We start from the raw sequence: 57,671 nt of genomic DNA on the forward strand, positions 1-57,671 counted from the left end.
AGGCAGACCCCGCCTGCCTTCTCCTTTTCCACCAGCCCCACCGACAGGCCACGCTGAGCGGCCCGGATCGCGGCGACGTAGCCACCGGGACCGCCGCCCACCACGAGGAGATCGAATTCCTGCACTTCGCTGTGCTCCTTTGCCTGCAACGCGTCGGTTGCGACCGCCGAACGTTCTCACCGAGAGTGTCGTGACCACGGACACTTCCGCGCCATGCTCGGCCGCCCAGACTTGAAGCCCGGCCACTGTGCAATCCGCACAGCGGAAGCCGCATTGGACACGTACGGCACCTAGTAGAACACGAACAGTCACCAAAAACGTGCGCGCAACGCACATCGCGCCAAGAAATTACCGTGCACCGGCGAGCGTAGAAACTTTTCGAAATTTTTACCGGGAAATCGGTTGACGCCGCCCCGTCGTCCCGACCACGGATCTACTCGGGATCCCCCACGCGCAACTGGAGCACCGACAGAGCCAGTGACAACGCAACGTAGGCATCGCGCCCGTACAGGGGACGACCGATCAGGGTGGTGATGCGGTGCAGCCGGTTGAGCACCGTGTTGCGGTGGCAATGCAGGCGGGCTGCGGCGTTGGCCGTCGAACAGTTCTCCTCCAGCCAGGCGGTGAGGGTGTCCAGCAGCATGTCGCGTTCTTTCGCGGGCAACGCGAGCACTGCGCCGAGCTGGGAGTCCAGGAGCCGCTGCGCCAGATCCGGCGACTGCACCAACAGAGCCTCCGGGTAACGCTGCTCCAGCGACACCAGTTCCGCCACCCCGTGCGGAGCCGTGTGCAGAGCCGTCAGGGCGAGTTGGTGGGCCAGGCCGACCTCGGACAGGCCGTGCACGGCGGGTGAGGCGGCCACCCGCCCCCGCGTGATCTGCCGGAGCGTCCCGAGGACCGCTGCCTCGTCGTGCTGCTCCAGCGCGACCAGGCCGACCAGGGTGTCGGCCCGGACCTGCCACACCGAGCGGACGTGCAGCGCGCCGAGGGTGGCCTGCTGGCCCCGCAGCGCGAAACTGCCGTCGGAGTTCATTTCCGCCACGACCGCGAGGTACCGGCCCCCGGTGGGCAGGTCGAGCTCCTTGGCCGTGCGCTGGGCGAAAGCGGTGTCCCTGGCACGCCCGCCGAGCAGGTCCTCCACCAGGGCATGACGGCGCTGGTCGTCGCGACGCAACCGCTCCAGCTCGGTATTGCGGTACGAGGTCGACAGCGTCGAGGACAACCCGTCGATCACCGTCCACATCGAGGTGGCCACTCCCAGCACGGCATCGGGGTCGACCCGGTCGGCATGGGCCTGCTCGACCAGTGCCTCCCAGACGATGCGGCCGCCGAGCCGGAAGGTCCGCAGCATCACCTCCAGCGGCACGCCCTGCTCGGCACGGCGCCTGCCGATGGCCTCGGCCACACTGTCTCCGTCCGGCCCGTCCACGGTCCCGTTCAGGATCTGCAGGATACGGCCGAGGTAGTGCCTGCACCCCTCCCACAGGTCCTCACGCGGCACCGGGCTGTAGTCCGTCCACTCCGGGTTGTCGGTGAAGATGGCCGACATCAACCGCTGCGCCAGCATCGGGACGTCATCGAGACGTGCACCGGCCAGCGAGTGCGTGATCTCCTCGACGTTGCTTCCCGGGGCTGCCTCGAAGAGGTCACCGGAACGGGGCTCGGACGAATCTACTGCCACAACTCTCGACAATACCGGCAGCGCAGGCAAATACCGGCAGCGCAGGCGCGAGAGCGGAAACAGTGGATTCCGAGTCACCGGGCCATGACGGCTCCGTGCATGTCCGCCCACGGATCGCGCTTGCGTCGCAGTCTGCGCGCCATGTTCGCGAGCCCGTGCCCACCGGGGGCCGCCCGCGCGAGTTCGCCCGACTCGAGCGGGGTGGCGGCGGGCGCCCCGGGGCGAGCCCGCAACGAGTACGGCGCGATCATGGTCTGGCCGTAGGCGTTGCGGTTGATGTCGAGAAACATCCGGGTGCCCCGCTTGTCCTTGCGCTGCTCGGTGGTGAGCCGCTCCGGGTCGGACTCGGCGGCCTCCATCGCCATCGTTCCCGCCCATCGGCGGACCTGCTCGAAGTCCTCCTCGCCGGCCAGTGGAGCCACGACGTGGAATCCCTTCCCACCGGTGGCCTGGATGTGCGGGACGAGTCCGTTCCGCTCGAAACGCCGGCACAGATCCCGGACCACCGAGCGCAACTCGGTGCTGCGGGTGCCCTCGGGCGGGTCGATGTCGAGCACGAGCAGATCGGGCCGTTCCAGGGAATCCACGGTCGACAGCAGCATGTGGAATTCCAGGCACGCCTGGTTGGCCAGATACAGCAGTGTCGCCGCGTCCTCGGCGACCACGTGATGCACCGGCCCGCCACTGCCGCGCTGGGGGACCTCCGCGACCCGGATCCAGTCGGGCAGGTATCCGGGTGCCTCCTTCTGGAAGAAGCCTTCCCCCTCCAGACCGTCCGGGAAGCGGCGCAACGTCAGCGGCCTGCCCCGCAGATGCGGGACCATGACCGTGGCCACCGAGTGGTAGTAACCCGCCACGTCCCTCTTGCTGTAGGAGTCCTGCGGGTACAACAGCTTGTCCGGGCGGGACAGCTCGATACTTCTGCCGTCGACCTCGAATCGATCGCCCGACGCCGGCTTGCCCGACTGCACCATGCAGAACGGAATACCCACCCCGGCGGCCGATCAATCGGCAGTCCGGTGATCTCAGCCACCCCAGTCGGATCCACGAATCGGTGAATGCGGGATACTGAAGGCAACGCCCGTGCGTGAGTGTGCTCGCGCGAACCGACGTCGAAGGTGCACAGGCAGATGCCGAAGAAGACCAACCCCGTCACACAGCGAAGTGGCACTTCGACCAACATCATCCTCACTGCGATCGTGCTGGTCGTCGCCGTAGCCGTGATCGGCGGGGTGCTGCTGTTCAACAACGGAGGAAACAACCAGGCCGGATCCGGGCAGACGGTCCCGGCCTCGGTCCTGCAGAAGCCGGACAGCAACACGCTCAGCCAGGCTCCGCAAGGAGCCCCCACCCTCGTCGAGTTCGTCGACTACCAGTGCCCCTCCTGCTACCGGTACTACCAGAGCGTGACCAGCAAGATCGAGCAGGAGTACCAGGGCGAGATCAACTTCGTGATCCGCAACTACCCGCTGGACATGCACCCCCTGGCCGTTCCGGCCGCACGCGCCGTCGAGGCCGCGGCGATGCAGGGCAAGTTCCAGCAGATGTACCACAAGATGTTCGACAACTACCGCTCGTGGGCCTACACCAACGGCTCGCTCAGCTCGGACAAGCAGGCAGCACTCGCGCGGTTCGACACCTTCGCCAAGCAGATCGGGCTCGACCTGGACAAGTTCCACCAGGACATGAACTCCCAGGAAGTCACCCAGCGCATCGAGCAGGACCGCGCCGACGGCCGGAAAGCCGGCGTCCAGGGCACTCCGAGCTTCTACCTCAACGGCTCGAAGTTCGAGCTCAGCGGCAATCCCCAGCAGGACCTCAACACCTTGCGGCAGAAGCTGGACGGAGCGCTCGCCAAATGACCGCCACCGACAACATCGACCAAGCCGCGACCGAGCCCGCCGCCCCCACTGCGCCGTTCGGCCGCGGCTTGGCGTGGCTGTACGTGATTGCCGGAGCCATCGGGCTGATCTCCTCGGCCGCATTGGCCATCGAGAAGTTCTTCAGCCTCACCGACCCCGGCTACGTCCCGAGCTGCAGCCTGAACCCCATCGTCTCGTGCGGCTCGGTCATGGACAGCCCGCAGGCGGCTCTGTTCGGGTTTCCGAACCCGTTGATCGGCATCGCCGCTTTCCCCGTGGTGGTCACCGCGGGCGTGGCACTGCTGTCGGGGTTTCGGCCACCACGCTGGTTCCGGCTCGGCATGCAGGTGGGCACCACCCTCGGTGTGCTCTTCGTGCACTGGCTGATCAATGCGAGCCTCTACGACATCGGGGCCCTGTGCCCGTACTGCATGGTCGTGTGGGTGGTGACCATCGCCACTTTCTGGTACACAACCCTGCACAACCTCGAACGGGAATCTCGGCCCACGGGCGGGGCGCGTTCCGCAGTCCTCGGCCTCGTCCGCTTCCACACTCTCGGCCTGGTGTTGTGGTACCTCGTGATCGTAGTGTTGATCCTGCAGGCATTCTGGAGCTACTGGACCACGTTGCTGTAGGACCTGATCGGAGGCCCACAAGCGGGACTGCCCTGGGCATGTTTCGGCATCGGGAACACTCGTTTGCCTGCTGCTCGGCCCGGGTACCAGACGGTCATGAATGGTGTCACTTCGACATCCGACCAGCCGTTGAGCGCCCTCCCCGCCGGGCGGCACACCCGCCCGGGCACCCGTTGTGGGAAACGGCAGTATTCCTCTGATTCGATATGCGGTGGTCCCGAATGAGGTTGGAGCGAGGTGTCCGCGTGTCAGCGTCCGATCCCGATTGGCTCCGGTCCCCCGCCGGGGAGTCCGAGCCGTCCGTGGCAAACCCGGATCCCGGCGAGGATCCGCCCGTGGAAGTCCGCGTCTCAGCAGAAGCCACACAACTGTCGGTGATGCGCGCTGTCGTCGGTGATCTGGCGATGCGCGCCGACTTCGATGTCGACTCGATCGCAGACCTGCGGCTGGCCGTCGACGAAGCGTGCTCTTCCCTGGTTCGCCGGGCGGCTGCCGATGCCTGGCTGCTGTGCCGGTTCCGCTGTGGAACCGAAGGGCTGACTCTCACTGCAGAAGTGACCAGCAACGATTCCTCCGCCCCCCGCACGGACACGTTCAGCTGGCGTGTGCTCAGCGCGCTCACCGATACCGTGGCATCCTCGGTTGAGGCGGCCGAAGACGGCACCGGAAAGCATGTGGTGCGCATCGAGCTACGCAAGGGACGGATGGGCACGAGTGACGTCAGGGGACTCTGAATCCACTGCTCACTCCCGAAGCCAGCGCTACGACGAGCTCGCTCCGCTGTTCGTCGAACTCTCGGGTGTGAGCAAACAGGATCCGCGCTACGAGGAACTGCGCGACAAGCTGGTCACCGAGCATCTGCCGGTGGCGCAGCACATTGCGCGCCGTTTCAGTCACCGCGGTGAGTCACAGGAGGATCTCACCCAAGTTGCGACCCTGGGGCTCATCAATGCGGTGGACCGATTCGATCCGCACCGCGGGGTGGACTTCCTCTCCTATGCAGTACCCACGATCATGGGGGAGGTACGCAGGCACTTCCGCGATACCGGCTGGGCAGTGCGGGTGCCACGACGGCTGCAGGAGCGACACCTGTCGGTCTCCTCCGCCATCGCCACCCTCTCCCAGGAACTGGGCAGAGCACCGACGCCGAGTGAGCTGGCCACACACATCGGAATCAGCAAGGACGAAGTGTACCAGGGACTGGAAGCCGGTAACGCTTACCGGAGCAGTTCCCTGGACGAGCTGTTGACCAACACCGACGAGATCCCTCTCGGGGACGCCATCGGTACGGAGGACTCCGAGCTCGGCGAGGTGGAAAACCGTGAGGCGATCCGACCGCTGCTGGACGAGCTCGGCGAGCGGGAGCGACGCATCCTCATTCTGCGGTTCTTTCGGTCGATGACCCAGACGCAGATCGCCGAGCAGGTCGGCATCTCCCAGATGCACGTCTCGCGTCTGCTCTCACGCACGCTGGCCTGGTTGCGTGAGCGCCTCGAAACCGAGGTGCCCACCAATTCCACCGCCAACGAATAAGTGATCGCGCGGAACGGGGGCAGCCGGAGGTTCCGCCACCCACACCGCTACCCAAACCAATCCGCGCAACCCATGAAGTCCCGAAATGGAAGTTGCCCGGGACCCGGTCGGGGGGGAGTCGGGTCCCGGGCAACGGTCTTGACGGGCTCGGCACTCAGCCGATGGAGAAGTTCAGCCCCTTCAACCACGGAAGCGGGTTGGTCTCCTGGCCGCCTGCACCGTGGCGCACCTCGAAGTGCAGGTGCGGGCCGGTGGACTGGCCGCGGCTTCCCACGGTGGCGATCTGCTGACCGGCCTTCACGTGGTCACCGACCTCGACCTGCGAGCTCTGGATGTGGCCGTAGACGGTCACCTTGCCGTCATCGTGCTTGACCCGGACCCACTGGCCGAAGCCACTGGCCGGACCGGAGCTGATGACCTCCCCTGCGGAAGGCGCATAGATGGGGGTCCCCATGTCGGCACCGATGTCGATACCGGCGTGCGAACCACCGCGCGTGTGGTAGCCGGAGGTAAGCCTGCCGGTCTCGACCAGCTTGCCACCGGGGGCAGGTGCTTTCTCCGCGGCCTTCTTGGCCTTCTTGGCGGCCTCCTCGGCCACCTGCTGGGCCGCGTTCTTCTTTTCGGCGGCCTGCTCGGCCGCCTTCTCGGCGAAGGCCTTCTTCAAGCGGATCTGTTCCTCGACGGCCTTGCGCTGAGCTTCCTGTCGGGCGCGTTCCTCCGCAGCCCGGGCCTTGTCGGCCGTTTGCTTCTTGTCAGCCGTTTGCTTCTTGTCGGCCGCCTGGTTCTTGTCAGCCGTCTGCTTCTTGTCGGTCTTGCCTTGCTGGGTTCCTTGTTCCTGTGCGGGCTTGGCCTGGCGCAGCTCAGCCGGAGCCGGCGCTTCCGGGGACCCGTTCATCGCGGCCCGCAGCGTTTGCTGCTCGGCCACCGACTGCACATCGCGCTCGGGGGCGTTCGACCCGCCGTCGTCGGTAAGGAGCGGCTGCCCCACCGCGGCGAATGCGCCAGTGGCGACAACGGCGGCGAGGACCTTGTTGCGGGCGGGGATGCGGGAGTCGCTGTCCGACGTACCGGGTTGAAGAGAGTTCGGCAGGTGGTTCTTGAGGGCGGAGAGCTTGCTACGGCCGCCCTCATCGTGGTTCTTGCCCATGTCGGCCTTTCCGTCTCGGGGACGGTCCGGTCACTTCCCGTCGGGGCGCGGGCCACCTCTCGGGGGCGAGGTGCGTCGTAACCGAACCGTGACGTACATCCGAGAAGGTAGCGGAGAGTTACAACGGCTTTCAAGCATTCACCCATTCGGTGCTGGTTTGACGCACCCTTGCCGCCCAACCAATCACAGTATGTATCGACCAAAGATGACCTTTCGGTTACGGCACGTACCAAACGTCCACTTGGCTCGGCCCGGCTTCGCAGCCCTCTTCGAGCGGATCTCGAATCCGGGGGACGAAGATCGGAACGCGAAGATCGATTTTTCCGTTTTCGCTGGTATGCCGTCCCAGAAGGCACTGACCCGAAGGGGCGCCCGCGATCACGTGAGCCCGGAGCTCGTACGCCACCCGGTCGTCACCGACTCATCGGTATTCGCCTCCGCAGACCACCAACGATCTTGCTGCACAACGCCGCACACGGTCGGACACGACCCCGAAGTGACCTTGCGCACAACATCACGAGAAACTCTCGCGTCGCCCCCGCGGTGAGGAGCTCGCCCGGGCGATGCGTTCGAGGCGCCGAGAGCCCGAACCGGCACACGGGAGTCCGCACAAAAACGCTCCGGGCGCGGACGAACCGTGTCGTCCGCGCCCGGAGCGCTGCTTTCCGTATCGCGGTCTTTCGCGCGTGACCGCAGACGTGTGCTCAGCCCTGGTCGCGCATGGGGCTGGCGGGTTTGCGCCATTGCACGGTGGGGCGCATGGCGGCCGAGTCCACGCGGTGCTTGTGGGCCTCGGCCACGCCGAACAGAGAGGTGATCAAGGTGTTGGACAGCAGGTGCGGGTCCAGTCCCAGCTCCACCAGCCCGGTGTGGACCACGTTGTAGTAGTGCTCGGCCTGCTCCACCCGCGGGTTGTCCAGATGCTCCACATCCACCGCGCCGTCGTAGCTGTTGGCCACCACCTTGGCGATCTCACCGACCGAGAAACTCTCGGTCATCTGGTTGAACACCCGGAACTCGCCGCGCTCGGCCGGGTTCTCGGCGGCCAGCCGGATGCACTCGACGGTGTCGCGGATGTCGATGAGCCCACGGGTCTGGCCCCCGGTGCCGTACACGGTCAGCGGATGGCCCAGCACCGCCTGAATGACGAACCGGTTGAGCACCGTGCCGAAAATCGCGTCGTAGTCGAACCGGGTGGCCAACCGCGGGTCCCGCGCCGTCTGCGGCGTCTCCTGCCCGTACACCACGCCCTGGTTCAAATCGGTGGCCCGCAACCCCCAGATCCGGCAGGCGAACTCGATGTTGTGACTGTCGTGGACCTTGGACAGGTGGTAGAACGAGCCCGGCTTCTTCGGATACAGCATCCGATCGGTGCGACCCTTGTGGGTGACCTCCAGCCAGCCCTCCTCGATATCGATGTTGGGCGTGCCGTACTCGCCCATCGTGCCGAGCTTGACCAGATGAATCTCCGGGTCGACCTCCTCGATGGCGAACAACACATTGAGGTTGCCGACCACGTTGTTGTGCTGGGTGTACACCGCGTGCTTGCGGTCGATCATCGAATACGGCGCCGCCCGCTGCTCGGCGAAATGCACGATCGCATCCGGGCGGAAATCCCGCACCATGCCCACGGTGAACTCACCATCGACCAGATCACCGCCGTACAGCGCGATCTCCTTGCCGGAGACCTCACGCCAGGCATCGACCCGCTGCTGCAGCGGCTCGATCGGCACCAGGCTCTGCACCCCCATCTCGTGGTCATAGGAGCGCCGAGCGAAGTTGTCGGCCACCGCAACCTCGTGGCCGCAGTCGGACAGATGCAGAGCGGTCGGCCAACCGAGGTAGCCATCCCCCCCGAGGACGAGAATACGCACGCCTACTTCTCCCCTTCACTATGTTGACGCTGCCGGCTTGTCCGGCACCGCGGCCACCTGCCATCGGCACTCCCCGGCACGCCGGTCCAACCCGATCCGCCGGGAAACGTACTGCTTGATCGTAGCGGTGTACCCTACCGGTAGCGTCCTGCCCCGACACCCTCCCAGTTCGATAGTCTCACCTCCGGTTTTCCGGCGACAGTGCTCACCGCCCGCGAAGTCGCCGCACTCGCCGGATGCTCTCTTCCGGCATCCGGTGCCGTCCGAGCACCCGGAGTATCGTTCCACCGACATGGCCCATACCGCCCGGGGCGGGCGGCCACCACCGGCCGAGGAGGGATCGTGCAGCACGCCACCACCGACGCCGAGCGGCACATCACGCGCCGCGGCCGTTACGGGTGGTTGCTCAGGCGTTTCGCCGCCGCCTCGGCGGTGGCGACCGTGTCGAACCAGCTCGTGTTCGTGACCGCCTATGCTGCCGGAGCCTCTCCTGTGGTGGCCACCGTGCTCGCCTGGCTGGCAGGGGCCGTACCGAACTTCCTGCTGAATCGGCGTGCCTGGGGCGGTGGCGGGCGCAGAGCACTGCGGGGCGAAATCCTGCGTTTCGTTCTCATCTCGGTGAGTACCGCACTGCTCGCCGCCGTCGCGACAAGCAGTGTGGAGCCACTGGCGCTGCGGTGGTTCAGCGAATCCCCGAGCGCCCGCATCGCCCTGGTATCAGCGGTCTTCCTCGGTACCTACGCGGTGATGTTCGTGCTGAAGTTCGTCCTCATGGACCGGATCGTGTTCACCGCTCGCCGGCGGCGGGAGCCGGTTCGGTGACCGTGCCGACCGGGGTGGAGCTCGAGGTGCTCCGGCGGGGGCGGCGTTCGCGCAGCCAGGTGCCGAGCACGACCTTGGCGTAGCGGTAGCCGTAGAAGAGATTGTTGCCCTTCTTGCTGTGCCCGGCGATGCGCTCGTGCATCGTCATGGGCGTCTCCCGCACCCGGTAGCCGCGGGCCAGCACGCCCACGAGCAGTTCGGAGGACTGGTACTGCGGCTGCTCCAGCCGCACCGCGGTGGCGACCTCGGCCGTCATCGCCCGAAATCCGAACGAGGTGTCGGTGATGTGTTGGCCCGTCAGCACGCTGACCAGCCAGGCGAACACGTAGGTGCCCATCCGGCGCAGCCAGTGCGGGTTCTCGTTGCTGCCCAGCCGGCGCGAGCCGGTCACGAAGTCGGCCTCGTCGTCGAGCAGCGGCTGCAGCAGCGCGGGCAGTTCGGCGATGTCGTACTGGCCGTCGGCGTCGGTGGTGACCACGTACTGCGCGCCGCGCTCGGCGGCCAGCCGGTAGCCCAGCCGCAACGCCGCCCCCTGGCCGCGATTCGTGGGGGCCACACAGGTCTGCGCCCCGTGGGCCAGCGCCACCGCGGCGGTGTCGTCGGTGGCCCCGTCGACCATCACCAGCGTGTCGACGTCGAGACCACAACTCGTGGCCGGCATGCCGTCGAGCACCCCGCCGAGGGCCTCCTGCTCGTTGTAGGCGGCGATGAGTACCACCACCGGCGCGAACCGGCGATCGCCGTAGCGCTCGGCGTAGCCGTCCAGCGCCGCCCGGTCGACCTCATCGGACCGGTCGACCTCATCGGACCGATCGGCCTCATCGGGCACGGTCGACGACATCGTGTTCTCCTCCTGGGTTGCTGTGCTCGCAGCCGTGTCTCTCGTGGTTTCCCGGTCCGGTGATCTGCGTCCGGTCATGGCGGTGATACCCAGCGCCCCGGCGATCGGAATCAACACCAGCCCGGGCAACTGGTAGCGCCAGGAGAATTCCAGTGCCGCCGCCGTGGCCAGCACGGTGACGGCCATGCCCGCGGGCAGCAGGCACACCGCGCGCAGCCCGGACCGCCGCGCCCGGCCCAGGCCCAGCACGGCGGCACCGGCAACCAGCAACGCCGCCCCCAGCAGCGTGCCCGAGGTGTAGCCGCCGTGGAGCTGATACGCGCGCAGGAACCCGGCCAGGTCCTCGTTGACCTCGTAGGTGCCGTCGTCGTACAGCTCCAGCCACTCGACGACGTACCACGGATCGTCGTACATCGGATATTCGGTCTGGAACTGCCAGCGCGACAGCGGGACATCACCCGGCGACTGGGTCCGCGTCGGCGCGAAGCCCTTGGCGAAGTCCCGCAGCACCCCGCCGATGACGTCCAACGGCTGGTTGAGGATCACCTTCATCGCGAACGAGTGCTGCACGGCCGAGTAGTTGAAGTCCTCCGGCAGTGCCTCGACGTTGTCCTCGTTGTGGAAGTAGTGGACGTAGTAGTCGATGCCGTTGAGTTTGCGCTGCGGGATGGGCTCGTCGGGGCACACTCGCTGCTGCTCGGGTGTGAGGTCGAGCTCGGCGCACTCGGCCACCACCGCCGTGCGGCCGTAGAGAATGCTGCCGGTCGACGTGCTCAACGCGGGCACTCCGGTCCAGGCCATGTGATACATCGCGTAGCCGAACAGGATGGCGACGAACCCGCCGGCCAGGGCCCCGGCCGACAGCCACCGCCGCTTCCACCCGTCCCGCGGGCGCAGCCCGGCGGCCAGCAGCACGAACACCGCCGCAGGCACCACCAGCGCCACTCCCACCAGCCGCACGATCACCGAGACCGCCAGCACCACCCCGGCCACCACCGCCAGCCGCGGCCCGGGCGTACCGCGCCAGACCAGCAGCAGCACCGCGGCCAGCAGCAGCACCTGAAACAGCAGATCCGACATGATCAGGTGCTCGATCTGCAGCTGGTAGGCATCCAGCAGCACCGGCGCGGCAGCCAAAGCCGCGATCCAGCGCCGAGCCCCCAACCGCAACAGCAGCGCATAGATCGCGATGGCCATCGCCAGCCCCAGCAGATGCTGGACCAGCACCACCAGCCCCAGATCCCCGAGCAGCAACACCGGCCCCAGCAACAACAGCTCGTAGCCGATCGGGTTGATCCCGCCGGGGAAGAAGACCCCCAGGTTCTGCAGATACCGGAAGGAGTCGATGTAGAGCAGAGCCGGCCGGTAGGCCAGCTCGACGACCACGCGCAACCCGATCCCGCCGAGCACCAGCAGCGCCATCAGCCAGTGCCGGCCCAGCAGACGCAGCAGCGTACGAATCATGTCGTCCCTGAGAGTGCGAAATCCTCGACGCCACGGAAGTCCTGCCACACCGTGCCCAACCCCGCGGTGAGCTCGACCGCCGGGACATAGCCCAGCTCGCGGCGCGCCCGCTCGATCTCGACGATCACCGCAGGCATCTCCCCGTTCTTGGCAGGCACATGCGTCACCGGCACCGGCTCACCGGTCGCGGCCCGCACCGCCTCGATGAGCTCCAGCACCGAAAACGACCGCCCCGACCCGACGATCACATTGCCCGTGTAGCCCCGATCGAACGCGCTCAGCACCGCCTGCACCACATCGGCCACATGCACGAAGTCCCGACTCTGCGCCCCATCGCCGTAGACCTCGACCCCGTCACCGGCCAGCGCCGCGCGCATCAACCGCGGAATGAAGCTGTCCTTGTGCCCCATCCCGGGCCCGTAGATATTGGTGAACCGCAACGCACTGGTGGCCATCCCGTAGGCACCGGCATACCCCGACAGCAGCATCTCGCAGGCCGCCTTGGTCGCCCCGTACGGCGTCAACGGCCGCAACGGCAACTCCTCGGTGATCGTGCCGAGGCCGACATCGCCGACCACCGCATTCGTCGAGGCCAGCACGAACCGGCCCACACCGCGCCGCCGCGCCGCCTCCAACAATCCCTGCGTGACCTCGACATTGGCGGTGTAGGTCTCGCCCGGATGATCCACCGACCGCAACACCGAGGTGATCGCCGCCAGGTGCACGACCCCGACGGCATCCTCCGGCACCGCCGCCTCCCGCACACCGGGATCGGTGAGATCCCCGGCCACATGGGTCACCAACCCCTCGTGGCCGGGCGCCACCCGCGGCGGATGCTGATCGGCCACCAGCACCGGCACCCCACGCTCGGCGAACGCACTCACCACGGCACGACCCACAAAACCCGAACCACCGGTCACCACAACACGACCGGGAGCCGACCGGGTGGTGGCATACTGAACCGCGTCTGTCACAGACGGTGTATCACTGCTTGGCACGCGACTGACTCTATCGGCTCTGATGTACAGCCGGTGTCAGACCACCTCGACCGGGCCGCAGCCCCGCATCATCCACCCGTCGAGCGGCTCAAACCCTGCAAACCGGCGGCGAACACGCCGACGGAGAAGGTTCGGTCCAGCTCGGGCTCGTCGGCGGCATCGGCATCATAGTGTGCGTACCACTCCGCGAAGGCACTTCCGGTGGCCGTGATCTCGGCAACGCGGATCGTGGCCAGGTAGCGGCGTATCGGGAAGGGCCCTTCGACGATCTCATAGGTGTAGCTCCTGTCGAGATCGTCGAGCGCGGTCAGCCGCTCACGCACCGTCCCGCCGTCGCGCATCGTCAGGCGGCGCACGCAGCCGACCTCGGCACTCGGTCTGCTGCCCTCGATCTCGCTCGAAGCGATGGCGGGATGCCATTCCGGCAGCCCGTTGAAGTCCCGCACGATCTGCCACACCCGGTCGGCGGTAGCCGCGATCACCGCACTCGCGTACGCCTTCGCCATGGCTTTCTCCTCCCTCGGCAGTCCTGCCTTCCGCTCCCGTGCCCACAGGGCGAGCCCCTGGGCAAGCACCTCAACCGCTGCCGCGCCGCAGGCTCGTGAAGGCTCTGGTCCGCTCGGTCATGGCTTGTTCCGTGGGCAGGCGTTCCATGCTGCTCGCACCGTAGAAGCCGTGACAGCGCCGGGTTCGGGACAGCACGTAGGCGGCGTCCTCGGGAGTCGAGATCGGACCACCGTGGCAGAGCACGATGATGTCGTCGCGGACGTGCGCCGCCGCCTGTGCCCACTCGTCGATCAGAGCAACACAGTCGTCCAGGCTCTTGGCGGTGTCCGCACCGATCGTGCCCCCCGTGGTCAGCCCCATGTGACAGACGATGACGTCGGCGCCGGCCTCGGTCATCGCGCGCGCGTTCGCGCTGGAGAACACGTACGGCGTGGTGAACAGGTCCGCCCGCCGGGCAGCGGCGATCGTGTCCACCTCGAGGTCGTAGCTCATGCCCGTCTCCTCCAGGTTGGCCCGGAAGGTGCCGTCGATGAGCCCGACGGTCGGGAAGTTCTGCACACCGGCGAAACCGAGGTCGCGGAGTTCGGCGAGGAACCGCCGGCGCATCATGAACGGATCGGTGCCGTTGACTCCCGCCAGAACCGGGGTGTGGTCGACCACGGGCAGGACTTCCTTGGCCATGTCCACGACGATGTCGTTGGCATTGCCGTAAGCGAGCAGTCCCGCCAGCGAGCCGCGTCCGGCCATCCGGTAGCGGCCCGAGTTGTACAGGACGATCAGGTCGATACCGCCGGCTTCCTCGCACTTGGCCGACAGCCCGGTGCCCGCACCTCCGCCGATGATCGGCTCACCGCGGGCCACCTTGCCCTGAAGACGTTCCACCAGCTCGGCTCGGGAGGGCGGTAACCGGGTCTCGTAGCCGGAACCGTCGTCGGCGTTCACGCTTGCATCACCTCACGGAAGGCCGCCAGCACTTCCGCGGCGAATTCGGGATCGTTGATGTCGTATCGCGAGCGGCTGATCACGCGATGGGCGTTCTGATGCACCTCACGCTCCAATGTCTCGAACAGTGCCGCATCGGCTTCGGGATCGTGGAACGGCTGCCCGGGAACGTCCAGCAGGGACACGCCCCCTTCGGGAAGCAGAAACCGCACCGGACCGCGGCAGGCGTTGAGTTTCGCCGCGAGGAACTCACCGATGCGGCGGCATTCGTCCGGCGTCGTGCGCATCAGCGTGACCTGCGGGTTGTGTACGTACAAGTTCCGCTCGCGGTAGCGCTCCGGTACGGTCTCCCGGCTTCCGAAGTTCACCATGTCCAGGGCACCGCACGAGCCGACATAGGGAATTCCGCTGCGGGCGATCGCGTCGAGCCGCTGCGGGCCCGCACTCATCACACCGCCGGCGACGAGGTCACACACCTCGGTGGTGGTGATGTCCAGGGCCGCGGTGACGAGCCCGTCGTCGACGAGCTTGTCCATCGCCCGGCCACCGGTGCCGGTCGCGTGGAACACCAGGGGATCGTAGTCCGCCGCGAGCTGCTCGGCCACGGATGTCACGCACGGTGTCGTCACACCGAACATGGACAGCGCGACCGCGGGCTTGTCCTCGCCCACCGGGACCGGGTGCGCTACTGCCCCGGCGAGCGCGTGTGCGGCATTGGCGAGTACGCGGCGGGAGATCCGGTTCAGTCCCGCCACGTCGGTGACCGAGGGGAACATCGCGATGTCGCCGGCATCGACGTAGGTCGACACATCGCCGGAGGCCACCGTGGAGACCATGAACTTGGGGATCCCGACGGGCAGTGTCCGCATGGCGGGTGCGATCAGCGCCGTTCCGCCCGAACCACCGAGCCCGAGGATGCCGTCCACGTCGGTACGGCCGGCCAGGAATCGTTCAAAAGCTCTGGCCATCGCGGTGACGGCCGAACCACGCTCACCGGTGAACACAGCCGCCGTACCTTCCGGGTGATGGGCCGCGACCTCGGCGGCCGTCACGGTCGTATCGGCCTGCGTGTCGCCGGTACCGAGGTCCACGGTCACCACGGGGTTCCCGTTCGCGCGGACGAGCTCGGCGACGTAGCGCAGTTCCGTACCCTTGGTGTCGAAAGTTCCGGCGATGTATACACTGCCCATGGCATCCCCAACGGCCGGTCGCACGATGATCGTCTCGTGCCTGTGAACCCTACCGCCGATGCCGCACACGCACACCTGCCGGAGATCATCGCGGTATTCCCGTTTCGACGGTCGGTACCGACCCGGCGGGATGCTTCGGCGAGAACCTCCGGCGGACCCCGAGCACAGCGGTCGCACGCTGCTAGCATGCGAATCGATTTTTTCGAAGAGATCACTCTTCGTTCGACATCTCCGGAGGAGACGCGAGTGGCGGACCAGGGCGCATTCGAACGCGCGACCGGGCGAAACCTGGAGGACGACAGCGGCAAGCCCCGCTACCTGCGCTACCAGCGCAATCTGATGCTTCCGCACTGCGGGCGCAGCGTGCTGGAAGTGGGCGCGGGCACTGGTGAGTTCGCCTCCCACGTGACGGGGCTGGAGAGGTATGTGCTCACCGATGTCGACCCGGATGCCGCCCAGTACATGAAGCAGCGTTTCGCCGGCCGACCCGAGGTCGAGGTTCGCACTCTGGACCTGGACGAGCAGCCGAAACTCGAACAACCGGTCGAAACCGCCATGGCCATCAACGTCCTGGAGCACATCGACGACGACGCCACCGCGCTGCGCTCACTGTCCCGGCTCGTGACCCCGGGAGGAACCATCGTGCTGTGGGTGCCCGGCTACCAGCAGTTGTACGGGGAGTTCGACCGGCTCGTCGGGCACGTCCGCCGCTACACGCCGGAAACCATGCGTTCGGCCATCCAGCGCGCGGGCCTGACGGTGCGACTGGCCAAGCCCGTCAACTTCCTCGGCGCTCTCGCCTGGTGGGCGGCCGTGCGCAAGGGGGGCAGCAACGCTCCGAACAAGCGGCTGGTGCGGATCTACGACCGGTTCGTGGTTCCCGTTACCGAGGCGACCGAGAAGGTCGTTCCCGCACCGTTCGGCCAGTCGATCCTCGGCGTGGCGCAGGTACCCGCCGACTGAGCACACCTTTGAAACAGAGGCACCAAATTCGGTACCGGAGATCGCGACCGGCCTGCGCACCTTCGGTCGATAGCCGCGAGGCCGGCTGACGAGCACGCCCGGGATTCCGGCGGCCCCCGAATGCGTCACCCGGGCGCCGCCGGTGGGCGTTCGGCAGCTCAGTGCGACTTGCCCTTACCCGTGATCCTGTTCTTGACCCGGTCGATCTTTTCCTTGTTCTTGGGGTCCTGGGCGTACTTCTTGGCCTGTTCCATCGCGCGTTTGCCCTGCGGGCTCTTCGCGAAGTCGGTGACCTTCTTGAACAGGGACATGGCAGCTCCTCGGCTCTGCTCGGCGCAGGTCCGCCGGCTGGAATCCGCCGGCCGGACCTCCATGGTCGAGTACCACCAGCCTACCGACAATGTGAGGGCCACGGGCACTGTCAGCACCTACCGATCACTCAACCGAGTACACCACCGATCGAGGCATGCCCCTTGATCAGGTTGCGGGCGATGGTCCGGCGCTGGATCTCGTCGGTGCCCTCGAAGATGCGCAGCAGCCGCAGGTCGCGGTACCAGCGCTCGACGGGCAGCTCCCTGGTGTAGCCCATGCCGCCGTGAATCTGCATCACCCGATCGACGATCTCGTTGGCCCGCACCCCACCGTGGAGCTTGGCCATGGATTGCGCATGCCGCGAGTCCATGCCGGAATCGACCTGCCAGGCGGCCTGCAGGACCAGCCAGCGCAACGCTTCGATCTCCACCGCCGAGTCCGCGATCATCCACTGGATCGCCTGGCGGTCGGCAATGGGCTCGCCGAAGGTCTCCCGACCCTTGGAGTACTGCACCGCCATGTCGAGCAGGCGTTCACAACCACCCAGTGCCCGCGCGGGCAGCAGGTAGCGGCCACGACCGATCCACTGCATCGCCAGGGCGAAGCCCTGGCCCACCTCGCCGAGCACGTTCTCCTCGGGCACCCGGACACCGTCGAACACCAGGGAGGCGGGCATGCGGTCCCACTCGCCCATGATGTCGATCGGTTCCGACTTCCATCCCATGTCCCGGTCGGCCAGGAAACAGGTGACGCCGCCGTCGGCACCCTTGTCCTTGTCGGTCACCGCGAACACCATCGCGAAGTCGGCGTCGATGCCGCCGGTGATGAACGTCTTCTCACCGTCGATGACCCACTCGGAACCCTCCTTGCGGGCCGTGGTCCGGATGTTCTTGGCGTCCGAACCCGCACCGGGCTCGGTGATCGCGAAACACGACTTGCGCTGCCCCTCGATGGTCGGGATCAGGTAGCGCTGCTTCTGCTCCTCATTGGCGTAGTAGAGGATGTTGTCCGCGTAGCCGCCGAAGCTGAACGGGACGAAGGTACGTCCGAGCTCGACTTCGATCAGTGCGGTCAGCACCGCCGAGAGATCCATCCCGCCGTACTCCTCGGGGGTCTGCACCCCCCAGAACCCGGCCTGGCGGGCCTTGTCACGCAGCTCGGCGAGCTCGTCCTTGCTCAGCCCACGCTCGCCCGCGCGTTCCCTGCGCAACACCTCGGGCTCCAGCGGCATCAGTTCGCGCTGGACGAAGTTGCGCACCCAGTCGCGGATGTCGCGCTCGGTATCCGACAGTGAGAAGTCCACCATGATGGTGCTCCTTGGAAGAGTGGTTCCGACGTATTGGAGAGTGTGCGGATGGTGGTCGGCCGACTGTTGACGGCCGTGGAGGCAAGCGGTGTCAGCCGCTTTCCGCCACCCGCACCGCCAAGCAAGCCGAGCCGCGCATCCTGTCAACCGAGCTTGCGCCCGCCGTCGACGTACAGGGTCTGTCCGGTGATGAACGAGGATTTCTCGCTGGTCAGGAATTCCACCGTGTTCGCGATGTCCTCCGGCGTGCCCACGCGCCGCACGGGAGTCACCTCGGCCGTGTTGGCCTGCAGGTCCTCGAAGTTCATCCCGATCCGTTCGGCCGTGGCCGCCGTCATGTCGGAGACGATGAATCCGGGAGCGATGGCATTGACATTCACCCCGAACGGCCCCAGCTCGATGGCCAGCGTCCGGGTGAAGCCCTGGATCCCGGCCTTGGCAGTGGAGTAGTTCGCCTGCCCCTTGTTGCCGAGCGCGGACACGCTGGACAGGTTGACGATCTTGCCCCAACGCTGCTGGACCATCTGCTTCTGCGCCGCCCGGCTGCACAGGAACGCTCCCCGCAGGTGCACGCCCATCACCATGTCCCAGTCCTGGTCGGACATCTTGTGCAGCGTGTTGTCCCGCGTGACCCCGGCGTTGTTGACCAGCACCCCGACCGGCCCGAGTTCGGCGGCCACCCGGGAGAACGCCTGTTCGACCGAGTTGGCATCGGTCACGTCGGCGCCCACCGCGAGCGCGGACCCGCCCTCCGCGGTGATCCGCTCGACCGTCCGGGCACAGGCTTCCTCGTCGAGGTCGACCACGGCGACCGCGGCTCCCTCGGCGGCCAGTTTCTCGGCGATTCCCGCTCCGATACCCCTCGCAGCACCGGTCACCACCGCCACGCGGCCGTTCAGTTCCTCACTCACCTTCGGTCACTTCTCCTTCTCGGTCACGATCTCGGCAGGCCCGCACCGACGCGGACGCGAAGCTCCCGCTTGAGCACCTTGTGGCTCGGCCCCAGCGGCAACTCGTCGACGAACACCACCCGGCGCGGATACTTGTGGTGCGCGGTCCGCTCGGCGGCCCACTCGATGATCGCCTTCTCGGCCAGAGTGTCGTCATCCTCGCCGTCCGTACCGCCGTCCGGAACCACGACGGCGCAGATCTCCTCGCCCCGCTGCTCGTCGGGGAGGCCGATCACGGCGGCCTGGGCCACGCCGGGATGGCGGACCAGCAGTTCCTCCACCTCGCGCGGGTAGACGTTGTATCCGTTGCGGATGATCAGATCCTTCTTGCGGTCCACGATGGACAGGAAGCCCTCGGTGTCCTTGCGTCCGATGTCACCGGTACGGAACCAGCCGTCGACCAGCACGGCCTCGGTCGCCTCCGGGTTGCCGAGGTAGCCGGCGAAGACGTTGTGGCCCCGCACGACCACCTCGCCGTCCTCTCCCGGTCCGAGCAGCTCGATGCGCTCGTCGACGGCGGCGTCGGCGATCTCGACGTCGATGCCCCACAGCGGGTGTCCGACGGTTCCCGGGCGCACCCCGTGCACCGGCTGGTTCACCGTCGCCGTCGGCGAGGTCTCCGACAGCCCGTATCCTTCCAGGATCTGCGTGCCGAACCGCTTGTTGAAGCGTTCCAGGACGGCCACCGGCAGCGCCGCACCCCCGGAGATGCACAGGCGCAGACTGGGCACCTCGAGGTCGTCCGGTGCGGCCTCCAGCATCCGGATGTACATCGTGGGGACGCCGTTGAGCTGCGTGATCTCGTGGTCGCGGATGAGGTTCAACGCTTCGAGGGGATCGAATTGCGGCTGCAGCACCAGGGTCGCCGCGGCCCGGAAAGTCGTGTTCAGCGAGACGGTCTGGCCGAAGACGTGAAACAGCGGCAGGCACCCCAGAACCCGGTCGTCCGAGCGCGTGTCGTTGGCGTCGAACGCGTTGACCGTCGCGTTCATCACCATGTTGAGCTGGGTCAGCACCGCCCCTTTCGGTCGCCCCGTGGTGCCGCTGGTGTAGAAGATCACCGCCGGGTCGTCGGGTCCGCGCGTGGCGAAACTCGGCACAGGCTCGGCCGATGCGGCGAGATCCGTCAGGGACGGCTCGTCGCCGCCCGCTCGCTCGCCGACCGTGATCAGCGGAATTCCGGCGCGCTCGGCGCAACCGCGCCCCAGTTCGAGTTGACCGGTGTGCGCGATCATCAGCTCCGCCGCGGAGTCACCGAGCAGGTATGCCGCTTCATCGGGCACCAGCAGCAGCGGCACGGGCACCACGACCGCGCCCAGGGTGTGCACCGCGTAGTAGGAACGCACGAAGTCGATGACGTTCGGGGCGGCGATCGCCACGCGGTCCCCCGGCTCGACGCCGCGCGCGGCCAGGACCGCCGCGTAGCGGCGCACCTGCTCCCACAGCTCGCGATAGGTCACGTGCTCGTCCCGCTCGATCACCGCGGTGTTGTCGGGATACCGGCGGGCGGGTTCGGCGAGCACCGATGCGAGGGACAGCGTCGACCGCCCCGGGACACTGTGCGCCCGGCCGTGATCTTCTCGGGTCATCATCGACCTCCGTGGCAGTACAACCGGACGTTTCCGCTCCGGGAAGGGAACGCCGGTAACTAACGTTGTTAGTTTTATGGGACCCTAAGACCACCGACGGCACGTTGGCAAGCCCCACGGCAGCGACCATGGAGGCACCCGTACACGGGAGGAGGCCCGCAGTGCCCAGACCGAGCAGCCCCTTGCTGTCGTCCGAGCGGATCCGCCAGGGGGCACTGGAGATCATCGACACCCTGGGACTCGAGGCACTGTCCATGCGCCGTCTCGCCGAACATCTCGGGGTGCGCGCCGCATCGCTGTACAATCACGTGCCCACCAAGGAAGACCTGCTGCACGACCTCGCCAACACCGTGATGGACCAGATCGACGTCTCCGACTTCGAGCGGGACTGGGCCACCGGGCTGGCGACATGGGCACGCTCCTACCGCGCCGCGCTCGCCGCGCACCCGAACCTCGTGCCGTTCATCGCCTCCGGCCCGGCCCGCCGCGAGGCGGCGCTGCGGCGCGCCGATGCCGTCCACGGCGGCCTCACCCGCGCGGGCTGGCCGCAGCGCTACGCCACCATGATCGGTGCCTCCACCAAGTATCTCGTGGTCGGCGGCGCGATGGGATCCTTCTCACACGGCTTCGTCGACGATGCCGACCTCTACGGTGACCACTTTCCCAACCTCGCGCAGGCCCACCTGCTGCGCAAGCACGCCGTCGAGATCGACAACGACAGTTTCGAACTGGCTCTGGCCGCTCTGATCGAGGGCTTGCGCCAGCTCTACAGCGAGCTCCCCACAAGCGGTGCTTCGACCACACCGGAAAAGTAACCGAATTCGGCCCGCCCGTGTACTCGTGGAGCAGGTTCGGGCCGTCGACCCGGAAAGACGATTCGGCCCACGGGTGGGGCGCCTGTCACCCCAGGAGGAAGACGAACTCGCGGAAGCGCTGCGACTCGTTCTCGGCCTCGTCTGAAGCCGGGCACGGACGGCCGCACCGTGGCACGGCCCGGGTCATGGATCACGTCCGCGTGCGGTTGACTCCGCCACCGGCGCTACGTAGCGTCCAGCACAACAACCGAATACCGCGCCGATGACGCCGCGCGGGAGAGACTCCATGCCCGTCGGCAAGAGCCGAGTACAGCGGGCCCTCCCGGCCGGCAGGCCTGCATGGAGCGCCGAAGGAGCAATACTCCCCGTCAAACTCTCAGGCTCAGTCACCGCACGGCACCAGGCGACCACGGAGAAAAGCAGGAACCTCCACGTTCCTCGCCCACGGTGCAAGCCGCCTCACACGCGGTGAAACTCTCAGGCCAATGACTCCGGGGAGACGCTTGGACCAGCGCTCGCACCCGATCACGAGGAGTTTCACCCGATGCCGCAACCCCGACGAACCCCCCTGCACGAGATTCACGAAGAGCTCGGGGCGAGCTTCACCGAGTTCGCAGGCTGGCACATGCCGTTGCGCTACACCGGGGAAACCGCCGAACACAATGCGGTCCGCAATACGGCGGGTTTGTTCGATCTCACCCACATGGGCGAGATCCGCATCAGTGGCGGGCAGGCGGCCGAGGCGCTGGATTACGCGCTGCCTGCCAATGCTTCCGGGATCAAGGTCGGCCGTGCCCGCTACACGATGCTCTGCAACGCCCAGGGCGGCATCCTCGACGACCTCATCGTCTACCGCACCGCCGAACGCGAGTTCCTGATCGTGGCCAACGCCGCGAACGCCGCCGTGGTCTCGACCGAACTGGCCGAGCGCGTGCGCGGCTTCGACGCGGTGCACAACGACGTCTCCGCCGAGTACGCCCTCCTGGCGGTGCAAGGGCCGAAAGCAGCGGCCATTCTGGCCCCGCTGACCCCGATGGACCTGGACGAGGTCCGCTACTTCGCCGGCTACGAGAGCAAGGTCGCAGGCTGCGAGGTGCTTCTCGCGCGGACCGGCTACACGGGCGAGGACGGCTTCGAGCTGTTCCTCTCCCCCGACGACGCGCCGAGCGTGTGGCGGGCCCTGACCGACTCCGGCGCCGAGCACGATCTCCGACCGGCCGGGCTGGCCTGCCGCGACACGCTGCGCCTGGAAGCCGGTATGCCGCTGTACGGCAACGAACTCTCCGCGGACCTGACCCCCTTCCACGCCAACCTGGGCCGGATCGTGCGGCTGGACAAGTCGGCCGACTTCGTCGGCAAGCAGGCACTCGCCCCCGTGGCGGAGAAACCCACCGAACGCACCCTGGTCGGTCTGCGGAGTGCGGGCCGCCGCGCGCCCCGTCACGATTACCGCATACTCGATGCCGACGGCAACGAGATCGGTGTCGTCACCAGCGGTGCGCCGTCCCCCACACTCGGGCATCCGATCGCGATGGCCTATGTCGACCGCTCCTTCAGCGAGCCGGGTACCGCACTGCAGGTCGACATCCGCGGCAAGGCCGCCGACGTCGAGGTCGTCGAACTGCCCTTCTACAACCGCAACCGCTGAGAAAGACGCGAGCACGCGTCGAGAGATCCTGACGAAAGGCGATGCATCATGTCGACAAACGACCTGTTCAACGACCGTCTCGCCGAGGTGGATCCCGAGGTGGCGAAGGCTGTGGATGCCGAGCGGCATCGGCAGCAGTCCACGCTGGAGATGATCGCCTCGGAGAACTTCGCGCCGGCCTCGGTGATCGAGGCTCAGGGGTCGGTGCTGACCAACAAGTACGCCGAGGGCTATCCGGGCAAGCGCTACTACGGCGGCTGTGAGCACGTCGACGTCGTCGAGCAGTTGGCCATCGACCGCGTCAAGCAGCTGTTCGGGGCCTCCTACGCCAACGTGCAGCCGCACTCGGGTGCGCAGGCCAACGCCGCGGCGATGTTCGCGCTGCTCAAGCCGGGAGACACCATCATGGGCCTGGACCTGGCCCACGGTGGTCACCTCACCCACGGGATGCGGATCAACTTCTCCGGCAAGCTCTACAACGTCGTGCCGTACCAGGTCCGCGACGACAACCACCGCGTCGACATGGACGAGGTCGCCCGGCTGGCCCGGGAGAACAAGCCGCAGATGATCGTGGCCGGCTGGTCGGCGTATCCGCGCCAGTTGGACTTCAAGCGGTTCCGGGACATCGCCGACGAGGTCGGGGCCTACCTGATGGTCGACATGGCCCACTTCGCCGGGCTGGTCGCCGCCGGGCTGCACCCGAACCCGATCGAGCACGCCCACGTGGTCACCACCACCACGCACAAGACCCTCGGTGGGCCCCGCGGCGGAGTGATCCTGTCCGGCAACGAGGAACTGACCAAGAAGTTCAACTCGGCGGTGTTCCCCGGCCAGCAGGGCGGCCCGCTGGAGCACGTCATCGCGGGCAAGGCCACCGCGTTCAAGATCGCCGCCAGTGAGGAGTTCGCCGACCGGCAGCGCCGCACCCTCGAAGGCGCCCGGATCCTGGCCCGCCGCCTGCAGGCCGACGATGCCGCAGCCGCCGGGGTGCAGATCGTCTCCGGCGGCACCGATGTGCACCTGGTGCTGGTCGATCTGCGCAACTCCGAGTTGGACGGGCAGCAGGCCGAGGACCGGTTGCACGAGATCGGCATCACCGTCAACCGCAACGCGGTGCCCAACGACCCGCGCCCGCCGATGGTGACCTCCGGGCTGCGGATCGGCACCCCGGCCCTGGCCACCCGCGGCTTCGGCACCGAGGAGTTCACCGAGATCTCCGAGGTCATCGCCGAGGCCCTGCAGCCGACCTTCGACGAGGCCACCAGCGCCCGGCTGCGCTCCCGCGTCGAAGCCCTGGCCACCAAGCACCCGCTGTACCCCAACCTCTGAGGCCGGGTTTCTCGATGCCGCGCTCCGGGCACCATCGCCCGGAGCGCGGCATTTTTCCGCTCCGGGCCGTACTCGCCGAGATCGTGCGACAAATTGCTGCCCTGGATCTTGTAGACGCGTGATCTTGTGGCTTCCGGGCGCTTTCGGCGAGCGTTTCGGGCATGACGAACCTGCTGGACGAACTGGTCACCAAGGCCCTGGACGGACGGGCACCGACCCGTGACGAGGCACTGGCACTGCTGGTCGAGGAGACCGACAGTCCCGACGTCCTCGATGTGGTCGCGGCAGGCAGCCGGGTGCGCCGCCACTTCTTCGGCCGCCGGGTCAAGCTCAACACGATCATCAACATGAAAAGCGGCCTGTGCCCCGAGGACTGCGGCTACTGCTCGCAGCGGCTGGGTTCGGGCTCGGACATCCTGAAGTACTCGTGGATCGAACCGGACGAGGCTGCCAAGACCGCCGACAGGGCCGCCGAGGCAGGGGCGAAGCGGATCTGCCTGGTGGCCAGCGGCCGCGGACCGGGTCGCCGCGACATCGGACGCATCACCGACACCATCGCCGCGATCAAGGACAAGCGGCCCGGGGTGGAAATCTGCGCCTGTCTCGGCCTGCTCTCCGAGGGGCAGGGTGAGCAATTGGCCGAGGCCGGGGCGTACGCCTACAACCACAACCTCAACACCAACGAAGCCCGCTACGCCGACATCTGCTCCACCCACACCTTCGGCGACCGGGTCGACACGGTGCGGCAGGCGACCGGCGCGGGCCTGTCACCCTGTTCGGGCGCGCTGTTCGGAATGGGCGAGTCCGACGAGGACATCGTCAGCCTCGCGTTCGAGTTGCGCGAACTGGATCCGGACTCGGTCCCGATCAACTTCCTCATCCCGTTCGAGGGGACGCCACTGAGTGAACAGTGGGATCTCACGCCGCAGCGCTGCCTGCGCATCCTGGCGCTGTTTCGCTTCTGCTTCCCCGACGTGGAGGTACGCCTGGCCGGCGGCAGGGAGATTCACCTGCGCGGGATGCAGCCGATGGCGCTGCATCTGGCGAACTCGATCTTCCTCGGCGACTACCTCACCAGCGAGGGCCAGGAGGTCGAGCAGGATCGGCGGATGATCACCGATGCCGGCTTCACCATCGAGGGCGCCGAGGAACGGACGCTGCCCGATGCCCGCCGCGATCTGGTCACCATCCGGCGGCGCGGTGCGGGAACCGAGCTGCCCGCCAACGCCTGAGCACTCGGGCGGGCGCGCGTGGGCGTTGGAGTGAACGGAACTTTCGCTCGCCTAGAAGGAACGAAAGTTCCGTTCACTCCGAACGGTCGAGGGATCAGTGCAGGGAGCGAACGCTCGATGCGCGAGACTCCTACGCGAAGGCGATCGAGCTCGCCATGGCCAGCAGCGCACCTCCACAGCACCGCTCGAACACCCGGCGCCGTTTCGGGGCCGCCAGGAACGCCGAAAGTCGGCGCACCGAGGGCACGACGCACAGCCACCATGCACCGAAGGACCCGACCGCGACCGCGCTGAGCAGCAACGCCTGCATCATCGGGTTTCCGGACGGGTCCATCGCCTGCGGCAGCAATGTCAGGAACATGAGCAGGACCTTGGGGTTGAGCACATCGGTGAGCAGTCCGCGCAGGAACACCGAGCCTGCCGATTGCGGCGTCTCGATGCCCGTCGGTGCTCCACCAGCCGAACCCGCTCGGCGCAGGATCTGCAGCCCCAGGAACACGAGGTAACCGACACCGACCACCTTGGCCGCAATCAGCGCTGTCGGCGCCGCCATGACCAGTGCCGACAATCCCAGGGTCGCCGCGGTGGCATGGAGCAGCAGACCGCACGTCACACCCGCGGCGGCCAGCCAACCCCAGCGAGTACTGCTCGCGGCATTGCGGGTCACCACGACGAAGTCCGGCCCCGGCACCAGGACGATCACCGCCAGAGCGAGCAGGAACGGCCCCCACGCGATGTGCACGACGACAGCCTCCGAATTCCACGACATATCGGGTTCGTTGATCGCCCGTATCGTGCTTCGTACATTCGCCGTTGTTCCAGCTCTGGCATAGAATGTTCGGCCATGCCCGGCAACGCGGAACTGGATTCGGTCGACTGGCGGATCCTGGAGGAGCTGCAGAACGACGCCACGCTCGCGAACCGGACGCTGGCCGGACGCGTGGGGCTCGCCGCATCGAGCTGCTTGCAACGGGTCCGGCGACTCCGGGAGCGCGGCGTCATCACGGGGTCACACATCGACGTCGATCCGGCCGCGACCGGTCTTCCCCTGGAGGCCGTGGTGTCGGTCAATGTCCGGCCCCACACGCGCGCCGTGGTCGACTCGTTCCGCGAATTCGTCATGGCCGAACCGGAGACACGTTCCCTGCTCCACGTCAGCGGTCAGGCCGATTTCCTGCTGCACGTGGCGGTGGCCGACAGTGCACACCTGCAGAGCTTTCTCGTCGACAAGCTCTCCGCACGTACCGAGGTCCGGCACTTCACGAGCTCGATCGTGCTCGAACAGGTGCACACCCGGGCGCTGACGCCCCCGCAGCACCTGAGCCCCACCCGACGCCGCCGCTAGGAGCTGTTTAAGAACGGGGGTCGTTGTAGGCACGAAGAGAGGTCTCCGGTAGAGGGATCAACGACCAAGAAGATCAACTACCGGAGACCTCGATGGGCAGCGTATCGGTCGGCGCGCGCAAGGACCTCACGGACCGGCAGTGGCGAGCGTTTCAACGCGTTCTCCCGCCTCAACCGCAGGTAGGAAGGCATCCGACATGGACGCGACGCCAATTGCTCAACGGGATTCGCTGGCGGGTGCGGGTCGGAGCCCCGTGGCGGGACGTTCCCGAACGGTACGGGCACTGGCAGTCGATCTATCAGCTGTTTCGCCGCTGGCAACGGGACGGTGTCTGGGCCTGGATCTGGGCGCAGTTGCAGGCGCGGGCCGACGCAGCAGGGTTGATCACCTGGCAGGTGTCGGTGGATTCCACGATCAACCGGGCCCATCAGCACGCCGCCGGAGCCCGCCACCGACCCGATGCCCAGGTCGAACCACCCGGCGACGAACCCGGTGATCACGCGCTGGGGCGTTCCCGGGGCGGGTTGTCCACGAAGATCCACCTGGCCTGCGAGCAGAGCCGGAAACCGTTGTCGTTGCTGCTCACGGCCGGTCAAGCCGGCGACAGCCCGCAGATGATCCGGGTGCTGGAGGCCATCCGCGTGCCCCGCCTGCGGCGTGGTCACCCGCGTAGCCGCCCCGAGCGGGTCCTGGCCGACAAGGCCTACTCGTCCGCAGCCAACCGGCGTTACCTACGGCGACGCCGAACCCCGGCCACGATCGCGCTCCCCAAAGACCAGCTCGCCCACCGCCGTGCCCGCGGCGCGGCCGGAGGCCGCCCGCCCGTGTTCGACCCCACACGCTACCGGCAGCGTCACGCCGTGGAATGCGGCATCAACCAGCTCAAACACCACCGCGCCGTCGCCAGCCGCTACGACAAGCTCGCCGTCCGATACGAAGCCACACTGCACGTCGCCACCATCGACACCTGGCTACGAGCCCTCACCAAGATCACTTCTTAAACAGCTCCTAGATGCCGAATGGGGCAGCGGTTCAGCAACCACCCAGGCAACCTTCTGGGACCATTCGTCTAATCCTGGACGCGGAGCAGTCCCTCTTGTACGACGGTGGCCACGAGCGCACCGTCGCGGCTGAAGAACCGCCCGGTGGCCAGCCCGCGCGCGCCCGAAGCACTCGGGGACGAGCAGTCGTAGAGGAACCAGTCGTCGGCCCGGAACGGGCGGTGGAACCACATCGCGTGGTCCAGGCTCGCCCCGCTCACCTTGTCCAGCCCCCAGTAGACCCCGTGACGTGCGAGCACCGCATCCAGCAGGGTGAGATCGGACGCATAGGCCAGCAGGCACACGTGCAGCAGGTCGTCGTCGGGCAGGGTGCCGTCCGCGCGCATCCAGACCTGGTTGTGCGCTTCCTGCGGGCCGTGGCCCCGGCGTGCCCACGGAGGGTCGGTGACATAGCGGAGGTCGATCGGCTGCGGCATGCTGGCGGCCGAGCCGAACTGCTCGCGCAGGTCACCGAGCCGCTCGCTGTACGTCGGCAGCGACTCGGGAGCCGGCACGTCGGGCATCGCCTCGGCGTGGTCGATGCCGTCCTCGTCGATCTGGAACGATGCCGACAGCGAGAAGATGGGTTTGCCGTGCTGCACGGCAACGACCCTGCGCGTGGTGAACGAGCGGCCGTCACGCGTGCGATCCACCTCGTAGATGATGGGCACGCTCGGGTCGCCCGGCCGGATGAAGTAGGCGTGCAGCGAGTGCACCCGGCGGTCGGCGGGCACGGTGCGCCCGGCGGCCACCAGTGCCTGTCCCGCGACCTGCCCCCCGAACACGCGCACCGGTGATTCGGCGGGGCTGACGCCCCGGAAAATGTTCTCCTCGATCTTTTCCAGATCGAGCAGCGCCACCAGACGGTCGAGTACGGCTTGGCCGTGTGACACCCCGTGTGCCTCCATCGAGAGGGAACCGTCGGCAGCGGTGCCTGCCGGGTCGGCGGCGGCGGCTCGTGCCGCTTCGGTCACTGCGAGCTCCTCGTGTCGTATCCGTGAACAACTCGGCGGGGAGACCCTCCGGGAGGACAGTGCGCCCCCGGAACCCGAGCGGCACCACTGGAGATCAGACGTGGTCTTCCTCGCCCAGCCGGTGCACACGAATCAGGTTGGTCGAACCGACCGTTCCCGGCGGGGAGCCGGCAACGATCACGACCATGTCCCCACTTTGCGAACGCCCGATCGACAGCATCGCCTGATCCACCTGGCGCACCATGCGGTCGGTGGTGTCCACACTAGGCACCAGGAACGTCTCCGTCCCCCAAGTGAGAGCGAGCTGACTCCGCACCGACTCTTCCGGGGTGAAGGCGAACAGCGGAAGCCGCGTGTGCAGACGAGCGAGGCGCCGCACCGTATCACCGGACTGGGTGAAGGCCACCAGCGCCTTGGCGTTGAGCCGCTCACCGATGTCGCGGGCGGCATAGGAGATCACGCCCCGCTTGGTACGCGGCACGTGGCTGAGTTCCGGCGGTGCCGTCGAGCCCGCCTCGACGGCCTCGACGATGCGCGACATGGTCTGCACGGTATCGATCGGGTACCGCCCGATGCTGGTCTCACCGGAGAGCATCACCGCGTCGGTGCCGTCGAGCACGGCGTTGGCCACGTCGGATGCCTCGGCCCTGGTCGGGCGCGCATTGCTGATCATGGAATCGAGCATCTGGGTGGCGACGATGACCGGTTTGGCGTTCTCCCGGGCGATCCGGATGGCCTTCTTCTGCACCAGCGGGACATGCTCCAGCGGCAGCTCGACACCGAGATCACCGCGAGCGACCATGACCCCGTCGAAGGCCAGCACGATGGCCTCCAGGTTGTCCACCGCCTCGGGCTTTTCCAGCTTGGCGATGACCGGGGCGCGCTTGCCGACTCGATCCATGACCTGGTGTACGAGATCGATGTCGGCAGGGGTGCGCACGAACGACAGCGCGACGAAGTCCACGCCCAGCTGCAGCGCGAACTCCAGGTCCTCCACGTCCTTGTCGGACATCGCGGGAACGGACAGGTCCATTCCGGGCATGGACAGTCCCTTGTGATCCGAGACCGGACCACCCTCGACAACCTCGCACACCACGTCGTTGCCCTCGATGGCGGTGATGGTCAGGGTCACCTTCCCGTCATCGACCAGCAACCGGTCACCGGCTTTGGCGTCGGCGGCGAGCCCGGTATAGGTGGTGGAGACGCGGTCGTGGTCGCCCTCGACATCATCGACCGTGATGCGTACGACGTCGCCGGTGCGCCACTCCACCGGGCCGCCCGCGAACGTGCCAAGACGGATCTTCGGTCCCTGCAGGTCGGCGAGGGTGCCGACAGCACGGCCGGATTCCTTGGCCGCAGTCCGGACCATCTCGTAAATCTGCTGATGGTCGTCATGGCTACCGTGGCTGAAGTTCAGCCTGGCGACGTTCATCCCACCGTTGACGAGCTCGGCCACCTTCTCCTGCGTGTCGGTGGCGGGGCCCATAGTACAAACGATCTTGGCTCGTCGACTCACGGTGCCTCAGCCTAGTCGTTCACTCCGCCCACGCAGTACGCAGCCGCCCACTCCATGGACGTTCGGAGAACATCGTTGCTGGATCCTTACAGGGCTCACCTGGTGCGCGCCCCGTTCGCCCTCACGATCGCGGCGAGTGCCGTGATCCTTTTCACGCCTGCTTCCGGCGTGCCCACGGCGCCGCCCGGCACGGACAAGATCTTGCATCTCGTACTGTTCGCGGCCCTGGCGATCACCGGCCACGTGGCACAGGTCCGTTTCGCGGCACTGCTGATCGGGCTTTCCTGCTATGCGGTGACATCGGAACTACTGCAGGCAGTCCTGCCGCTGGGCCGCACCGGCGATCTCGTCGACGCGGCGGTGGACGTGGCCGGTATCGGGGCGGGCATGCTGATCACCGCCGGGCTGCGGGCTCATCGGCGATGATCCGACCGCAATCGCACCGATACCCGTGATCGTCTTCACGTCCGCCCGCGGAGCCTCGGCAGCTCGTCACCCGTCCGTGGGTTTCCCGGCCATCCTTCACCTTTCGGAAACGCCGATGTGGTCGCGGCACCATCGGTTGAGCTCGCGGAGTTGCGACCATGCCCGGCGTACCCGGTCCACGCACGCACGCTCGTGCAGCGTGTCGTCGGGGTCCCAGCGGTGCACCGCGTACAGCGTGCGATGCCGGAGCAGCGGCAAGCGGGGATGGTCGGCGGGCGTGCCTCGCGGCCGCGTCCTCAGGGTCTCTCCCGTGATCGTCCAGCCCCCTGCGGCGAGTCCCTCGAGCAACGAGCGCAACCGCTCACCCCGGACGGGGTCGTCGACGGCGGTGCGGAACCGGGCGAGCTGATCGGCGGCGGTGTGGAAACATCCGCCCGCGACGAGCAGTCCACCGGTGCCCACTTCGACATAGTGGGCACCTCCACCCCGGCCGGGTTCCACCACGGCGGCACAGTGAGTCTTGAACGGTGACTTGTCCCGGCTGAATCGCACGTCGCGGTGCGGACGGAACACCTTGCCGGTGCCGAATTCCGCGAATTCCGGTTCCAGTTCGGCCAGCAACATCTCCATCGGCCGCCGTACGTGCTCGCGGTACACCTCGAGATGCTCGTACCAGTAGCTCTTCGAGTTGTCGGCTTCCAGCCCCTCGTAGAAATCGACGACGCCGTCGCCGAAGCCCTCGAACCACACGGCATCACGATAGGGCGAGCCCCGACGGCTGCGGGCAGAGCCCGCCCTGATCGTGAAACCGCAGGTCACCCGGGACACGGTTTAGCATCGGGGCGTGGAACCCAGCGCACGGACCCGTGCCCGGCAGGCCGGGGGCAACCTTCCGGTCGACGTCACGAGTTTTGTCGGCAGGCGCCGCGAGATCACTCTGACGAAGCGGATGCTCGCGGAGTCACGCGTGGTCACCCTCACCGGACCGGGCGGTATCGGCAAGAGCCGACTGGCTCTGCGGGTGGCCTCCAGCATGCGTCGCGTCTACCGCGACAAGGCGTGGCTCGTGGAGCTGGGGGAACTGACGGATCCGGCACTGCTCGCCGACACGATCAGCGAGCAACTGCAGCTCGGTAACACCACGTCCGGCAATGACGTGGACACGCTGATCGAGTACCTCGGCAACCGGGAGATGCTGCTGGTGCTCGACAACTGCGAGCACCTCGTGGCGGAGTGCGCCCTGCTCGTCGACGCCCTGATCCGAGCGTGTCCGGGGGTGCGCATCCTGGTCACCAGCAGACAGTCACTCGGTATCGCGGGGGAGAGCACCGTGGTCGTGCCTCCACTTCAGGTACCCGACCCCGACGACCTGCCCCCGGCCGAGGCCTACGAGCAGTACGCGGCCGTCCGGCTGTTCGTGGAGCGCGCCAAGGCCGTCCTGCCGGAGTTCGAACCGAGCGCCGAGGACGGTGCCGTGCTGATGCGGCTGTGCCACCACCTGGACGGCAATCCCCTGGCGATCGAACTGGCCGTCGTGCGCCTGCGGTCACTGTCCCTGTATCAGCTCGAAGAGCGCCTCGCCGAACGCTACGAGCTGCTCACGGAGGGGCGCCGGGGAGCACCGGCACGGCAGCAGACCCTGCGCGCGTTGATCGACTGGAGCTGGGACCTGTGCTCCGAGCAGGACCGGCGAGCGTGGGCGCACGCCTCCGTCTTCTTCGGGAGCTTCGACCTCGACGCCGCCGAACACGTGATCAGTGCCACTGCGGAGCCGGCGGGAGTGCCCGGCGTCGTCCATTCCCTGGTCGACAAATCGATCCTGATGCGGGAGCAGGAGAACGGGGAGTCCCGGTACCGGTTGCCGCACGCTCTGCGCGAGTACGGCCAGGAGAAACTCGATGCGGCCGGCGAGCGAGCGGACGTCGAACACCGGCACCGCGACTGGTACGCGGGCCTGGTCGAGCGCTTCGCCGCCGAGTGGATCGGGCCCGAACAGGTCTCCTGGGTGAACCGGCTCCTGACCGACCACGCCAACCTGCAGGCTGCCCTGCACTCGGCCCTGGCCGAGCACGCCCCGCAGCAGGCGGTCGTGGCATTGCGGATGGCGACCCGGCTGGGCCAGTACTGGGGAATCCGCGGCCTGCACGGAGAGGCCCGCCACTGGCTTGACCGCGCACTCGCCGTGGCCGCGGCCTCCCCGCAGGATCGCGCCTCCGGCCTGCGCGCCAACAGCTGGCTCGCCCTGCTGCAGGGAGACATCATCACGGCCTCTCCCCAGCTGGACGAGGCCGCGCTGCTGGCCCAGCAGGAACACGACGAGGTCGAGCACGCCCACGTGGCGCTCACCCGGGGAATGGCAGCGCTGTTCCAAGGGCAGTTGACCACGGCCGACGACCTGATCGGGACCGCACTGGCCGATTTTCGCCGGCATGCCGCTGCGCACGGCGAATTGTTCGCGTTGTTCGGGTTGGGAACGGTACGCGGATTCGACGGCAGGCCGGAGGAAGGTCTTGCGCTGCTCAGTGAATGCGTCGACACCACCACGCGGCTCGGCGACGTGTTCTGGCGTTCCTACGCGCTGTGGGGAGTGGCGCACATCGAGCTGTCCCGCCACGCGTTCGGGCATGCCGAAACGGCGACCAAGGACGCCCTGGGGCTCCAGCGCCGGATGGGCAACAGGCTCGCCATGGCCTTCAGCATCGACACGCTCGCCTGGATCGCCCAGGAGCGGGATCGGAGCGAGCGGGCGGCCGAACTCTTCGGCGCCGCGGCGGGGATGTGGGAAGCCACCCGGGCCGCTCCCGCTTTCTACGCTCCGTTCGCGGCCGAGCACGACAGGTACGAATCCCGCACCCGGGCCATCCTCGGCGCGGAGGAGTACCGGAGTCACTTCGATCGCGGCTACCGACTGTCCACCGATGCCGCGCTCGACCTCGCGCTCGAAACCAAGCGGCACACCCGCGCACATTCCCGTGACAACGTGCATCCGATGCCCCTGACCCGCCGCGAGCGGGAGATCGCCGACCTGGTCGCCCAGGGCCGCACCAACAAGGAGATCGCGGAGAACCTCTTCATCGCACAGCGCACCGTCGAAGGCCACGTGCAGCACATCCTCACCAAGCTCGACTTCACCTCACGTGCCCAGATCGCCGGTTGGGTCGCGGGCCAGCCACCGTCCGACTCCTCGCAGTGAGCACCGCGGGCGGCACTGCCGGAAACCTCGATGTCCCCGGCGGTACGCGTATCGGCGTGCACCGCCCCCGCGGCGGTATAGTGGCTGGTCGGGCCTGCCGGCGAGACCGCCTCACGTGGGGAGTCGCCCGGCACGTGGGCTCGCCCGGCGCATGGAATCGCGGCATCGATGCCGCCCCACGGCCCGAGCACCCGCACAAGCCCTTCCCGTACACGTGTGACCACACGAGGTGGAGCATTGTCCGACTCCCGAGGTGATCGGGAACCCGAACGCACCGACGACATCGCCGCCGAGCAGCACTACGTCTCGATGCTGTACGACAAACTCGACGAGCTGCGCCGGTACACCACCGAGCGGCTCTCCGAGACGCTGGCCCAGACCGGGGGCACCCCCCAAGCACGCACCGAGCGTGACATCTCCACCAAGATGCACACCGAAAAACTCGCCCAGCTCAGTGCGGTGGAGAACGGTCTGTGCTTCGGTCGGCTCGACCTCGACAGCCAGGAGCGGTTCCACATCGGCAGGCTCGGCCTGTTCGACGAGGACAACGAGTACGAGCCGCTGTTGCTGGACTGGCGCGCTCCGGCCGCCCGACCGTTCTACCTGGCCACGGCCGCTTCCCGGGACGGGGTCGTGCGGCGCAGGCACCTGCGTACCCGGCAACGCACCGTGACCGGATACGAGGACGAGGTGCTCGATCTCGATTCCGCCGAGCAGGGCAGTCACCTCGGGCTGGCCGGCGAGGCCACGCTGCTGGCCGCGCTCGACGCGCGACGTACCGGCCAGATGACCGACATCGTGGCCACCATCCAGGCCGAGCAGGACCGCATCATCCGCAGCAAGATGAACGGGGTGCTCGTGGTCCAGGGCGGTCCGGGCACCGGCAAGACCGCGGTCGCGCTGCACCGGGCTGCCTACCTGCTCTACACCTACCGGCAGCAGCTCACCAAGCGCGGGGTGCTCGTCGTGGGGCCCAACGAGACCTTCCTGCGCTACATCGGGCAGGTGCTGCCCTCCCTCGGTGAGACGGGTGTGCTGCTGTCGACCGTCGGCGAGCTCTATCCCGGGGTCACCGCCACGGGGACCGAGTCCGCCGAGGCAGCCGAGATCAAGGGCCGGTCGAGCATGGTCAAGGTGCTCAACACAGCGGTGCGGGACCGCCAGCAGGTACCGAAGGACCACATCGAGGTCACCTTCGATCGCGAGGCGCTGCGGGTGGACCGCCGCACGTGCACGCAGGCGCGCACGAAGGCCCGGCGGTCACGCAAACCGCACAACGAGGCCCGGAAGGTGTTCCTGCGGGAGATGTTCTCGGCCCTGTCCCTGCAGGTCGCCGACAGGCTCGGCCGGGACCTGCTCGATCAGCGCGACATCGACGACATCGACTCCGAGCTGCGCCAGGACCCGGGCGTGTGCAAGGTTCTGGACGGGCTGTGGCCGGAACTGACCGCACCGGAACTGCTCGACGAGCTGCTGTCCTCCCCGGAACGTCTGAAGACGGCGGCACGCAAGCAGCTCGACACCGACGAGCGGGCGATGCTGCTGCGGGAACCCGGCTCGGCGTGGGCTCCGTCCGATGCCCCGCTGCTCGACGAGCTCGCCGAGCTGCTCGGTGAGGACGACGAGCAGCAGCGCCACGAGCAGGCACAGCAGGAACGCGAGGAGCTCGCCTACGCGCAGGGCGTGCTGCACATCATGGAGCAGGACGACGAGATCATCGATCCGGAGCGCCTGCGGGTTTCCGACGTGCTGGACGCGGAGGTTCTCGCGGAGCGGCACCGCGCCAGCAGCGACCTCACGGCCGCCGAGCGAGCGGCCGGAGACCGTACCTGGACGTTCGGCCACGTCATCGTCGACGAGGCCCAGGAGCTCTCGGCGATGGCCTGGCGGGTGCTGATGCGGCGCTGCCCGAGCCGCTCGATGACGCTGGTCGGTGACATCGCACAGACCGGTGCGCTCGGTGGTGCGCGGTCGTGGCAGGAGATCCTGCACCCCTACGTCGCCGATCGCTGGCGGCTCGAGCAGCTGACCATCAACTACCGCACTCCGGCCGAGATCATGTCGGTCGCGGACGGAGTCCTGTCCGCCATGGGAACCGACCTCGAGACGCCCACCTCGGTACGCACGGCCGGTGTCCGGCCGTGGAGCCGCCACGTCCCCGGTGATGAGCTCGCGACACGGTTGCCCGCGCTGGTGTCCGGGGAGCTGGAGGCCGTCGGTGACGGGCGGTTGGCGGTCCTGCTGCCGCCGGAACGACTGGAGGCCGTCGGCACGAGCCTCACCGAACAGGTGCCGGGAACAGTGGTCGGGCCGCAACCCGAAGGGCTCGAATCGCCGGCCGTGCTGCTGACCGTCGACCAGGCCAAGGGCCTGGAGTTCGACTCGGTGCTCGTGGTCGACCCGGACGGCGTCATCGCCGGATCCGAGCGCGGCCTCAACGATCTCTACGTCGCTCTCACCCGCGCCACTCAGCGTCTCGGTGTCGTCCACACCGGTGCGCTTCCCGACGTGCTGGGGGCGCTGGAGCCCTGAGGGGACACTCTCGGTCTTCCGGCGGTGCGGTACGGCGGGTGCGGCGGAGCCGGGCGGGGATCATTCCGTGGTGACGTGAGCGCTGCGCGCAGCGGTGTTGTCCACGTCGCGCAACTCGGCCAACCGCAGGCACACGGCATCGAAAAGCAGGTGCACGGACTGGTCGAACAGGCTCGACAACGGCTGCACCGTGGCCGTCTCGTCAGCACGCCGATGCTTGGTCGCCGCGGGCACCAGCAACACGGTCCGTGCCTGCTCCACGAGTGGCGAGTCCGCATCGGTGGTCACGGCGAGCACGTGACCACCGACCCGCACTGCTTCCTGCGCCGACCGGAGCGTGCCCGCAGTCGTGCCGGACCCCGAGACGGCCACCACGATGTCCTCGCTCGCGAGTGACGGTGCCGTCGTCTCACCGACGACATGCACCCGGAATCCGAGGTGGACCAGCCGCATGGCGAACGCCTCGGCCATGAAACCGGAGCGTCCCGCCCCGGCGACGAAGATCCGGCCCGCACCGTCGAGCACGGCGGCAGCCCGTTCCACCATGGCGCGGTCCACGCGGGCGAGAACTCCGGCGATCTCGGCCTGAATCACATCGAGTGCATCCGTACTCATCGGGTCTGCTTTCCCTTCACCATCGTGGAGAGTCGTTCGGCGGACGTTGCCGGGTCGGCGGCACCGGTCACCGCCGACCCGACGATCGCGCGCAGGTCCGAGTGCGTGTCCACGAGCCGCGCCAGCGTGGACTCGGCCAAGCCACCCGCCACCGCGATCCGGCGCCCGCGTGTCCAGGAACCGAGGAGTTCCTCGGCGCCTCCACCTGCATTCTGAGCGTCCTTGCCGAGATGCGCGGCGAAAATCACGTCGGCGGGGAGCCGGTCGAGCAGCGTGTCGCGCCGCTGTTGCGACACCGCCAGCAGGTCGAGCACGACCTCGGCCCCGGCCTGCCGAGCAAGTTCGGTGCTGCGATCGATGGTGGCCTCGGTGGCCGAGGCGAGCACGGTGGCTCCGCGGGCACCGGCGTCGAAGGCCATCCCGAACTCGGTTGCCGCGTCGTCGGCCGTTTTCAGGTCCGCGAGGACCGGTACGGTCCCGGCCGCGGCGACGACCTCGCGCACGCTGAGCATGCCGTAGCGCTTGATCAGCGAAGTACCGACTTCGATCCAGTCGGTGTGGTCGGCGACCTGGGCGGCCACTCGGGTGGCCACGTCCAGATCCAGCCGGTCGAGTGCGATCTGCAGCCGCACGATCGTTCCCTTCCTTCGTCAGGCGAACTCGTGTTCGTGAGCTCAGGCCACTGTCCGGCCGAGCAGCTCGTCGAGTTCCGTCCGCGTCGGGAGACCGTCCATGTCCCCTTCGCTTGTCGTGGCAGCGGCTCCGGCGACGCAGGCACGTCGCAGGCGATCCTGCTCCGGCAGACCGTCGAGCAGGCCACTGATCCATCCGGCGGCGAAACCGTCTCCGGCTCCCACGGTGTCGACCACCCGCACCGGAAAGGCCGGTTCGGATCGGGTTCCCTCATGCGTGTGCAAGACCGCACCTGCCTCGCCGAGCTTGGTCACGACCTGCTCGACCCCGCGCTCGAGGTAGAACTCGGCGATGCCGTCGGGGCTGTTCCGGCCGGTCAGCATTCGCCCCTCGGACAGTCCGGGCAGCACGCAATCGGCGAGCGTGGCGAGCTCGTTGATCACCTCGATCATCTCCGCGGTCGTCGACCACAGAGACGGACGCAGGTTCGGATCGAGCGTGACCGTCGTCCCCGCCCGGCGCGCGGCGTCGATCGTCCGGAACGTGCAGTCGCGGGTCTGTGGCGTCAGAGCGGGTAAGACACCGGTGACGTGAAGGTGTCCCGAGGCGGTGACGGCGTCGGCGATCTCCGAGGACCACGCATGCTGGGAACCGGCCGATCCACGGCGGAAGTAGACGACCGTGGGGTCACCGTGATGCACGCGATTTTTGAGCTGAAAGCCGGTGGGTGCGGACGGGTCGGTCCGCAATCCGGAAACGTCGATCCCTTCGGAGGCCAGCACGTGCCGGGCCCGAGCGCCGAAGGGATCATCCCCCACGGCACCGAGGTATCGCACACTGTGCCCCAGGCGTGCCAGTCCGACCGAGACATTCATTTCGGCACCGGCGAGTCTGCTGTCGAAATGTTCGACGTCCTGCAGCGGCCCGGGGGTGGTGGCCACGAACATCGCCATCACCTCGCCGGAGGTGACCACATCGCGGTATTCAGGCACGGTCGCTCCCGGAGGGTGCAGCGGCCCCGGTCGCCGGTGCGGCTTCCTCGGATCCGTAGGACGCCCCACGCACCAACGGGACGATCAGCGCGGCGAGAACCAGCGTCACCGCCATCAGGACGAACGACGCGGCGTTGCTTCCGGTCGCGCTGTTGAGCCATCCCACCAGGTACGACCCGAAGAATCCGCCGACCGATCCGGCGGTGTTCACGCACGCCACACCGGCACCGGCGAAGTTTTTCGGCACGGACTCCGCGACGTAGGCGAAATACGGGCCGTACGGGGCATACATCGCGCCGCCCGCCAGGATGAGGAGTCCGAAGGCGGGCCAGAAGTTGCTCGGTCCCAGCAGGTACGAGAGGTAAAAGGCCACCCCGCCGAGCAATAGCCACGGCCACACGTATCGAGGGCGGCTGCCCACCCGGTCCGAGGCCCGCGAGTTCGCGACCATCAGCAGTGCGGCCACGGCGAAGGGGATCGCCGAGAGCAAGCCGGTCATGCCGATCTCCTGACCGGTGCCTGCACTGACCATGCTGGGCAGCCAGAAGACGAGTCCGTAGACACCGATGCTCCACAGCAGGTACTGGATCGACAGCAGGACCACCGCACGGGAACGCATTGCCTCTCCGAAGGAGCGAGCGGGGGTGGTGCTGCCCCGTTCGGCTTCCAGTGCGGTGGTCACGGACTCCTTTTCGGGCGTGTTGAGCCACTTGGCCTGTCCGGGATGATCGGTCACCAGCGCCCGGAACACGAATGCCCACAGCACCGCGGGCAGCCCCTCGAGAATGAACATCTCGCGCCAACTGGTCAGCTCGATGATGTAACCGGACACGGCATTGAGCCACATGACCGTGATGGGGTTGCCGAGAATGAGAATCGCGTTGGCGCTACCGCGCTCCCGCTTGGTGAACCAGCGTGCCAGGAAGACCACCATCGCAGGCAGCACGGCCGCCTCGACGGCGCCGAGCAGGAATCGCACGACGATCAGCCATACGGCACTGTGGAGCAACCCCTGCACGGTAGCCAGCAGGCCCCAGGCAAGCGTGCACCAGAAGACAAGATCGCGGACGCTGCGGCGTTCGGCGTAGATGGTTCCGGGGATCTGAAACAGGCAGTAGCCGAGGAAGAACGACGCACCGATCAGTGCGGACATCGCCCCGGTGATGCCGAGATCTTCCTCCATGCCGCCGGCGACGGCGATGGAGAAGTTCGATCGGTCGAGGTAGGCCAGCGAGTAGGTGATGAAGGCGACCGGCAACAAACGCATCCAGCGCTGCCGCCCCACCTCGGCGGGTCCGGTCGGTGTCGGTGCGGGCACGGCGAACTCCTCGGGCGCCATTTCCACTATACGGTAAGCTTTACTGTCTCGTGGAAGAATAGAGAGAGACGAAAGGGCAGTCAACCACCGGCGATACGATCTGGCCGGTGCGAAGCGACGAAGAGCGCCGTACCAGGAGAGGGAGCAGCGTGCCGGATCCATCCGAAAGGTCACCTGTGTCGGACTCGCAGCGCAGCGACATGGTGGGCAAGGCCCTGCGACTGCTGACCCTGCTCGGGGAAGCACCCGGAGGAATGACGCTGTCCGAACTCGCCCGGCGGGCCGGTTATCCGGTCAGTACGACACATCGTCTGCTGGCTTCCATCGCACGGGAGGAATTCGCCGTCCTCGACGACGACCGCCGCTGGAGTCTGGGACTGCGCATGTTCGAGCTCGGACAGCGCGTACTCCACGCCAAGGGATTCGCCGGGGTGGCGACCCCGGTATTGCAGCGACTGACGCGCCAGACCGGTGAACCCTCACTGATGTCGGTACTCGAAGGCCACCAGCAGCTGTACGTGCACTATGTCGAAGGCACGCAGCAGGTGCAGATCACCGGCGAACCGGGCAAGCGAGGACCGCTGCACTGCACGTCGATGGGCAAGTGCCTCATCGCTTTCGCACCCGAGCAGCATCGAGAGGAACTGCTCACCGAGCTCGACCTCCCCGCGATGGGACCGAACACGATCACCGATCGTCAGCGGTTCCGCACGGAGATCGAGCAAGTCCGCGCCCAGGGGTACGCGGTTTCCGACGAGGAGCACGAGGCGGGCATCCTCGCGATCGGCGTTCCCGTGCTCGATCCCGGCGGTACAGCCGCGGCGGCACTGTCAGCAGCGGCACCGGCGTTTCGCAGCTCGATCGAGCAGATGCACGCCTACTTGCCGCCACTGCACCAGGCGGCCAAGGAACTCGCCATCGGTCTCCCCCGCCGCTGACCGCACGCCACCCGCGCATCGGTCGAGGACGCCTGCTGCCGAGCGGGGCATTCGGGCACGCTCTCCCTCCCACCGCGCGACAACCGGCTCGTACCGGTGTGCCGGCGAGCATGCCGGGCAGGACACTCCGGGCGCCTCACTGCCGGGACAACTGGTAATTGGGAACGGGTAACGATTCGTTCCTGATCCATTGCCTCGCAGACTTCGCGGATCGGATTCTCGAGCGCGATCTCGTATCCCGGGCACGCCCGCTTCCAGGGCGGCCCGCACCGATCCTTCGGAGGAACGATCTTGCGAAGACTCACCACGGGTGTACTCGCCGGCTCCGTGGCCGCGCTGGTCACAGCCGGGTTCGTGCAGCCCGCCGCAGCGGTACCGCACAGCGGCGACACCTCGCCGGCGCCCGCCGATTCCGCCGCGCACAAGCCGGATTCCCGGCCGGGCCCGCTGACCAAACGCCAGCAGGCATGGCGCAAACAGGCCATGGACAAGCTCGCCTCGGGGCAGGCCCGCCCCCAGAAGCACGGTGGCTCCACCTCCGTGCAGGTCGCCGAGGGGAAGTTCGTCGAGCTGCAGGTCGACAAAACGGACAAGATCTTTTCGATCCTGTCCGAGTTCGGCGACAAGGCCGACTCGACGCTCGGGACCATGCCGGGACCGCGCCACAACGAGATCCCGAAGCCGGACAGGTCCGTGGACAACACGACCAAGTGGCGTGAGGATTTCAGCCCCTCCTACTACGAGGACATGTTCTTCGACGCGAACAACGACGGCGGCGAGAGCATGGCGGACTTCTTCGAAAAGCAGTCCTCGGGGCGCTACTCGGTGGACGGCGATGTCTCCGAGTGGGTCCGGGTTCCGCACAACGCTTCCTACTACGGCGACAACTCGGTCGAGTACTCCGGCGGCGTCTGGTCCTTCATCGCCGACAGCGCGAGCGCCTGGTACGAATCCCGGCTCGCAGCGGGCAAGACCCCGGAGCAGATCCGCTCCTACCTGCTGCAGTTCGACCAGTGGGACCGCTACGACCACGACTCGGACGGTGATTTCGCCGAGCGTGACGGCTACATCGACCACTTCCAGGCCATCCACGCGGGGATGGGTGAGGAAGCAGGCGGTGGACGCCTGGGTGCGGATGCCATCTGGTCGCACCGGTGGTATGTCAACTCCGACGACTTCGGGCAAACGGGTCCGACCGTCGGCGGACAGGAAATACTGATGGGCGGCGTCCAAATCGGCGACACCGGCCTGTGGATCGGTGACTACACCACCGAGCCGGAAAACGGCGGGCTCGGGGTGTTCACCCACGAATACGCGCACGACCTCGGCCTGCCGGACTTCTACGACACCAACGGGGGCAGCAACGGTGTCGGTTTCTGGAGTCTGATGTCGTCCGGATCCTGGCTCGGCCGCGGCGAGAACTCCATCGGTGACACGCCCGGCTACATGGGACCTTACGAAAAGCTGCAGCTCGGATGGCTGGACTACAAAACCGTCACCGTGGGCCAGTCCGGCAACTACACTCTGGGGCCGGCGGCTCGCGTCACCGAAGGCACCGAGCAGGCGGTCGCGGTAGCACTGCCGGACAAGACCACCACCACCGAGTACACGACGCCGGCATCGGGTGAGTACGCCTGGTGGACGGGTTCGGCGGACAACCTCAATGTCTCCCTGACCCGCGAGATCGACCTCACCGGCTACAAGCATGCGAAGCTGTGGGCGAAGGCCTGGTACGACATCGAGGCCGGCTACGACTACCTGTACGCCGAAACCTCGACCGACGGCGGGGACACCTGGACCCGGCTCGGCTCCGGTGTGGACGGCGACTCCAAGGGCAAGTGGAAGAAGCTCCAGTACAAACTCGACGGCGGCCAGAAGATCCTGTTCCGCTTCCGGTACAAAACGGACGGTGCGGTCCAGCGCCCCGGCGCGTTCCTCGACGACATCTTCGTACGTGCGCAGGGCGACATCCTGTTCTCCGACGATGTCGAGTCCACCGACCACGGCTGGACCGTGTCCGGCTGGAAGCGCAGCACGGGAAGCGACACGAAGACCACCGGCCAGTTCTACCTGGTGGAAAACCGGCAGTACGTCGACTACGACGCGGTCCTGCGGACCGGTCCGTACAACTTCTCGGCACCCATCACCAAGCCCAACTGGGTGGAGCGCTTCCCGTACCAGAACGGGATGCTCGTGTGGTATGTCGATCTCGCCTACGAGAACAACAACACCAGCCAGCACCCCGGCCACGGGCTTGCCCTGCCGGTCGACGCACGTCCGAAGCAGATCACCTACCCGGACGGGAGTGCACCGACCAACCGGCGCCAACCGTTCGACGGGACGTTCGGGCTGGAAGCCACTGATCCGGTGACCTTCCACAAGGAGGTCATCCAGGGCAACGGCAGCAACGAGCACGTGGCCACTCTCGAGGCGAAGGCACCGTCGAAGCCCGGTATCCGGACCTTCGACGGTTCGAACGTCAACCGGTACTGGAATCCGGACAACCCGCAGAACAGCACCAAGGTCGCCGGCCACGGCGTGACCGTGACCGTGACCGGAAAGTCGGGTAACAACCGGACGATCGAGGTCACCAACCCGGCCTGATCAGGCAACAGAAGCGAGTGAACGGAACTTTCGTTACTTCTATCCGAGCGAAAGTTCCGTTCACTCATTTTTGCGCGGTAATGCTGTGACGTGTGGGCGCGGCCTCTGCCGTGCCGCCGCACAGGCCCCGTGAAGCTCGTCGAGGACACCTCGAGGGTCGTCCCGGAGCCTGGACGGCACCGTGTGCACCACGGTGATCCCAGCAGCGGTCATGGTCGAATGTCGCGCAGTCGTGGTCTTGTACGCCGCAGGCGACAGATGGTATTCGAGAGAGTCGATCTCCCATGCCAACCCGACATCATCGATCCACCCGTCGGGCGAGCCCAGAAACCGTCCTGCCGGATCGAGCAGGCGAACATTCCAAGACATCGGCGGCAGTCCGCTGCCCTGTACAAGCCGGTAAGCCCATCCCTCCGCAGGCGAGTGCACATTCGCGTTCATTTCCTGCAGCACCAACCGGCACAGCGCCGACCCCCTCCCGGAGCCGGCGGCCAATTCCCGAGCCAGCTCGTCCGGGTGCACCATCCCACGCTGCACCGCTTCGGCCAGCAGCGCCCGCACGCCATCGAGCGTGCGGCACCGGCGCGCCGCATCGAGTACCGCGCGTACCAGCGGGGCGACGAGAAAGCCGGAGACGAGCTCCGGAACCGGAAGGCGGATCGTTCGCTCGATCACGACCGGGTTGTGGTCGGCCCGCTTGCGGGCGTCCGGGATGAGCATGTGCACCGTGGTGAATTCGGGCAGTCGCAGCATGCCGTGCAGGACACAGGCAGCGAGCCCGGTGATCATCGATCCCGGGCCCGCATAGCGCAGGGCCGCATCACGGAGCTGGTCGTCGCTGATCGGCCCACGGTGCAGCTTGAGCACACCGGGTAGGACGCGCTCCCACGGGCCGCCCGCCCGAGCGCGATCCGCCACTGTTCGCCGCGGTACGCCGACCTGGTCCAGTTCACGTACCGTGATGATTCCGCGCGGTGCCAACAGGGTCACGGCATCCCAGTCCACTCGTGATCGTCGAGGCATACGAGCACGGTGCGGGTGTAGTGCGTGCCTTGCCAGAAGCGGTTCCACATTCTGTGGATAAACAGCTCCGCCGGGGAGAACTCAACAGATACCGCAGGGAGTGAACGGAACTTTCGTTACTTCTATCCGAGCGAAAGTTCCGTTCACTCGGTTCGGCGGGGAATCAGCCGGCGCCGAGCAATGTCTCCAGCGGGCCGATCGCGAAGTAGAGCACGAACAGCACCGAAACTCCCCACATGAGTGGGTGAATCTCCCGGGCCCGCCCCTGGCAGGCACGGATCACCACGTAACTGACGAAGCCCGCACCGATCCCGTTGGTGATCGAGTAGGTGAACGGCATGAGCACCATGGTCAGGAATGCCGGGATCGCGATGCCGAAGTCACTGAAGTCGATGCTGCGCACCTGGGTCAGCATCAGAAAGCCGACCACCACCATCGCCGGGCTCGCCGCCTCGAACGGCACCACCGACACCAACGGCGTGAGGAACATCGCCAGCAGGAACAGAACACCGGTCACCACACTGGCCAGTCCGGTCCGCGCACCTTCACCGACACCGGCGGCCGACTCGACATAAGTGGTGTTCGACGAGGTCGAGGCGGCACCACCGGCGATGGCCGCCAGGGAGTCGACGAAGAAGACCCGACCGATACCGGGAAGTCTGCCCTGCTTGTCCAACAGCCCGGCTTCATTGCCGACACCGACGACCGTGCCCATCGTGTCGAAGAAGTCGGCGAGCATCAGCGTGAACACGAACAGCACCGCCGCGACGGCACTCACCTGCTCGAAGGAGCCGAGCAGGGAGAAGTTCCCCACCAGCGACAGGTTCGGCAGCCCGATGAAGTCGGTGGGCACTTCCGGCACGACCAGACTCCAGCCCCCCGGATTGTCCCCGGACACCTGCCCGAGGTTGCCGAATGCCTCGATGAGCACCGCCAGCACGGTCGTCGCGGCGATCCCGAGCAGGATGGCTCCCTTGACCCTGCGGGTCACCAGCACCGCCACCAGCAGCACCCCGATGGCGAACACGAGCGAGGGCCACCCGAAGAGTTGCCCCGTGTTGCCGAGCTGGACCGGCACGGTCGTCCCGGCAGCGTCCGGCACCCGTTGCACGAAACCGGCGTCGACGAACCCGATCAGAGCGATGAACAAACCGATTCCCACCCCGGTGGCCGTCTTCAACTGGGTGGGAACGGCGTTGAACACCGCGGTGCGGAAGCCGGTCAGTACCACGATCAGGATGATGATGCCCTCGAGGACGATCAGCCCCATGGCATCGGCCCAGGTCATCTCGGGGGCCACCGTCGTGGCGAGGAACGCGTTCAACCCCAGCCCGGTGGCGAGCGCGAACGGGTACTTGCCGATGATCCCCATCAGGACGGTCATGACCCCGGCAACCAGGGCGGTCGCCGCCGCGACCTGCGAGATACCGAGCGTGGCACCGGTCGCATCGGCGGCCGTGCCGACGATCAACGGGTTGAGCACCACGATGTAGGCCATCGTGAAGAAGGTGACCAGGCCACCGCGGAGCTCCCGGCTCAACGTGGACCCGCGCGCGGTGATCTCGAAGTATCTGTCCAGCCGCCCCGAGGGCCGTCGGCTCGCGTGTTCCGTATCGCCCGGCTCGGTTCCGGCCGCATGAGCGTTCATGCACTGCTCCGTCGAGTTCGACTGATGAGGTTCGGGCGGCCCCCTTCGAAACGGAGGCCGCAGGGAATCCGGTTCGAGACGGCCACTCGCTCACCGCGCGATATCAGTTCCCGCATGTCCGGCTCTCCCGGGGGTTCCCGCGTTGGCGACGCGCAGCCTATTCGCAGAAAGTTCGCCGATTCAACTCCTCACCCGGGAATTCTTGCCCCAGCGGCGATGACGTTGCCCATATGGTGGCGCTCACTTCCGTTTTCCGTAAGCGGACAGCGCCATGGCACTGCGAACCGTCCCCGTCCGTCCAGGAGTGACCGACACCGGTACACGAGGCGTGCCGGCCCAGCAGCGAGGTCGGCGCAGCGATGCGGGCAGCGAGAAGGACGACATTGCCGTCATCACGATGCGGAGGCACGTCAGCACGCATCGGGATCAGTATCGGCTCTCCGCCCCGCACAGGCGGGAGCGCTCGTGGGCGGGAATTCCGATACCTGTCCGGCGACTGATATCTTTCCAGCTCAGGACATCACCCGAGCGACCGTGTCGCCACGTGTCGATGTCCACAGGACGCCCGCGGAAGCGAAATCCGGTGTGAATCCGGTGCTGTGCCGCAACTGTGATGCCCCACCCACCGGTGGCGGTGAGCCAGGTCGCCTTGTGCGCGGCGTCGATGACCGCCACTTCCGGTGCAGGAGTGCGGCGTCGGTCAGCGCGAGCAACGGCGGCAGGCGCCCCCTCACACCGGCCGATATCGAGGACATGATGACCGGCATGATCGGGCTCCGCCGCCTCGCGGCACTACTGCTCTCCGCCTTCGCCCTACTCATCGGCACCACTGCTTGCGCCACCCGGCCGCAGTCCGGCGGATCTCCCACCCCGGGGAACGATCCGGCTTCGGCCTTTCCGGTCCGGGTCACCGCTCAGGGTCAAGAGCCCGTGACGCTGCCCGAGCAGCCGAAGCGGATCGTGTCGTTGAGTCCCACCGCCACCGAGACGCTGTACGCGATCGGAGCGGGCAAGCAGGTGGTCGCGGTGGACAAGTACTCCAACCATCCCGAGCGGGCACCGCAGACCCGGATGTCGGGGCTGAATGTCACCGCAGGCACGATCGCCGAGTACAAGCCCGACCTCGTGGTGGCGCCGGACAGCTCGGCCGAACTGGCCAAGGGCTTGCGGGCCATCGACATCGCGACCCTTCTCCTGCCCGCCGCATCGGACCTCGACGCCGCCTACCGCCAGATCGAGCTGCTCGGCCGCGCCACCGGCCACCACGATCAGGCTCGGGATCTGACCGGCCGGATGCAGGCGGAGATCACGAAGATCGTGGCCGACACGCCCGAACCGCAGCGTCCGTTGACCTACTACCACGAGGTGAGTCCCGACTTCTACACGGCGACCTCGCGCAGTTTCGTCGGCAGCGTGTACGGCCTTTTCGGCCTGAGCAACATCGCCGACAAGGCCGAGGGCACGTTCCCGCAGCTGTCCGAGGAGCACATTCTTCGAGCCAACCCCGACCTGATCTTCCTGGCCGATGTCAAAGGCACTCAGGTCACGGCGAAGTCGGCGGCGGCACGCCCGGGCTGGGGCACGCTCACTGCCGTACGCGAGGGACACGTCTTCGAACTCGACGACGACATCGCCAGTCGGTGGGGCCCTCGCATCGTCGAACTGGTGCGCGCCATCAGCGATGCCGTTACCCGGGCCCAGAAGGGCTGACCGGACTTCATGCCCGACTCGGCCCCGGTGACAGTGCCTTCCGGTTCGGGGCGGCCCCGGACGCAGCAGTCCGACACGTCCCCCGCCTCCACGCTGCGGCGCACCAGGCTGCGTACCGCACACATACTCGCCGGCCTCGCGACACTTCTGCTCACCGTCCTCGCCGGGGTGCTGCTGGGGGCGGCCGATCTGGGGTGGCAGCGTGTTCTCACCGAATTCGGCGCCCAGCTGACCGGGGGCACCTCGCCGCTGTCCGAGCGGGAAGCGGCGATCCTGTGGCAGCTCCGGGTACCCCGGGTCGTGCTGGGTGCGCTGGTCGGTGCCGCACTGGCGATCTCCGGCGCGGCGTTTCAGGGTGTCTTCCGCAACCCGCTGGCCGATCCGTATCTGCTCGGAGCCGCGTCCGGTGCCGGTCTGGCGGTGACGATCGTGGTGGCGATCGTGCCGCAGGTGGGATTGGGCGTGTCCACGACCACCCAGTTGGCGGCGTTCGCAGGCGCACTGGGCGGTGTCGGCCTGACATGGCTGATCGGCCGCTCGGCCGGTTCCGACACGGCGACACTGGTTCTCGCCGGTGTCGCGGTCAGTTTCTTTCTCACCGCCGGGCAGACATTCGCCCAGCAGCTGCGGCTCGAATCGCTGCAGCAGGTCTACATGTGGATCCTCGGTCGATTGACCACCACGGGCTGGCGGGAAGTGTTGATCGTGCTGCCCTACCTCGCGGTGGCCGCGATCGTGCTGTGGTCATGCGCCCGGCTGCTGGACCTGCTGGGCACCGGTGACGAGGAAGCCGCGGCCCTCGGCGTGCGGCCGGGACGGGTACGGATGCTGGTGCTGCTCGCGGCCTCCCTGGCCACCGCCGCCGCCGTCTCGGTTGCCGGGCTCATCAGCTTCGTCGGGCTTGTCGTTCCGCATCTGGTCCGCCTGGCGGTGGGAGGTAGTTTCCGGATCATCGTCCCCCTGTCGCTGCTGTTCGGAGCCTCGTTTCTCATCGGTGCCGACATGCTCGCCCGGACCGTGATGGCACCGGCCGAACTCCCGATCGGCGTCATCACCGCGTTCACCGGAGCACCGTTCTTCGCCGTCCTCCTGCGCGCCCAACGGCGCACCTGATCCGAAGAAGGCGCACATGAGCACCCTGGAACTCGAGGAACTCTCGGCCGGTTACCGGCGGCGCACCGTGGTGTCCGGAATCTCGGCACAGGTGGCCTCCGGCGGCTGGCTGGGTGTCATCGGACCGAACGGGTCCGGCAAATCCACTCTGCTCAAGGCCATGCTGGGGCTGGTACGTCACGAAGGCCGGGTCCTGGTCGACGGCCGTGCGGTCACGGGTCTGCGTCCCCGCGACCGCGCCCGTGCCATCGGCTACGCTCCGCAGATCCCGCAACTGCCGGTCGGGCTGACGGTCACCGACTACGTGCTGCTGGGGCGCACTCCGCACCTGAGTCCGCTCGGACGGGAGGGAAGTGCCGACCTCGATACGGTCGGTGACGTGCTGCAGCGGCTCGATCTCTCGAAGTTCGCGAATCGGCCGCTGAGCACGCTGTCCGGCGGCGAGCGTCAGCGCACCGTGCTCGCACGAGCACTCGCGCAGCGTGCGGGTGTGCTCCTGCTCGACGAGCCGACGACAGGTCTGGACGTCGGTCATGCGCAGGCCCTGCTGGACCTGGTGGACGAGTTGCGGGCGGAGCTGGGGACCACCGTGGTCACCACACTGCACGACCTGACTCTGGCGGGTCAGTACGCCGAGCGGTTGCTGCTGCTCGACCAGGGTCGTGTGGCGGCCGAAGGGCCCCCGGACGAGGTGCTCACCACGTCGGTACTCACCGAGCGCTACACCGCTCGCGTGGCGATCCTGCGCACCCCGGACGGATCCCCCGTCATCGCCCCGGTACGGGATTAGACATCAATCGACAGAGCCTCGTTCAACGCCCCGCCCGGTTGCCTGTCCCATGGTTCGTGCCCAACGGTCCCGTGGCTTTCGGGGCGGAACAGGTCTACTAGCTTTTCTCCCGGGACTCGGAGCCCGGTTCGGAATTCGAACCCGGATGCTCCCGGCCTTCGTCGTGCGCCTCCGGCTCACCCTCGGCTCCGGAATGCGTTGCCGCGTCCGTCCCGGCCTTTCCGTCCACTGACGCATCGTCGTCGTCCTCCGGCCGAGGCTTGCCCCGCAGCGCGGTGGGATCCTCCCGCTTGCCGCGCACGAGGACGAGGTACAGCACCGCCAGCGCGAAGATGACGATCGAGGTGTAGACGTTGATGCGCACGCCGAGGATTTCCGTGGCGGGATCCGTACGCAGCATTTCGATCCACACCCGTCCCGCGGTGTAGCCGGCGACGTAGAGCGCGAACACCCGACCGTGCCCCATGCGGAACCTGCGGTCGGCCCACACCAGCAGGACCACGACCAGAAGGTTCCACAGCAGTTCGTACAGGAACGTCGGATGCACCACCGCGATCGGGGTGTGATCCACCGCGACACCGGTGACCGGGGCGAGCGCGCCGGTTTCGGGGTTCACCCGCTCGTAGATCTCCAGACCCCACGGCAGAGTGGTCGGGCCACCGTAGAGTTCCTGGTTGAACCAGTTTCCGAGCCGGCCGATCGCCTGGGCGAGGATGATGCCGGGAGCCACGGCATCGGCGAAGGCCGGAAGCGGTACTCCGTACCGGCGGCACCCGATCCAGGCTCCGACCGCGCCCAGCGCGACCGCACCCCAGATTCCCAGGCCGCCTTCCCACACCTTGAAGATGTCCAGCGGATTCTCACCGGGTCCGAAGTAGCGGTACCAGTCGGTGGCCACGTGATACAGCCGCCCGCCGACGAGCCCGAACGGCACGGCGAACACGGCGATGTCGGTGACGGTGCCCTTGCGGCCACCGCGAGCCACCCACCGGCGGTCACCCCAGAGGATCGCCACCACGATCCCGGCGATGATGCACAGGGCGTAGGCACGGATGGGGATCGGCCCGAGGAACCAGACCCCGCGATCGGGACTGGGAATGTTGGCCAGGACGGCAGTCGCCGAAGTGGATACCGGGGCAGTCACGGCCTCCACGGTATCTGGCGACCCGGAGGACTCGACCGCCGCCTCGGCATGTACGGGGCACTCGAGCGCTCACCGGCCGAACACGGACCTTCCCGGATCCCCGTCCGAAGCACCCGACCTTCGGGCACCCCGGATTTCGAGGCCCTCAGCCTGCGCGAACGCCGCGCCCGAGGTCGGTGGCCAACTCTGCCACGCCCTCCGGGCCCTGTTGCTCGGCACGCGTGACGAACGCGGAGCCGACTATCACCCCATCGGCGAAGGAGGCGACCTCGGCGGCCTGCTCGGCCGAGCGCACGCCGAGCCCGACACCGATCGGCAGGTCGGTGTGCGCGCGGGTGCGCTCCACCAGCCCGGCTGCCGCCGCGCCGACGGAGTCACGCGCACCCGTCACGCCCATCACCGAGGCGGCGTAGACGAAACCGGAGCTGGCCTTGGCGGTCAGGGCGAGGCGTTGTTCGGTGGACGAGGGCGCGACCAGGAAGATCCGGTCGAGCTCGTGCCTCTCGGTCGCAGCCAGCCACTCCTCGGCCTCCTCCGGAATGAGGTCCGGGGTGATCACGCCGAGCCCGCCCGCGGATCGCAGGTCGCGCGCGAACGCGTCCGGACCGTAGTGGTGCACGGGATTCCAGTAGGTCATGACCACGGGGTGCCCACCGGCCGAAGCGACCGAGGACACCACGTCGAACAGGTCACGGACACGGAAACCGCTGCGCAGAGCCGTGCCACTGGCGGCCTGGATGGTGGGTCCGTCGAGGACCGGGTCCGAGTACGGAAGCCCCACCTCGACGATGTCGCAGCCGGGCCCCTCGCCGGTTCCCCGGACCATCGCGGTGAACAGCTCCCGCGAGCGGGGCAGGGTCGGGTATCCGGCGGGCAGGTACCCGAGGAGAGCGGCCCGACCGGCCCGGGAGCAGGCCGTGAACACCTCGTGCAGACTCACTGGCTCTCCTCCTGGTCGGCCTCGGGAACCAACCCGAAGTAGTTCGCCGCGGTGTCCATGTCCTTGTCCCCGCGGCCCGACAGGTTGACCACGATGACGCCGTCCGGCCCCAGTTCACGGCCCAATCGCAGCGCACCGGCCAGTGCGTGGGCCGATTCGATGGCCGGGATGATGCCCTCGGTCCGCGACAGGAGGCGGAACGCCTGCATGGCCTCGTCGTCGGTGACCGGCTGGTACTCGGCGCGCCCGGAGTCCTTGAGCCAGGAGTGCTCCGGCCCGACTCCCGGGTAGTCCAGCCCGGCCGAGATCGAGTACGCCTCGGCGATCTGCCCGTCCTCGTCCTGCAGCAGGTAGGACCGCGCACCGTGCAGCGTTCCCGGGGAGCCGTGCGTCAGAGTCGCGCAGTGCTCACCGCTGTCCACCCCGTGGCCCTCTGCCTCGAACCCGACGAGCCGGACGGGATCGTCGAGGAATCCGTGGAAGATCCCGATGGCGTTGGAACCGCCCCCGACGCAGGCGGCCACGGCATCGGGCAGCCGGCCGGTGAGTGCCAGCGCCTGCTCCCGAGCCTCCTCCCCGATCACCTTGTGGAGGTTGCGCACCAGCACCGGGAACGGGTGCCCTCCTGCCGCGGTGCCGAGCAGGTAGTGGGTGTGGTCGACATTGGTGACCCAGTCGCGCAGGGCCTCGTTGATCGCGTCCTTCAAGGTCGCCGACCCGGTGTCCACCGGGCGGACCTCGGCACCCAGCAGACGCATCCGCGCCACGTTGAGGGCCTGTCGCTTGGTGTCGACCTCGCCCATGTAGATGACGCAGTCCAGATCGAGCAATGCGCAGGCCGTCGCGGTGGCCACGCCGTGCTGCCCGGCACCGGTCTCGGCGATCACCCGGCTCTTGCCCATGCGCTTGACCAGCAACGCCTGCCCGAGCACGTTGTTGATCTTGTGCGAGCCGGTGTGGTTGAGGTCCTCGCGCTTGAGCAGGATCCGCGCGCCACCGGCATGCTCGGAGAAGCGCTCGGCCTCCGTCAGCAGGGACGGACGGCCCGCGTAGTCCCGCAGCAGACGCCCCAGCTCGTCGACGAACTCCGGGTCGCGCTGAGCCTTCTCGTACTCGGCGGCGAGTTCGTCCTGTGCGGCGATCAACGCCTCCGGCATGAACCGCCCGCCGTAAGGACCGAAATGGCCGCGCTCGTCGGGATCGTGCCCCTCGGGAACAGCCTTGTCCCTGTGGTGAGCACGCGCGTTCTCGGTACCACTGACGTCGCGCACAGGTGCCATCGAAGTCTCCTATCCCCGGCTGGACCGCGGGCATGCAGGGTGGGACCCGGCCGTGACCAACTGGGTCAGCGCAGTACGCGGATTGTCACTGGTCACAAGCCCTTCCCCGACGAGTACGGCGTCGGCGCCGGAACCGGCGTAGGCCATCAGGTCGCTCGGGCCGCGCACCCCGGACTCGGCGATCTTGAGCACCTCCGGGGGCAGCCCGGGCGCGATCCGGCCGAAGACCTCCCGGTCCACTTCCAGTGTATGCAGGTTCCGCGCGTTGATACCGATGATCTTGCCACCGGCCGCCAGCGCCCGATCGGCCTCCTCGGCGGTGTGCACTTCCATCAGCGCCATCATGCCGAGCGACTCCACCCGGTCGAGCAGAGCTTCCAGTGCATTCTGCTCGAGTGCGGCCACGATCAGCAGCACCATGTCCGCACCGTGGGCACGTGCCTCGTGCACCTGGTACGGGCTGACGATGAAGTCCTTGCGCAGCAGAGGCGTGTTCACCCTGGCCCGGACACGGTCGAAATCGGCCAGCGACCCCCCGAACCGGCGCTGCTCGGTGAGGACACTGATCACCCGTGCCCCCGCCTCGGTGTAGTCGGCGGCCAGGTCCTCGGGCTCGCCGATCCCCGCCAGCTCGCCCTTGGAGGGGCTGCGCCGCTTGACCTCGGCGATCACTCCCACGCCGGGCTGCTGCAGAGCGCCCCAGACGTCCCGGGGCGGTGGCGCGGCCGCGGACCGCTGCTTGATCTCCTCGAACGGGACCGCGGTCTCGCGGACCGCCATGTCCGCACGGACATCCTCGATGATGGTGTCCAGCACGCTCACGCGAGCACCTCACCTTGCGCTGGCCTGGCACTCGTTCGCAAGTCGTTGTGTGCGCAGATGCATTCCTTGCGCTCGATCACGACACTCCCCTTCCCCGCCGTGCCGGTCGCGTCATTGATGCTAAACCCGTGCGGTGCCTCGCCCGTCCAAGGGGTCGGGCGGAATGTCCCAGCGCAGCAAGGACCTTCGTCCCTGGCGCCCGAGAGCCCGGATGTGGTGGTGCCTGTTCCGGCAACGCCGGGTGAGGCTTGTCCGGCCCGGACGGCCCCGCCTCTTCAGGAATGGCGATCACCATCCCCGGGCGGATCGGTGGGGTCCTCTCCCGCATCGAGCGCCTCCCACAGCCGCCGGTCCGGGTCCCGGGATTCCCGCTTCGCCGTGGCCGGGGCGGAGTACTTCGCTCCCATCGCGGGCATGGACCGAGCACGCACCACGATGAGCAGGCCGGCCGCGAGCAGCAACACCGCACCGAGCGTCGTCAGCAGTGCCCCCGCCGGATTCGTCGACACGACGTCCACCGGAGTGCTTCCGGGCGGCAACTCCGCCGCGGCGGCAAGCGGCGGCGGACCCGTTGCCCACTCGGCCACCCGCCACCCGAGCAGACCTGCCTCGGCCATCATCAGCAGGCCGATGATGCGCCGCAGCCACCCACCGGTGGCCAGCAGGGCGGCGACCCCGGCCAGGGTGGCCAGCGCGAGCGGCACGAGCTCCGGACGCACCATGGCCCCGCTGACCGCCGCGGTTTTCTCACCGGAAAAGCGGGTCGAATAGCGCTGGCTTCCCCAGGTCAGGGCACTCGCGCCCCACAGCGCCGCAGCAGCGGCCAACATCAGCAGCACCACGACCGAAAGCAGGCGGCGCGGATTCGGTGGCCGTGGCGCCTCGGATTCCCGCTCGTCGGTCACGACACTGCACCATCCGTGGCCGACCGCATGCGCTCGCGATCCGGCTCGGCCGTCCCGGCCTCCGGTGCGGCCTCCTCGAGCGGGACGCTCGCCGATCGCCGCCCGGCCGGCTGCCGCAGGGTCTGGGCGGTGGCCACCGCATTGAGCACCGCCCTGGCCTTGTTCAGGCACTCCTGATCCTCGGCGACCGGGTCGGAGTCGGCGACGATGCCGCCCCCCGCCTGCACGTAGGCAGTACCGTCGCGCACCAGCGCCGTGCGGATCGCGATGGCGGTATCGGCGTCACCCGCGAAATCGAGGTAGCCCACCACACCGCCGTACTGCGCTCGCCGAGTGGGTTCGAGCTCCTCGATCAGTTCCAGCGCACGAGGTTTCGGGGCGCCGGACAGCGTTCCCGCGGGAAAGCACGCCGCGATGGCGTCGAACGCATTGCGGTCCTCCGCCAGCTTTCCGGACACGGTGGAGACGATGTGCATGACGTGGCTGTAGCGCTCGATCCGGAAGAAGTCCACCGGATGCACCGAACCCGGGCGGCAGACCCGTCCCAGATCGTTGCGCCCGAGATCGACGAGCATCAGATGCTCGGCGCGTTCCTTCTCGTCGCTGATGAGCTCCTTCTCCAGCAACGCGTCCTCGTCGGAGTCGGCACCACGCCAGCGCGTGCCCGCGATGGGGTGCGTGGTGGCCTGCCCGTCACGAACGGTCACCAGTGATTCCGGGCTGGATCCGACGATGTCGAAGTCGGCGCCCCCCTCGGGATCCTCCAGCCGCAGCAAGTACATGTAGGGACTGGGGTTGGTGGTCCGCAACACCCGGTAGGTGTCCAGGGAATCGGCATCGGTGGACATCTCGAATCGCTGCGAGACCACGACCTGGAAGGCTTCTCCCGACCGGATGGCCTCCTTGGCCCGGTTCACGGCCTCGTGATGCTCCTCGGGCTGACGCCTGCGGGTGAAGCGCGCCTCCGGACGGGAGAAAGCCGCCACGGTGGGTTCCGCGGGTGTGCAGAGCTGCTCGGTCATCTCGTCGAGGCGGCGCACCGCGTCGTCGTAGGCGAGATCGACACGTTCCGGGCTGTCGTCCCAGTTGACGGCGTTGGCGATCAACGTGATGGTGCCCTCGTGGTGGTCCAGCGCGGCCAGGTCGGTGGCCAGCAGCATCACCATCTCGGGAATCCGCAGGTCGTCCTCGGTCGATTCGGGCAGCCGCTCCAGGCGGCGCACGACGTCGTAACCGAGATAGCCGACCATGCCCCCGGTCAGCGGAGGAAGTCCCGGCAACGGATCCGTGCGCAGGAGCCGAACGGTTTCGCGCAGGGCTTCCAACGGATCGCCGCCTTCGGGCAGCCCGACCGGCGGGGTACCCGTCCAGTACGCCTGCCCGTCCCGCACGGTCAGCGCCGCCGCACTCCGCGCGCCGACGAACGACCAGCGCGACCACGAGCGGCCGTTCTCGGCGGATTCGAACAGGAACGTGCCTGCACGCTGCCCCGCAAGCTTGCGATACACGCCGAGCGGGGTTTCGTCGTCCGCGAGCAACCGCCGCACGACCGGAATCACCCGGCGCCCCGCCGCGAGCTCACGGAACTCGGCACGAGACGGGGTGATGCTGCCGATGTCACCGTCGCCGACCATGCCGTCATTGTGCCGGGTGGCTCCGAACGGCTACTCGCCACCTCGACGCACGGTTCCGGAAGAACGTGACGAAAGGGCTGCCGAGCAGTCGAGCACAAGCCCACCGCAGCGGCGCAAGCGCCCTCTCGGAACTGCTCATCCCGGGTATACCCGCTTTGCCTCCCGCCGACTCCGGCGGCGAGGATGGCCGGGTGAGCAGCGACACCGATCGGGACGATCACTCGCGCGCCTCCCGCCGCCGGGGGCGGCGGCCCGGGGGTGCCGACACCCGTGCAGCGCTCCTGGAGGCAGCGCGGGAGATGTTCATCGAGCAGGGCTACGACGGTGCCACGGTACGGGCGATCGCGATGCGGGCGGGCGTCGACCCGGCCATGGTCAATCACTGGTTCGGCGGCAAGGAGAGCCTGTTCACCGCCTCGGTGTCCATCCCGATCAGCCCGAGCGAGCTGATCCCGCACTTCCTGGAGGGAGGACGGGAAGGGATCGCCGAACGCATGGTGCGCACGTTCCTGGCGACCTGGGATGCCCGCGAAGGTGGCGAGTTCATGGCGCTGGTGCGCAGTATCGCCGGCCACGAGACGGCGGCACGGATGCTGCGCGAGTTCATCACCACCGTGCTCTTCGGCAGGCTGGTCCGGGCACTGGACATGGACCGACCCGAGCTGCGCGCGGCCCTGTGCGGTACGCAGATCGTCGGGCTGGGCATGATGCGCTACGTCGTGGAGCTCGAACCGCTGGCTTCGGCCGATCACGACACCGTCACCAATGCCGTGGCCCCCAATCTGCAGCGCTACCTCACCGGCGAGCTGTCCGGCACCGGCTCTTCCTGAGGTCTCGACCTCGATGCCGGGCATTTCCGCCCGAGGGGCGGAATCTCACGCAGTCGGCGGGCCCGC

Annotated in this window: 53 protein-coding genes and 2 riboswitches (2 of these 55 cut by a window edge); of the genes, 22 read left to right on the top strand and 31 right to left on the bottom strand. The window is 67.6% G+C overall.

All coding sequences use genetic code 11. The features are described from left to right. From lpdA to ligD, 3 genes are all read right to left on the bottom strand, one after another. A protein-coding gene (gene lpdA, locus DFQ14_RS12245) for a dihydrolipoyl dehydrogenase (RefSeq protein WP_114453388.1) crosses the window boundary here: on the bottom strand, nucleotides 1-125 show its 5' end (the start). Its footprint begins 1,342 nt before the window's first position; 125 of the gene's 1,467 nt are visible here — the first part of the coding sequence; it begins with the start codon at nucleotides 123-125; the stop codon falls past the left edge of the window. 308 nt (nucleotides 126-433) lie between these two features. Next, the gene (locus DFQ14_RS12250) at nucleotides 434-1,567 is read right to left on the bottom strand and encodes a PucR family transcriptional regulator (RefSeq protein WP_114453530.1); all 1,134 of its coding nucleotides are present in this window, start codon (nucleotides 1,565-1,567) and stop codon (nucleotides 434-436) included. Nucleotides 1,568-1,755: 188 nt separating this feature from the next. After that, a complete protein-coding gene (ligD, locus tag DFQ14_RS12255) occupies nucleotides 1,756-2,655 on the bottom strand; it encodes a non-homologous end-joining DNA ligase (protein ID WP_114453389.1) in 900 nt (299 codons plus the stop codon). A 156-nt stretch (nucleotides 2,656-2,811) separates the two neighbouring features. Between ligD and DFQ14_RS12260 the strand changes: the two genes are divergently transcribed. The 4 genes from DFQ14_RS12260 (at nucleotide 2,812) to DFQ14_RS12275 (ending at nucleotide 5,711) form a co-directional block, all read left to right on the top strand. Further along, nucleotides 2,812-3,543 (top strand): DsbA family protein, encoded by a 732-nt coding sequence (locus DFQ14_RS12260; protein ID WP_114453390.1) that lies wholly within the window; start codon nucleotides 2,812-2,814, stop codon nucleotides 3,541-3,543. Continuing rightward, nucleotides 3,540-4,178: a vitamin K epoxide reductase family protein gene (locus tag DFQ14_RS12265; RefSeq protein WP_114453391.1), complete on the top strand. Its 639-nt coding sequence runs from the start codon at nucleotides 3,540-3,542 to the stop codon at nucleotides 4,176-4,178. The genes DFQ14_RS12260 and DFQ14_RS12265 overlap by 4 nt, the downstream gene beginning before the upstream one ends. Nucleotides 4,179-4,513: 335 nt before the next feature. After that, a complete protein-coding gene (locus tag DFQ14_RS12270) occupies nucleotides 4,514-4,912 on the top strand; it encodes an ATP-binding protein (RefSeq protein ID WP_179951564.1) in 399 nt (132 codons plus the stop codon). Then, nucleotides 4,893-5,711 carry an RNA polymerase sigma factor SigF gene (locus DFQ14_RS12275; protein WP_179951565.1) on the top strand — a complete coding sequence of 273 codons (819 nt, stop codon included), beginning with the start codon at nucleotides 4,893-4,895 and terminating at the stop codon, nucleotides 5,709-5,711. The genes DFQ14_RS12270 and DFQ14_RS12275 overlap by 20 nt, the downstream gene beginning before the upstream one ends. Nucleotides 5,712-5,865: 154 nt before the next feature. On the opposite strand, the gene DFQ14_RS12280 is transcribed toward DFQ14_RS12275, so the two are convergent. Further along, on the bottom strand, nucleotides 5,866-6,858 hold the full coding sequence (locus DFQ14_RS12280) for a M23 family metallopeptidase (protein ID WP_114453393.1): 993 nt from the start codon (nucleotides 6,856-6,858) through the stop codon (nucleotides 5,866-5,868). Nucleotides 6,859-7,562: 704 nt separating this feature from the next. Further along, complete coding sequence (locus DFQ14_RS12285) at nucleotides 7,563-8,732, bottom strand: NAD-dependent epimerase/dehydratase family protein (protein WP_114453394.1); 1,170 nt, start codon at nucleotides 8,730-8,732, stop codon at nucleotides 7,563-7,565. A gap of 342 nt (nucleotides 8,733-9,074) precedes the next feature. Between DFQ14_RS12285 and DFQ14_RS12290 the strand changes: the two genes are divergently transcribed. Beyond that, nucleotides 9,075-9,554: a GtrA family protein gene (locus DFQ14_RS12290; protein ID WP_114453395.1), complete on the top strand. Its 480-nt coding sequence runs from the start codon at nucleotides 9,075-9,077 to the stop codon at nucleotides 9,552-9,554. On the opposite strand, the gene DFQ14_RS12295 is transcribed toward DFQ14_RS12290, so the two are convergent. From DFQ14_RS12295 to DFQ14_RS12315, 5 genes are all read right to left on the bottom strand, one after another. Continuing rightward, nucleotides 9,520-11,859 carry a glycosyltransferase family 2 protein gene (locus DFQ14_RS12295; protein ID WP_246195471.1) on the bottom strand — a complete coding sequence of 780 codons (2,340 nt, stop codon included), beginning with the start codon at nucleotides 11,857-11,859 and terminating at the stop codon, nucleotides 9,520-9,522. The genes DFQ14_RS12290 and DFQ14_RS12295 overlap by 35 nt on opposite strands. Next, nucleotides 11,856-12,833 (bottom strand): NAD-dependent epimerase/dehydratase family protein, encoded by a 978-nt coding sequence (locus tag DFQ14_RS12300; protein ID WP_246195472.1) that lies wholly within the window; start codon nucleotides 12,831-12,833, stop codon nucleotides 11,856-11,858. Before DFQ14_RS12300 ends, DFQ14_RS12295 begins: the two co-directional genes overlap by 4 nt. 92 nt (nucleotides 12,834-12,925) lie before the next feature. Then, complete coding sequence (locus DFQ14_RS12305) at nucleotides 12,926-13,363, bottom strand: SRPBCC family protein (RefSeq protein ID WP_114453396.1); 438 nt, start codon at nucleotides 13,361-13,363, stop codon at nucleotides 12,926-12,928. Between the two features lie 70 nt (nucleotides 13,364-13,433). Next, nucleotides 13,434-14,306 (bottom strand): phosphoenolpyruvate hydrolase family protein, encoded by an 873-nt coding sequence (locus DFQ14_RS12310; protein WP_420810159.1) that lies wholly within the window; start codon nucleotides 14,304-14,306, stop codon nucleotides 13,434-13,436. Then, the gene (locus tag DFQ14_RS12315) at nucleotides 14,303-15,496 is read right to left on the bottom strand and encodes a Tm-1-like ATP-binding domain-containing protein (protein ID WP_114453397.1); all 1,194 of its coding nucleotides are present in this window, start codon (nucleotides 15,494-15,496) and stop codon (nucleotides 14,303-14,305) included. Before DFQ14_RS12315 ends, DFQ14_RS12310 begins: the two co-directional genes overlap by 4 nt. A gap of 246 nt (nucleotides 15,497-15,742) precedes the next feature. Between DFQ14_RS12315 and DFQ14_RS12320 the strand changes: the two genes are divergently transcribed. After that, nucleotides 15,743-16,459, top strand: a complete 717-nt coding sequence (locus tag DFQ14_RS12320; protein ID WP_246195473.1) for a class I SAM-dependent methyltransferase — start codon at nucleotides 15,743-15,745, stop codon at nucleotides 16,457-16,459. Nucleotides 16,460-16,617: 158 nt separating this feature from the next. Here the strand turns inward: DFQ14_RS12320 and DFQ14_RS22030 are convergent, their stop codons facing one another. The 4 genes from DFQ14_RS22030 to DFQ14_RS12335 form a co-directional block, all read right to left on the bottom strand. Next, nucleotides 16,618-16,770, bottom strand: a complete 153-nt coding sequence (locus DFQ14_RS22030) for a hypothetical protein (protein WP_170206314.1) — start codon at nucleotides 16,768-16,770, stop codon at nucleotides 16,618-16,620. A gap of 128 nt (nucleotides 16,771-16,898) precedes the next feature. After that, nucleotides 16,899-18,074 (bottom strand): acyl-CoA dehydrogenase family protein, encoded by a 1,176-nt coding sequence (locus tag DFQ14_RS12325; RefSeq protein WP_114453535.1) that lies wholly within the window; start codon nucleotides 18,072-18,074, stop codon nucleotides 16,899-16,901. A 146-nt stretch (nucleotides 18,075-18,220) separates the two neighbouring features. Further along, a complete protein-coding gene (fabG, locus tag DFQ14_RS12330) occupies nucleotides 18,221-18,988 on the bottom strand; it encodes a 3-oxoacyl-ACP reductase FabG (protein WP_114453399.1) in 768 nt (255 codons plus the stop codon). 23 nt (nucleotides 18,989-19,011) lie between these two features. Further along, the gene (locus DFQ14_RS12335) at nucleotides 19,012-20,616 is read right to left on the bottom strand and encodes a long-chain-fatty-acid--CoA ligase (protein ID WP_114453536.1); all 1,605 of its coding nucleotides are present in this window, start codon (nucleotides 20,614-20,616) and stop codon (nucleotides 19,012-19,014) included. Nucleotides 20,617-20,777: 161 nt separating this feature from the next. Here DFQ14_RS12335 and DFQ14_RS12340 point away from each other — a divergent pair, with 161 nt between their 5' ends. The 5 genes from DFQ14_RS12340 to bioB all read left to right on the top strand — a co-directional run bounded on the left by DFQ14_RS12340 (nucleotide 20,778) and on the right by bioB (nucleotide 25,640). Further along, entirely contained in the window at nucleotides 20,778-21,431 is a 654-nt protein-coding gene (locus DFQ14_RS12340; RefSeq protein ID WP_114453400.1) for a TetR/AcrR family transcriptional regulator, read from the top strand. Nucleotides 21,432-21,456: 25 nt separating this feature from the next. Next, complete coding sequence (locus tag DFQ14_RS22650) at nucleotides 21,457-21,576, top strand: hypothetical protein (protein ID WP_158546696.1); 120 nt, start codon at nucleotides 21,457-21,459, stop codon at nucleotides 21,574-21,576. A gap of 118 nt (nucleotides 21,577-21,694) precedes the next feature. Then, nucleotides 21,695-21,833, top strand: a riboswitch (glycine riboswitch). Further along, nucleotides 21,834-21,933, top strand: a riboswitch (glycine riboswitch). Between the two features lie 42 nt (nucleotides 21,934-21,975). Then, nucleotides 21,976-23,079, top strand: a complete 1,104-nt coding sequence (gcvT, locus tag DFQ14_RS12350) for a glycine cleavage system aminomethyltransferase GcvT (RefSeq protein ID WP_114453402.1) — start codon at nucleotides 21,976-21,978, stop codon at nucleotides 23,077-23,079. Between the two features lie 48 nt (nucleotides 23,080-23,127). Then, on the top strand, nucleotides 23,128-24,408 hold the full coding sequence (gene glyA, locus DFQ14_RS12355) for a serine hydroxymethyltransferase (RefSeq protein ID WP_114453403.1): 1,281 nt from the start codon (nucleotides 23,128-23,130) through the stop codon (nucleotides 24,406-24,408). A gap of 161 nt (nucleotides 24,409-24,569) precedes the next feature. Next, nucleotides 24,570-25,640 carry a biotin synthase BioB gene (bioB, locus tag DFQ14_RS12360; protein ID WP_114453404.1) on the top strand — a complete coding sequence of 357 codons (1,071 nt, stop codon included), beginning with the start codon at nucleotides 24,570-24,572 and terminating at the stop codon, nucleotides 25,638-25,640. A gap of 130 nt (nucleotides 25,641-25,770) precedes the next feature. Here the strand turns inward: bioB and DFQ14_RS12365 are convergent, their stop codons facing one another. Further along, on the bottom strand, nucleotides 25,771-26,409 hold the full coding sequence (locus DFQ14_RS12365) for a LysE family translocator (RefSeq protein WP_246195474.1): 639 nt from the start codon (nucleotides 26,407-26,409) through the stop codon (nucleotides 25,771-25,773). A 75-nt stretch (nucleotides 26,410-26,484) separates the two neighbouring features. Between DFQ14_RS12365 and DFQ14_RS12370 the strand changes: the two genes are divergently transcribed. After that, entirely contained in the window at nucleotides 26,485-26,985 is a 501-nt protein-coding gene (locus DFQ14_RS12370) for an Lrp/AsnC family transcriptional regulator (protein ID WP_114453405.1), read from the top strand. A gap of 92 nt (nucleotides 26,986-27,077) precedes the next feature. Further along, on the top strand, nucleotides 27,078-27,986 hold the full coding sequence (locus tag DFQ14_RS12375; RefSeq protein WP_114453406.1) for an IS5 family transposase: 909 nt from the start codon (nucleotides 27,078-27,080) through the stop codon (nucleotides 27,984-27,986). A 68-nt stretch (nucleotides 27,987-28,054) separates the two neighbouring features. Here DFQ14_RS12375 and tesB read toward each other — a convergent pair whose 3' ends face one another. Both tesB and pyk read right to left on the bottom strand, forming a co-directional pair. Next, nucleotides 28,055-28,999, bottom strand: a complete 945-nt coding sequence (tesB, locus tag DFQ14_RS12380) for an acyl-CoA thioesterase II (protein ID WP_114453407.1) — start codon at nucleotides 28,997-28,999, stop codon at nucleotides 28,055-28,057. A 94-nt stretch (nucleotides 29,000-29,093) separates the two neighbouring features. Then, on the bottom strand, nucleotides 29,094-30,515 hold the full coding sequence (gene pyk / locus DFQ14_RS12385; RefSeq protein WP_114453408.1) for a pyruvate kinase: 1,422 nt from the start codon (nucleotides 30,513-30,515) through the stop codon (nucleotides 29,094-29,096). Nucleotides 30,516-30,590: 75 nt separating this feature from the next. Here pyk and DFQ14_RS12390 point away from each other — a divergent pair, with 75 nt between their 5' ends. Further along, nucleotides 30,591-30,941, top strand: coding sequence for a VanZ family protein (locus DFQ14_RS12390; RefSeq protein WP_114453409.1), 351 nt, complete (start codon nucleotides 30,591-30,593; stop codon nucleotides 30,939-30,941). Between the two features lie 96 nt (nucleotides 30,942-31,037). Here DFQ14_RS12390 and DFQ14_RS12395 read toward each other — a convergent pair whose 3' ends face one another. Beyond that, nucleotides 31,038-31,691 (bottom strand): DUF2461 domain-containing protein, encoded by a 654-nt coding sequence (locus DFQ14_RS12395; RefSeq protein ID WP_114453410.1) that lies wholly within the window; start codon nucleotides 31,689-31,691, stop codon nucleotides 31,038-31,040. A gap of 94 nt (nucleotides 31,692-31,785) precedes the next feature. Here DFQ14_RS12395 and DFQ14_RS12400 point away from each other — a divergent pair, with 94 nt between their 5' ends. Together DFQ14_RS12400 and DFQ14_RS12405 are read left to right on the top strand one after the other, a co-directional pair. Continuing rightward, nucleotides 31,786-34,134 (top strand): LuxR C-terminal-related transcriptional regulator, encoded by a 2,349-nt coding sequence (locus DFQ14_RS12400; RefSeq protein ID WP_114453411.1) that lies wholly within the window; start codon nucleotides 31,786-31,788, stop codon nucleotides 34,132-34,134. Nucleotides 34,135-34,371: 237 nt separating this feature from the next. Then, complete coding sequence (locus DFQ14_RS12405) at nucleotides 34,372-36,666, top strand: HelD family protein (protein WP_114453412.1); 2,295 nt, start codon at nucleotides 34,372-34,374, stop codon at nucleotides 36,664-36,666. Between the two features lie 60 nt (nucleotides 36,667-36,726). Here DFQ14_RS12405 and hxlB read toward each other — a convergent pair whose 3' ends face one another. From hxlB to DFQ14_RS12425, 4 genes are read right to left on the bottom strand one after another with little or no spacing between them, the layout of a single operon-like run. Beyond that, nucleotides 36,727-37,281, bottom strand: coding sequence for a 6-phospho-3-hexuloisomerase (hxlB, locus tag DFQ14_RS12410; protein ID WP_114453413.1), 555 nt, complete (start codon nucleotides 37,279-37,281; stop codon nucleotides 36,727-36,729). Continuing rightward, nucleotides 37,278-37,913, bottom strand: a complete 636-nt coding sequence (locus DFQ14_RS12415) for an orotidine 5'-phosphate decarboxylase / HUMPS family protein (protein WP_158546697.1) — start codon at nucleotides 37,911-37,913, stop codon at nucleotides 37,278-37,280. The genes hxlB and DFQ14_RS12415 overlap by 4 nt, the downstream gene beginning before the upstream one ends. 42 nt (nucleotides 37,914-37,955) lie before the next feature. Further along, nucleotides 37,956-38,906 (bottom strand): sugar kinase, encoded by a 951-nt coding sequence (locus tag DFQ14_RS12420; protein WP_246195475.1) that lies wholly within the window; start codon nucleotides 38,904-38,906, stop codon nucleotides 37,956-37,958. Beyond that, nucleotides 38,899-40,224: an MFS transporter gene (locus DFQ14_RS12425; RefSeq protein ID WP_114453539.1), complete on the bottom strand. Its 1,326-nt coding sequence runs from the start codon at nucleotides 40,222-40,224 to the stop codon at nucleotides 38,899-38,901. The genes DFQ14_RS12420 and DFQ14_RS12425 overlap by 8 nt, the downstream gene beginning before the upstream one ends. Before the next feature lie 200 nt (nucleotides 40,225-40,424). Here DFQ14_RS12425 and DFQ14_RS12430 point away from each other — a divergent pair, with 200 nt between their 5' ends. Together DFQ14_RS12430 and DFQ14_RS12435 are read left to right on the top strand one after the other, a co-directional pair. Next, nucleotides 40,425-41,162 carry an IclR family transcriptional regulator gene (locus DFQ14_RS12430; protein ID WP_114453540.1) on the top strand — a complete coding sequence of 246 codons (738 nt, stop codon included), beginning with the start codon at nucleotides 40,425-40,427 and terminating at the stop codon, nucleotides 41,160-41,162. 291 nt (nucleotides 41,163-41,453) lie between these two features. Further along, nucleotides 41,454-43,766, top strand: coding sequence for an immune inhibitor A domain-containing protein (locus tag DFQ14_RS12435; RefSeq protein ID WP_114453415.1), 2,313 nt, complete (start codon nucleotides 41,454-41,456; stop codon nucleotides 43,764-43,766). Between the two features lie 60 nt (nucleotides 43,767-43,826). Here the strand turns inward: DFQ14_RS12435 and DFQ14_RS12440 are convergent, their stop codons facing one another. Further along, on the bottom strand, nucleotides 43,827-44,789 hold the full coding sequence (locus tag DFQ14_RS12440) for a hypothetical protein (protein WP_246195476.1): 963 nt from the start codon (nucleotides 44,787-44,789) through the stop codon (nucleotides 43,827-43,829). Nucleotides 44,790-44,952: 163 nt separating this feature from the next. Next, nucleotides 44,953-46,437, bottom strand: a complete 1,485-nt coding sequence (locus DFQ14_RS12445; protein WP_114453416.1) for an NCS2 family permease — start codon at nucleotides 46,435-46,437, stop codon at nucleotides 44,953-44,955. 756 nt (nucleotides 46,438-47,193) lie between these two features. On the opposite strand from DFQ14_RS12445, the gene DFQ14_RS12450 reads away from it, so the two are divergent. From DFQ14_RS12450 to DFQ14_RS12460, 3 genes are read left to right on the top strand one after another with little or no spacing between them, the layout of a single operon-like run. Then, nucleotides 47,194-48,147, top strand: coding sequence for an ABC transporter substrate-binding protein (locus tag DFQ14_RS12450; RefSeq protein WP_338072607.1), 954 nt, complete (start codon nucleotides 47,194-47,196; stop codon nucleotides 48,145-48,147). 27 nt (nucleotides 48,148-48,174) lie between these two features. Further along, nucleotides 48,175-49,260: a FecCD family ABC transporter permease gene (locus tag DFQ14_RS12455; RefSeq protein WP_420810160.1), complete on the top strand. Its 1,086-nt coding sequence runs from the start codon at nucleotides 48,175-48,177 to the stop codon at nucleotides 49,258-49,260. A gap of 16 nt (nucleotides 49,261-49,276) precedes the next feature. Continuing rightward, the gene (locus tag DFQ14_RS12460) at nucleotides 49,277-50,050 is read left to right on the top strand and encodes an ABC transporter ATP-binding protein (RefSeq protein ID WP_114453418.1); all 774 of its coding nucleotides are present in this window, start codon (nucleotides 49,277-49,279) and stop codon (nucleotides 50,048-50,050) included. A 97-nt stretch (nucleotides 50,051-50,147) separates the two neighbouring features. On the opposite strand, the gene lgt is transcribed toward DFQ14_RS12460, so the two are convergent. From lgt to DFQ14_RS12490, 6 genes are all read right to left on the bottom strand, one after another. Beyond that, complete coding sequence (lgt, locus tag DFQ14_RS12465) at nucleotides 50,148-51,194, bottom strand: prolipoprotein diacylglyceryl transferase (RefSeq protein WP_114453543.1); 1,047 nt, start codon at nucleotides 51,192-51,194, stop codon at nucleotides 50,148-50,150. 145 nt (nucleotides 51,195-51,339) lie between these two features. After that, nucleotides 51,340-52,134, bottom strand: a complete 795-nt coding sequence (gene trpA / locus DFQ14_RS12470; protein WP_114453419.1) for a tryptophan synthase subunit alpha — start codon at nucleotides 52,132-52,134, stop codon at nucleotides 51,340-51,342. Continuing rightward, a complete protein-coding gene (gene trpB / locus DFQ14_RS12475) occupies nucleotides 52,131-53,414 on the bottom strand; it encodes a tryptophan synthase subunit beta (RefSeq protein ID WP_114453420.1) in 1,284 nt (427 codons plus the stop codon). Before trpB ends, trpA begins: the two co-directional genes overlap by 4 nt. Before the next feature lie 9 nt (nucleotides 53,415-53,423). Then, complete coding sequence (gene trpC / locus DFQ14_RS12480; protein ID WP_114453421.1) at nucleotides 53,424-54,236, bottom strand: indole-3-glycerol phosphate synthase TrpC; 813 nt, start codon at nucleotides 54,234-54,236, stop codon at nucleotides 53,424-53,426. A 275-nt stretch (nucleotides 54,237-54,511) separates the two neighbouring features. Continuing rightward, nucleotides 54,512-55,141: a Trp biosynthesis-associated membrane protein gene (locus DFQ14_RS12485; protein ID WP_114453422.1), complete on the bottom strand. Its 630-nt coding sequence runs from the start codon at nucleotides 55,139-55,141 to the stop codon at nucleotides 54,512-54,514. Further along, entirely contained in the window at nucleotides 55,138-56,775 is a 1,638-nt protein-coding gene (locus DFQ14_RS12490; protein WP_114453423.1) for an anthranilate synthase component I, read from the bottom strand. The genes DFQ14_RS12485 and DFQ14_RS12490 overlap by 4 nt, the downstream gene beginning before the upstream one ends. A gap of 191 nt (nucleotides 56,776-56,966) precedes the next feature. Between DFQ14_RS12490 and DFQ14_RS12495 the strand changes: the two genes are divergently transcribed. Then, the gene (locus DFQ14_RS12495; RefSeq protein ID WP_114453424.1) at nucleotides 56,967-57,605 is read left to right on the top strand and encodes a TetR/AcrR family transcriptional regulator; all 639 of its coding nucleotides are present in this window, start codon (nucleotides 56,967-56,969) and stop codon (nucleotides 57,603-57,605) included. Between the two features lie 45 nt (nucleotides 57,606-57,650). Here the strand turns inward: DFQ14_RS12495 and hisI are convergent, their stop codons facing one another. Then, on the bottom strand, nucleotides 57,651-57,671 hold the end of the coding sequence (gene hisI / locus DFQ14_RS12500) for a phosphoribosyl-AMP cyclohydrolase (RefSeq protein WP_420810163.1). Its footprint extends 333 nt past the window's final position; only the last 21 of its 354 coding nucleotides appear in the window; its start codon lies beyond the right edge, outside the window — the gene reads right to left on this strand; it ends in the stop codon at nucleotides 57,651-57,653.

It is taken from the genome of Halopolyspora algeriensis (assembly GCF_003337235.1).
GTDB classification, from domain to species: Bacteria; Actinomycetota; Actinomycetes; order Mycobacteriales; family Pseudonocardiaceae; genus Haloactinomyces; species Haloactinomyces algeriensis.

Coding starts and splice junctions, on each gene's coding strand:
- DFQ14_RS12490 (WP_114453423.1), bottom strand. CDS start 56,775: ATGGTCGGCGACGGTGACATCGGCAGCATCACCCCGTCTCGTGCCGAG.
- DFQ14_RS12440 (WP_246195476.1), bottom strand. CDS start 44,789: ATGCCTCGACGATCACGAGTGGACTGGGATGCCGTGACCCTGTTGGCA.
- DFQ14_RS22030 (WP_170206314.1), bottom strand. CDS start 16,770: ATGTCCCTGTTCAAGAAGGTCACCGACTTCGCGAAGAGCCCGCAGGGC.
- DFQ14_RS12370 (WP_114453405.1), top strand. CDS start 26,485: ATGCCCGGCAACGCGGAACTGGATTCGGTCGACTGGCGGATCCTGGAG.
- DFQ14_RS12250 (WP_114453530.1), bottom strand. CDS start 1,567: ATGCTGGCGCAGCGGTTGATGTCGGCCATCTTCACCGACAACCCGGAG.
- DFQ14_RS12260 (WP_114453390.1), top strand. CDS start 2,812: ATGCCGAAGAAGACCAACCCCGTCACACAGCGAAGTGGCACTTCGACC.
- glyA (WP_114453403.1), top strand. CDS start 23,128: ATGTCGACAAACGACCTGTTCAACGACCGTCTCGCCGAGGTGGATCCC.
- trpB (WP_114453420.1), bottom strand. CDS start 53,414: ATGGCACCTGTGCGCGACGTCAGTGGTACCGAGAACGCGCGTGCTCAC.
- DFQ14_RS12450 (WP_338072607.1), top strand. CDS start 47,194: ATGACCGGCATGATCGGGCTCCGCCGCCTCGCGGCACTACTGCTCTCC.
- DFQ14_RS12305 (WP_114453396.1), bottom strand. CDS start 13,363: ATGGCGAAGGCGTACGCGAGTGCGGTGATCGCGGCTACCGCCGACCGG.
- DFQ14_RS12375 (WP_114453406.1), top strand. CDS start 27,078: ATGGGCAGCGTATCGGTCGGCGCGCGCAAGGACCTCACGGACCGGCAG.
- bioB (WP_114453404.1), top strand. CDS start 24,570: ATGACGAACCTGCTGGACGAACTGGTCACCAAGGCCCTGGACGGACGG.
- DFQ14_RS12295 (WP_246195471.1), bottom strand. CDS start 11,859: ATGATTCGTACGCTGCTGCGTCTGCTGGGCCGGCACTGGCTGATGGCG.
- hxlB (WP_114453413.1), bottom strand. CDS start 37,281: ATGAGTACGGATGCACTCGATGTGATTCAGGCCGAGATCGCCGGAGTT.
- DFQ14_RS12430 (WP_114453540.1), top strand. CDS start 40,425: ATGGTGGGCAAGGCCCTGCGACTGCTGACCCTGCTCGGGGAAGCACCC.
- DFQ14_RS12335 (WP_114453536.1), bottom strand. CDS start 20,616: ATGACCCGAGAAGATCACGGCCGGGCGCACAGTGTCCCGGGGCGGTCG.
- gcvT (WP_114453402.1), top strand. CDS start 21,976: ATGCCGCAACCCCGACGAACCCCCCTGCACGAGATTCACGAAGAGCTC.
- DFQ14_RS12460 (WP_114453418.1), top strand. CDS start 49,277: ATGAGCACCCTGGAACTCGAGGAACTCTCGGCCGGTTACCGGCGGCGC.
- DFQ14_RS12365 (WP_246195474.1), bottom strand. CDS start 26,409: ATGTCGTGGAATTCGGAGGCTGTCGTCGTGCACATCGCGTGGGGGCCG.
- ligD (WP_114453389.1), bottom strand. CDS start 2,655: ATGGTGCAGTCGGGCAAGCCGGCGTCGGGCGATCGATTCGAGGTCGAC.
- DFQ14_RS12280 (WP_114453393.1), bottom strand. CDS start 6,858: ATGGGCAAGAACCACGATGAGGGCGGCCGTAGCAAGCTCTCCGCCCTC.
- DFQ14_RS12445 (WP_114453416.1), bottom strand. CDS start 46,437: ATGAACGCTCATGCGGCCGGAACCGAGCCGGGCGATACGGAACACGCG.
- DFQ14_RS12265 (WP_114453391.1), top strand. CDS start 3,540: ATGACCGCCACCGACAACATCGACCAAGCCGCGACCGAGCCCGCCGCC.
- DFQ14_RS12315 (WP_114453397.1), bottom strand. CDS start 15,496: ATGGGCAGTGTATACATCGCCGGAACTTTCGACACCAAGGGTACGGAA.